We start from the raw sequence: 55,245 nt of genomic DNA on the forward strand, positions 1-55,245 counted from the left end.
CCGCTCGCCCAGCAGGTCGTGCAGCACGGCGCGGTGCACCTCGGCGCTCCAGGGCAGCCCGGCGCGGTTCATCTCGGCGGCCACCAGCATGCCCGCCGACTCGGCGGCCGTCAGCAGCCGCATCCGGTCGGGGTGCTCGGCCCGCTCGTGCCGCCTGTGCTGCTCGGCGTAGACGGCGAGGAGGTCCGACAGGGGCAGGTGGACGCCCTGCGGCTCGAACAGCGAGGACTGCGAGCCCGGTTCGGCGGCGCGCTGCGGCGGATCGGGCGGTACGGGGCCGCCGCGCAGCCGGGCCAGGGCGGCCGCGGCCGAGCGGGGTTCCCCGTAGCGCCCCTCGTGGCCGAGGAGGAGGGTCTCGGCGGCCTCGATGTCGTAGCACCGCTCGGCTCGCACCCCCGCGGCGAGCAGGCGCGGGTACACCTCGGCGGTGGACCGCCACACCCACCGCGTGACGCCGGGCCGGCTCCGGACGGCCTCGGCGGCGTCCGCCTCCCGGCGCACCGGGCCGGAGGGCAGCCCGTCCGGACCGAGGGGGGCGACGTCCACGCCACCGTCCTCGGCCGGAGCGAGCGCCCACCGGTCGGCCATGCCGCGAGTGTGACAGGGGGGTCTGACAACGCCCCCGACGCTCGCCTCCGTGGAAGCCCCCGTAAGCCCCCGTAAGGCCTCGTAGGGCCTGGTGAGGCCTCTTGAGGCGCGTCAGGCCTGGTCCGTCTCCTGCTGCGCCTGCATGATCTTCTCCAGCACCGCCCCGACGTACTGCTCGGCCCGCTCCTTGTCGATGCCGAGGCCGCTGAGGACGCCCTCGCCGTTCTCGTGCTCCAGCAGGGCGAGCAGGATGTGCTCGGTGCCGATGTAGTTGTGGCCCAGGCGCAAGGCCTCGCGGAAGGTGAGCTCCAGGACCTTCTTGGCCGCCTGGCCGTACGGCACGAGCTCCGGGACCTCGTCGAGGGCGGGCGGAAGAGCCGCCGTCGCCGCCTCGCGGACCGCGTCGAGCGAGACGCCCTGCTTGATGATCGCCTTCGCGGCGAGGCCGTCCGGCTCGGCCAGCAGACCGAGGACGAGGTGCTCGGGCAGGCCCTCGGCGTTGCGGGCGGCCTTGGACGCGTTGTGCGCGGCCATCACCGTGTTGCGGGCGCGGGGCGTGTACCGGTTGAAGCCCTGGCTCGGGTCGAGGTCGTTCGACTCCTTCGGCACGAACCGCTTCTGCGCGGCCTGCCGGGTGACGCCCATGCTCTTGCCGATGTCCGTCCAGGAGGCGCCGGACCGCCGGGCCTGGTCGACGAAGTGGCCGATCAGGTGGTCGGCCACGTCGCCCAGGTGGTCCGCGGCGATCACCGCGTCCTGGAGCTGGTCCAGCGGCTCGGGGTGGACCTTCTTGATGGCCGCGATGAGGTCGTCGAGGCGGATGGATGACGTGGTGTCGGGGTTCGTCATGTGTCAACCGTAGGTTGCGCCCGGGTGGCTGTCAACCAGGGGTTGACGCCTCGATCGGCAGGGGAGCCATGGCACCATCGGCCCGTGAGTACGTCCAGCACCGTCGATCGCGCGTTCGCATCGGCCCTCTACGAGACCGGCGAGACGGCCCTGGACGCCGGCGCGTCCCTGCTCGCCTCCGACCCGGCGGCCGACGCCGAACTCGCCCGGCGTGGGTACGAGTTCGTGGCCGGGGCGTGGCGGCGCGGCTGGCAGCCGGCCGATGTCGTGCGGATCGTGCGGCGCGAGCTGGACGACGTGCACGTGCTGCTGGCGGCCGCGCTGATCCGCGCCCAGGCCCCCGGCGACGGCCCCCGCGGCCGCCGCTGGAACGCCCAGCTCGCGAGGCTCCCCGACGACGTCGCGCCCCGCACCGACCGCTTCTCGCACGCCACCGCCGTGCTGGAGCTGTACCGCCTGCTGCTGCGGCTGCCGGCGCTGGAGGACCTCGACGAGGCGCCCGGGCAGGCGGCCGGAGGGGCGGTGACCGAGTCCCGCATGCTCACCCGTATCCGCGCGCTGCTCGCCAAGGCGGAGGCCACCGGGTTCCCGGAGGAGGCCGAGGCGCTCAGCGCCAAGGCGCAGGAGCTGATGGCCCGGCACAGTGTCGACGAGGCGCTGCTCGCGGCGCGGGCGCCGTCGCCGGACACGCCCGGGGCCTGCCGGATCGGGGTCGAACCGCCGTACGAGCAGGCCAAGGCGGTGCTGCTGGACGCCGTCGCCGGCGCCAACCACTGCCGGGCGGTCTGGAACGAGCCCCTCGGCTTCTCCACCGTCGTCGGCTTCGAAACCGACCTGGAGGCGGTCGAACTCCTCTACACCTCGCTCCTCGTGCAGGCCACGACCGCGATGACCAAGGCGGAGGCGAGACAGCGGGCGGGCGGGCGCAAGCGCACCAAGACGTTCCGGCAGTCCTTCCTCGCGGCCTACGCCCACCGCATCGGCACCCGGCTGGCCGCGGCGGCCGAGACCCAGGTGACCGACGACCTGCTCCCGGTCCTCGCCTCCCGCGAGGTCGCCGTGACCGGGCGGCTGGACCGGATGTTCCCGGAGACCACCACGACCCGGCTGCGCGGGGTGCGCGACGCGGCGGGCTGGACGGAGGGCGCACAGGCGGCGGACCGTGCCCAGGTCAGGCACCGGCCGCCGTTGCGCTGACGCCCGCCGCGCCGCTCTCCCGTCAGTCGCCCGAGGTCTCGAAGCCGCTCACCGAGGCCTGCGCTCCGTTCTTCCGGGCGACCTCGCCGTACGTCCACTCCAGATCGTGCGCGGTGTTGGTGTCGCCGGGCAGGGTGAAGGACGCCTTGAGCACGTCGAGGCTCTCCGCGGAGCCCGCCTCGCCGCGGACGTAGGTGATCGTGAAGGACGTGGTGCCGCCCTTTGCGAGGGTCAGCGACTGGGCCTTCGCGCCCTCGTCCGGGGAAACGGACGTCGTGCCGTCCTTGAAGTGCAGGTCGACGCCGGGGAAGCCCTTCAGCGAGCACTGCGCACCCTTGTTGGTGAGCGTGACGGTGACGGTGCCGGTGTCTCCGGCGGCCGGGGCGGCGCCCGCACCGACCTCCACGCCCATGTCGCCGAGCGCGCAGGCCGAACCGCTCTTCCGGTCCGCGTTCTTGACGTCGTCACCACCGGTCTTGTCGTCGTCGCAGCCGGTCAGCAGGAGCGTCGTGGCGAGGGCGGCTGCCAGGGCGAAGGGGAAGGTGCGCATGGGGTCCTCTGGGCGTGTCGTACGGAAGCGGCTTCGGGCCCCTGGATCATCACGCACCCGGGTCCCGCAGGGGCACGCACCCCCTGCGATTCCCCCGAACGCCGGACGCCCACACGCCCTCACGCAGGGCTTGACCGCTTCTCCCCGCAAGCCCTCACCGAACCTCGGCACGCCGCCCCTCGGCGCTGCCCGGGGGCCGCGCGGTCGGGCGCGAGCCCTGGTTGCTGGTTGGCGGACATCCGTTGCGATGCCCGGGCCTGCCCAGCCGGGCGCGGGCCTTGGTTGCTGGTTGGGCGGACATCCGTTGTGATGCCCGGGGCTGCCGGTCGGGCGCAGGCGGTGGCTGCCTCTCCGGCGGACGCTGGTTTCGATGCCCGGCGCCTGCCCGGCCGGGCGGGGGCCTTGGTTGCTGGTTGGACGGACGCCCTTGCGATGCCCGGGGCTGCCGGTCGGGCGCAGGCGGTGGCTGCCTCTCCGGCGGACGCTGGTTTCGATGCCCGGCGCCTGCCCGGCCGGGCGCGGGCCTTGGTTGCTGCTTGGACGGACGCCCTTGCGATGCCCGGGCCTGCCGGCCGGGCGCGGGCCTTGGTTGCTGCTTGGACGGACGCCCTTGCGATGCCCGGGCCCGGCCGGCCAGGTCCATCCGGCCCGTGGCCCCGGGCTCGTCGCCTTGCTGCAGGCCAGCAGAACCCACGCCGAACCGGTGCGCCCGGGGGCACCGCCCGGCGGCCGCCGCCCCGCGAGAGGCCCGCCGGCGCGGACGCCCGCGGCATTTTCCTGCCCGGTGCGGGGCGGCTGGGCAAAAACCGGCCCGGACACCCGGCCGGCCGGTCCGGCGGGAGGGGGCCCGGGCCGCTTCTCCGGCAGACGCCCGTTGCGATTCCCCGAACCCCGCCGGGGGATTGCACGGCCGGTGCCTCTGGCCACGCCCCGCTGGCCTCCGGATCCAGCCACCACCCCGAACGCCGGACGGGCCACGGCCCCGCAGGGGATCCGTGACCCGTCCGTGCGGATGCCGGTGTCAGCCGAGGCCCGCCGTCGGGAAGCCCGTGGGGAGCTTGCCGCCCTCGGCCTTCGTGTAGGTCTCCGCGCCGAGGCCGCCCTCCCAGGTGACCTTCAGGCTGCTCTTGTTCACGGAGTCGACCATGCCGGTCGCCCGGTCCTTGGAGCCGTCCGTGCACTTCAGGCGGATCATCCGCATCCCGGACTCCTCGCCCGCGGTGCCGCTGCACACGCTCCCGCCCGTGGCGAACAGCGCGGCCTGCTTGCCGGTGATCACCAGGGCCACGGCCTTGCCGCCGGTCGTCGCGAGCCAGCTGCCCGCCAGCTCACCGCCGGCCGACCCGTCGGAGCCGGAGCCGGAACCGGATCCGGAGCCCCCGCCGGTCGCCGCGGACGCCGAGTCCGAGGGGGACGGACCGGACGCCGAGTCGTCCCCCGAGCCGCCGTCGCTGCTGCACGCGCTGAGCACGAGCACGCCCGCCAGTCCCGCGGCCGCCGCCGCGACGCGCACGGCGCCGGAGCGACGCGAGAAGATCACCGAAGTCACTGCAAGCCCCCAAGCTGTAGCCGGCCGACCGGCCCGGACGGCACCGGCCGGCCTCCTGGCCGGAACGATCGCAGCAAGCTACCAGGGCCCGTCAAGGGCCCCCTCGAACGCCTCTTACCAGGACGACTTGCGCACCCCGGGCAGATACCCCGCGTGCGCCTGCTCCCGCAGACTCACCCGGGACAGCCCGAACGCCCGGAAGTAGCCGCGCGGCCGGCCGTCCACCTGGTCGCGGTTGCGCACCCGCGTGGCGCTCGCGTCCCGCGGCTGCCTGCGCAGCTCCGCCTGTGCGGCGAGCCGTTCGGCCTCCGTCGACGACGGCCTCCGGATGATCTCTTTCAGTTCGGCCCGCCGGGCGGCGTACCGCGCGACGACCTCCTGCCGCTTGTCGTTCTTCGCGATCTTGCTCTTCTTGGCCATCAGATCCTCACTCCCCGGGCGCGGATCCGGGCGACGGCCGCCTCGATCCCGATCGTGTCGACGGTCTTGATCCCCTTGGTGCTGAGCCGGAGACGGACGTACCGGCCCTCGCTCGGCAGCCAGTAGCGCTTGGACTGGATGTTGGGGTCGAACCGGCGTGACGTGCGCCGGTGCGAGTGCGAGATGCGGTTGCCGAAGCCCGGCTGTGCGCCGGTCAGCATGCAGTGCGCGGACATGGGTGGTGACGTACCTCTCCGTCTCAGGTGATGTAAATGGAATTCATTTTCAGTAGCATAGCGGCATGGCACGCAACGAACTCCGTCCGGTCATCAAGCTCCGGTCCACCGCCGGGACCGGCTTCACCTACGTGACCCGCAAGAACCGCCGCAACGACCCGGACCGACTGACCCTGCGCAAGTTCGATCCGGTCGCCGGCCGCCACGTCGAATTCCGAGAGGAGCGCTGACCATGCGCGAGGGAATCCACCCGGCGTACGGCCCCGTCGTCTTCCGTGACCGTGCCGCGAACTACGCCTTCCTCACCCGCTCGACGATGACGAGCGAGAAGACCATCGAGTGGGAGGACGGCCGGACCTACCCGGTCGTGGACGTCGAGATCTCCGACGTCAGCCACCCCTTCTACACCGGCACGGCCCGCGTCCTGGACACCGCAGGCCGCGTGGAGCGCTTCGAGCGCCGGTACGGAAAGAAGGGCTGACCCATGGCTGTCCCTCCTGGGCTCCCCGTCGTGATCGTCGGCGGGCTGCACGCCGATGCCCGCAGGGCGGCCGTCGCGCGGCTGCTCGCCGACGTGCCCGGCAGCGTCGTCCTCCACCACGACCTCGCGACGGCCGCGGCGGGCACGGTCGTACGGACCATCAGGGACGCCTCCGGCATCCTCGACGCGGGGGAGGCGCCGCTCGTCAACGACTGCGCCTGCTGTGCCCTGCGCGAGGACCTGGTCCCGGAGCTGGAGCGGCTCCGGGACACCGGCGGCACCCGGCTCGCCGTCGTCGAACTGTGGGACTCCGTCGAGCCCAAGGCCATGGCCGAGGTCGTCACGGCCGGCGGTCTCACCGTCACCGGCGTGATCACCGCTGTCGACCCGGCCCTGGTCCTGCCCTACCTCGGCAACGGCGACGACCTGGCCGACGGCGGTCTCGCCGCCGCGGCCACCGACCAGCGGACGGTTGCCGACACCTTCGCGCGCCAGCTGGAGTACGCGCCCGTCCTCGCGGTCGCCGATTCCCCGGAGGCCGACGACGAGGACCGCGAGCTCCTCGCGCAGCTGCACCCGACGGCCCGCCAGGTGCGCATCGGGCAGGACCTCGCGCCCGAAGCGGCCGAACCGTCCGAACCGTCCGAACCATCCGAACCATCCGAACCATCCGAACCATCCGAACCGTCCGATCCGTCCGGCGACGGCCTGACCGTGCCGACCCCGCGCCGGCGGGCGCTCTCCCCCCTGGCCCAGGCCGCCCTGGCCGGCTTCGACGTCGAGGCGGCCGCCGCCGCCCAGCACCCGGCCTGTGCCCTGCTCCCCGCCGAGGCCGACGCACACGGCGTCTCCACCCTGGTGTGGAGCATGCGGCGGCCCTTCCACCCGGAGCGGCTGTACGCCGCGCTGGAGGACCTGACCTGTGCGGCCGCCCGCAGCCGGGGCCGGTTCTGGCTCGCCGACAAGCCCGACACACTGTTCCACTGGGACGCGGCGGGCGGGGCCCTGTGCGTGGAGAGCACGGGCCCGTGGCTGGCCTCCCTGCCGGACGCGGCCTGGGACATGGTCCCGCCGGTGCGCCGGGCCGCCGCCGCGCTGGACTGGCACCCCGAGCACGGTGACCGCTGCCAGCACCTCGTCTTCACCTCGCCCGGCCTCGACCGGGACGGCCTGGAGCGGCTGCTGGAGTCCTGCCTGCTGACCGACGCCGAGTACGCCGCCGGGCCCGACGCCTGGCAGCGGCTGCCGCACGCCTTCGACACCCTCCTGGAGGTCTGACCCTCATGCCGCGCAAGCCCGAACGCAAGCCCGTCAAGAACCGGCCCAACCCCCTGGACCAGGCCGGGATCACCTACATCGACTACAAGGACACCGACCTGCTGCGGAAGTTCATCTCCGACCGCGGCAAGATCCGCAGCCGCCGCGTCACCCGGGTGTCGTCCCAGCAGCAACGCCGGCTGGCCAAGGCCATCAAGACCGCCCGGGAGATGGCACTGCTCCCGTACTCCACCACCCGCTGACCCCTCAGCCCCGCCCGGACCAGTTCCACGCGCGACGGGCGGGGGCCCTGCCCCCACCGCGACCGGCTCGCCGGCTGCTGTCGGCCGACCGGTGCTGGGCCCCGCGGTGTGCGGCCGGGACTGGGCGGGCAGTCGGTGGCACCGGTAGGCGGTGGGGTTCTTCGTACGTGACGGATGGGGCCCCTGCCCATGCTGCGACGGGTTCGTCGACCACTGTCGGAGCGGTCTCGTTCAGCCGGCGGGCCGCCACGCACACATGCCTGACCGGGTGGGGTTCTCCATGCGTGACGGATGGGGGACCCCGGCCCGAGCCGCGACGGGCCCGGAGACGGCTGCCGGCCTGCGGGCCGTGCCCGCGACCGGTGGCCCGCACCAGGCCAGACGCCGACGCCACCGCCGGCGACCGCCGCCCGGCCCAGCCGGCCACGGCCCCGCGCGGGCACGCGTGATCAGGTCCAAGCGTGATGGCTGTGGGATCCCCGGCCCCGGCTGTCGGCTCAAGGGTGGCCGGGGCACGCAACCGGCGTCCGGGACCGCACGGGACACCGGCGCCACCGCCGGCGCCCGCCCCCGGCTCGGCCGACCACAGCCGACGCGTCCGCCCGCGCGCCCGGGTGAGGTTCCCCACGCTTGACGGACGGGGACCCTCCGGCGCACGGCGCGCCGACACCCTCCGCCGCCCGGCCACGGGGTCCGCCCCGGGCGCCCCGGACCGGGCCGGACGCCGGTCGAGGCGGGCGCCCGGAGGCCGCCGGCCGGAGTGGGGTGCGCGGGACGACGGGGGCCGGAAGCCGGGCACGGTATCCGGCGATCGTCCGAGCGGCGCACCGGTCACAGGGACGACACCGGCCTGCTGCGGCCGGCCTATTTCCCCCCGTCCCCGCAGGCAGCGGCCGTCTTCCGGATGCGGGTCGGCCGGTCGAACGGCCGACTCGGGGCCCGGCCCCTCAGCTCCCGCTTCTTCGGCACGGCACCCGCCGTGCCCCTCGTCCCGCCGCCGAGTGGATGCTCCGCCTCCACCGGACCTCCGCCGAACCCACCGACTTCGGTGCAGGCCCCGGGGAACGAGAGGTGCGGCCAAGCCGTCAAACAGTCAAGAACTTCGGTAAAGCGGTCGTCACAGCTGTAACCGCGGGACCACCCCGCGTGCACGTGCATCTGCCCATGCATCTGCACATGAACAGGGCTATGATCCGGGTCAGTTGACCACTGCATCAATGGCCACACCAGCCAGTGCACCACCGGGGAGCGACCTGTGGACCACGACGTGTACAACGGTATGGCGGCCGCCGGGCTGCACGGTGTGGCCTGGCAGAAGAGCCGGCACAGCAACTCGCAGGGCTCGTGCGTGGAGTTCGCCCGGCTGCCGGGCGGAGACGTCGCCGTCCGCAACTCACGCTTCCCCGACGGCCCCGCCCTGGTCTACACCCGTGCGGAGATCGAGGCCATGCTGCTGGGCGTGAAGGACGGCGAGTTCGACCACCTGGTCGGCGGCTGACGATCCGACAGACCCCGGTGAAACCGGGGCAATCGGCGCTCATTACGCGGTAACGCGCGTAGAACCGCGACGCGAGGAAGCGCCGCGGTTTCTCATTCCCCGTTCGGCCGCGATCCGGTCCGCGGCAGCCGGAACAGCGCCCAGACCACCTTGCCGTCGAGCGCGCCCGCGAGCGGGTGCCAGCCCCAGCTGTCGCTGAAGGAGTCGACCAGGAACAGCCCGCGGCCCGACTCGGCCGAGAAGTCGTCGGTCTCCCGGGTCACGGGACTGTCGTGACTGGGGTCGCGCACCGCACACACCAGCCGCTCGGTCCACCGCATCAGGTGCAGCCGCACGGGAGGCTCACGGCCGTTCACGCACGCGCCGTTCGCCGGCAGCCCGTGCCGCAGGGCGTTGGTGACGAGTTCCGAGACCACCAGGCAGACGTCGTCGAACCGGTCGCCCATGTCCCACTGGTCGAGGGTTCTGCGGGTGAACCGCCGTGCCTCGCGCACCGCTTCGTAGCGGGCGGGCAGAGCGCAGGAGGCGGCGTCGGACACGGCCGCGGGATCCAGCGGCGGAAGGCCCTGCCGTAACGGCTCGAGCATGGTCGATCCATTCGTCCCCATGCGAGGCACTCCCGGGAATTCGCGGTCGGTGCGATGCAGCGGTGGTGCGGGACCATGGTTTCGGATGCGTACAGCAGATGCAAGGGCAGATGCACGTGCAGGTGACCGGAATGAGTCGTCCCGTACCGCTTGTTGGTCAATTTTTCCGTCATCTTCGCGTCCCTCTTTGGCCGTTCACATGCCTTCTTCTTGCTCCCGCGCGCGAGCGTCGACCGTCTCGATTCCGTTTCCGTAACCGGACGAGTACTGCTCGGAGTGTTTTAGTGGCAGACTGCGGCCCCTGAAGACGTTGGGGAGGCTGGCGAACGTGAGCGCGGGAGAGCCGGGATCGGTGGTGCGGCGCATGCTGCTCGGATCACAACTCAGGCGACTGCGTGAGGCGCGGGGCATCACGCGCGAGGCGGCGGGCTATTCGATCCGCGCCTCCGAGTCGAAGATCAGCCGGATGGAGCTGGGCCGGGTGAGCTTCAAGACCAGAGACGTCGAGGACCTGCTGACCCTGTACGGCATCACGGACGAGCAGGAGCGCGCCTCCCTGCTCTCCCTGGCCAAGGAGGCCAACGTCGCGGGCTGGTGGCACAGTTACTCGGACGTGCTGCCCAGCTGGTTCCCGACCTACGTCGGCCTGGAGGGCGCCGCCTCGCTGATCCGGGCGTACGAGGTGCAGTTCGTGCACGGCCTGCTGCAGACCGAGGCGTACGCCCACGCGGTGGTCCGGCGCGGCATGCAGGGCGCGAGCGAGGCCGATGTCGAGCGCCGCGTGGCGCTGCGGCTGGAGCGCCAGAAGTACCTCGTCGACGAGCGCGCGCCCGACTTCCACATCATCCTGGACGAGGCCGCCCTGCGCCGTCCGTACGGCGACCGCGCGGTGATGCGGGGCCAGCTCCAGCACCTCATCGACATCTCCGAGCGGCCCAACGTGCGGCTACAGGTGGTGCCGTTCAGCCTCGGCGGCCACTCCGGCGAAAGTGGCGCGTTCACGATCCTCAGCTTCCCGGAGTCCGACCTCTCGGACGTGGTCTATCTGGAGCAGCTCACCAGCGCGCTGTACCTGGACAAGGCCGAGGACGTCGCCCAGTACGAGAAGGCGCTCAAGGAGCTGCAGAGCGACAGCCCGGGTCCTTCGGAGAGCCGGGACCTTCTGCGGGGCCTGCTCCAGCTCTCCTGAAGTACTCCTCCAACTCTCCTGAAACACAAGTACGATGACGTGTGATCAGATCGTGAAGGCGCGATCAGAGGTCTGCCAGGGATCGAGGGATCACACATGTCGTCGTCCTACTTCACCGACCTTGCACAGCAGTACATCGACGGTGAGTGGCGCCCGGGTACCGGCTCCTGGGACATCATCGACTTCAACCCGTACGACGACGAGAAGCTGGCGTCGATCACCATAGCCACGGTCGACGAGGTCGATCAGGCGTACCGGGCGGCGGCCCGCGCCCAGAAGCAGTGGGCCGCGACCAACCCCTACGCCCGCCGGGCGGTCTTCGAGAAGGCGCTGCGCCTGATCGAGGAGCGCGAGGCCGAGATCTCCGAGGCCATCATCGCCGAGCTCGGCGGCACGCGCCTGAAGGCCGCGTTCGAGCTGCACCTCGCCAAGGAGTTCCTGCGCGAGGCGGTCCACCTGGCCCTGGCACCCGAGGGCCGGATCATCCCCTCGCCGGTGGACGGCAAGGAGAACCGCGTCTACCGCGTGCCGGTCGGGGTCGTGGGTGTGATCAGCCCCTTCAACTTCCCGTTCCTGCTGTCGATCAAGTCCGTCGCCCCGGCGCTCGCGCTCGGCAACGCCGTGGTGCTCAAGCCGCACCAGAACACGCCGATCGTCGGCGGCTCCCTGGTCGCGAAGATCTTCGAGGACGCGGGGCTGCCCGGCGGACTGCTGAACGTGCTCATCACCGACATCGCCGAGATCGGCGACGCCTTCCTGGAACACCCGGTCCCCAAGGTCATCTCCTTCACCGGCTCCGACGCCGTCGGCCGGCACGTGGCGACCGTCTGTGCCCGGCTGTTCAAGCGCTCCGTCCTCGAACTGGGCGGCAACAGCGCGCTGGTCGTCCTCGACGACGCCGACATCGACTACGCGGTCGACGCGGCCGTCTTCAGCCGGTACGTCCACCAGGGCCAGGTCTGCATGGCCGCCAACCGGGTCCTCGTGGACCGTTCGGTCGCGGACGAGTTCACCGAGAAGTTCGTCGCCAAGGTGAAGACCCTCAAGGCGGGCGACCCGCGCGACCCGGAGACCGTCATCGGCCCGGTCATCAACTCCTCGCAGGCGGACGCCGTCTCCGGCGTCGTCGAGCAGGCCCTCGCCGAGGGCGCCACGGCCCTCGTGCGCGGCGGGCGGACCGACAACCTCGTCGAGCCGTCCGTGCTGACGGACCTCCCCGCCGACTCGGCGCTCCTCAAGCAGGAGGTCTTCGGGCCGGTCGCGTTCCTCGTCCCGTTCGACGGCGAGGAAGAGGCCGTACGCCTCGTCAACGACACCCCCTACGGCCTGAGCGGTGCCGTCCACACCGGGAACATCGAGCGCGGCGTCGCCTTCGCCAAGCAGATCGACACGGGCATGTTCCACGTGAACGACGGCACCGTGCACGACGAGCCGATCGTCCCCTTCGGCGGTGAGAAGCACTCGGGCATCGGCCGGCTCAACGGCGACACGATGCTCGACTCGTTCACCACGACCAAGTGGATCTCGGTGCAGCACGGCCGCAGCGGATTCCCGTTCTAGAGCTCGTACCGCCCGGGCCCTTGCGGACAGAACCTGACCGCAAGGGCCCGTAGCTTGGTCGGTGTCGGGGGGAGAGGCCCCCAGTTCCGGCGAAAGGCGGCGGTCATGGTCATGCACGTTCCGGCGGAGGCACACGGCGACGAGCGCGGGGCGCTCCTGGCCTTCATCGCCGAGCAGCGCGGCGGCGTCCGCCGCGCGGTGCTCGGGCTGACGGACGAGCAGGCCTCGTCGCGGCCGAGTGCCAGTGAGCTGTCCCTCGCCGGGCTGGTCAAGCACGTCGCCGAGGTCGAGCAGATGTGGATCTCCCTGGCCAAGGGCGAGCCGCCGGCCGTCGTGCGGGACCAGAGCAACTGGCATGAGTGCTTCCGGCTGGTCGAGGGCGAGACGGTCGCGTCGCAGCTGGCGTACTGGGAGAAGGTCGCCGCCGAGACGGAGGCGTACATCCGCTCGGTGCCGAGCCTCGACGACACCTTCGCCCTGCCGGCGCAGCCCTGGTTCCCGCCGGACGGCCGGGTCTCGCACCGCTGGCTCTGCCTCCACCTGATCCGCGAGACGGCCCGGCACGCCGGTCACGCCGACGTCATCCGCGAGTCCCTCGACGGCAGGACGGCCTTCGAGCTGGTGGCCGAGGAACAGCGGGTGGTGGCCGAGGCATAGCCTTGGCCGCATGTCAACGATCCGCCTCCTCGTGCTCGGCGCGGTCCGTATGCACGGGCGGGCCCACGGCTACCAGGTGCGCAACGACCTGGAGTACTGGGGCGCGCACGAGTGGTCCACCGCCAAGCCCGGCTCGATCTACCACGCGCTGAAGCAGATGGCGAAGCAAGGGCTGCTGCACGCGCACGAGATCGCCCCGTCCACGGCCGGCGGTCCGCCGCGCACGGAGTACGAGATCACCGGGCCGGGGACCGAGGAGTACTTCCGGCTGCTGCGGGAGGCGCTGGTCACCTACGACCAGCGCGGGGACCTGAAGACGGCGGCCGTCGGCTTCGTCGTCGACCTGCCGCGGGCGGAGGCGGTCGCGCTGCTGAAGGAGCGGACCCTGCGGATCGAGCAGTGGCGGACCTCCGTCCTGGAGCACTACGTGCCCGAGGAGGGCCCCGGGCAGCTCGGGCACATCGGCGAGATCATGAACATGTGGGTCCACACGGCCGACTCCGAGGCCGAGTGGACCCGCGGTCTCATCGAGCGCATCGAGGGCGGCGCCTACACCTTCGCCGACGAGGGCGACCCGTTCGTCGGGGTCCTGGCCCCGGGCGAGGAGAACCCGTACGCGACGGGGGAGCGGCATCCCGGGGACGACCACTAATCAAGTTTGACGAATGGCTGGGGCGGGGATACCTTCGAACCTGTAGTCAAGTTTGACTAGATGGGGAGGGTCAGTGGCCGACGCGGCGATCACCGTCGAAGGCGTGGAGAAGACGTACGGCGACAAGAAGGCGCTGGACGGGCTCGACCTCACGGTCGCGCGCGGCACGGTGCACGGGGTGCTCGGCCCGAACGGCGCGGGCAAGACCACCCTCGTGAGGGTCCTGTCCACCCTGCTGCGGCCCGACGCGGGCCGGGTCGGGGTGGCCGGGCACGACGTGGTGCGCGAGGCGTACGCCGTGCGGCTGCGCATCGGCCTGCTCGGCCAGCACGCCGCGCTCGACGAGGAGCTCGGCGGCCGGCAGAACCTGGAGCTCTTCGGCCGGCTGCACCACCTGGGCGCCCGGCGGGCACGCGCGCGTGCCGGTGAACTGCTGGAGCGCTTCGGCCTGGCCGACACCGGCCGCAAGGCGGTCCGTCAGTACAGCGGCGGCATGCGGCGCCGCCTGGACCTCGCCGCGTCCCTGATCACCGAGCCGGAGGTGCTGTTCCTGGACGAGCCCACCACCGGCCTCGACCCGCGCGGCCGCGCCGAGGTGTGGTCCTCCGTCCGCTCCCTGGTCGGGGGCGGCACGACGGTGCTGCTCACCACCCAGTACCTGGAGGAGGCCGACCAGCTCGCCGACCGTATCTCGGTCGTCGACGCGGGGCGGGTCATCGCCGAGGGCACGGCGGACGAGCTGAAGGCCGAGGCCGGCGGCGACCGCATCGACGTGGTCCTGCGCGACGCCGGCCAACTGGGGGCGGCCGTCGCCCTGCTGCCCCTCACGGGGATCGGCGTCGACGCCGACCGCCGGCTGCTGAGCGCCCCGGTGTCCGACCGCATGGAGGCCCTCTCCGGGGTCGTACGGGCCCTCCACGACGCCGGGATCGAGGCGGAGGACGTCGCCCTGCGCCGCCCGACGCTGGATGAGGTGTTCCTGCACCTCACCGGAGACGACCGCCGAGTGAAGGAGACCGCGTGACCGCTCATGCCCTGACCGATTCCTGGACCATGACCCGCCGGGAACTCGCCCGCTGGGGACGGCAGCCCGTGCAACTGGTCGTCAACCTGGTCTTCCCGGTGATGCTGCTGCTGATGTTCGGCTACCTCATCGGCGGCGGCCGGGGGGTGAGCGGCGAGTACCGCGACTACCTGATCCCCGGCATGCTCGCGCTCACCATGGCCTTCGGCCTGGAGGGCACGATGCTCGCGGTCACGCAGGACCTCAACAAGGGCGTGATCGACCGGTTCCGCTCGATGCCGATGGCCAACGGGGCGGTCCTCGTGGGCCGTTCGGCCGCCGACATGCTCCAGTCGGCGATGGCCCTCGTCGTGCTCATCGGCGTGGGCGTCGCCCTCGGCTGGCGCCCCGGCGGCGGCCCGGAGGCCCTCCTGGCAGCCGTGGGCCTGCTGCTCCTGTTCCGGTTCGCCATGCTGTGGGCCGGCATCCACCTCGCCCTGGTGGCGGGCAAACCGGAGCTGGTCCAGGCCGTGCAGATCCTGGTCTGGCCAGTCGGCTTCCTCTCCAACGCGCTGGCCACGCCAGGCTCCATGCCCGGCTGGCTGGGCACGGTCGTCGAATGGAACCCGATGTCCCACACGGCCACGGCCGTCCGGGACCTGTTCGGTGTGCCCGGCACGGAGTCCGGGCACGCATGGGCCGCGGTCGTCTGGCCCCTGGCCCTCCTCGCGGTGTTCTTTCCGCTGGCGGTACGGAGGTTCGCCCGGCTGAGCCGCTAGGCCCGGTGGCTGGGGGTGGGGTGGTCGGCCGGCGGGGGAGGGGGCCGGGCCCGCCGGCTCCGGAGCCGAAGCACCCGCGACGGACCCCCCCCCGCCCCTGCCCCGCGAACCCGCCGACCCAGCCCTCAGTGGTGGAAGCTCGTCGCCGCGCCCTTGTCCTGCGTCAGCGGGCGCGACTGGCGGCGCAGTTCCGGCAGCAGTCGTTCCAGGTCCTGCGCGAGCAGCTCCGCGAGGTCCGCGGAGAAGCCGTTGCGGCACACCACCCGCAGCACGGACAGGTCCTCCCGGTTCGGCGGGAAGGTGTAAGCGGGCACCAGCCAGCCGCTCTCGCGCAGCCGCCGGGACACGTCGAACACGTCGTACGCCGTCACGTCCGGCGCGGTCGTGAAGGCGAACACCGGCAGTTCGTCGCCGCGGGTCAGCAGCCGGAAGTCGCCGAGCGCCTCGACCCGCCCGGCCAGTCCCGTGGCCACGTCGCGCGCGGCCTGCTGGACGGCCCGGTAGCCGTCCCGGCCCAGCCGCAGGAACGTGTAGTACTGCGCCACGACCTGCGCGCCCGGCCGGGAGAAGTTCAGCGCGAACGTCGGCATGTCGCCGCCCAGGTAGTTCACCCTGAACACCAGCTCCTCCGGCAGGGCCTCCGCGTCCCGCCACAGCGCCCAGCCGACGCCCGGGTAGACCAGCCCGTACTTGTGCCCCGAGGTGTTGATCGACGCCACCCTCGGCAGCCGGAAGTCCCACACCAGGTCCTCGTCGAGGAAGGGCGCGACCATGGCCCCCGACGCCCCGTCCACGTGCACCGGGATGTCCAGCCCGGTCCGTTCCCGCAACGCGTCCAGCGCCGCGCACAGGTCCGCGACCGGCTCGTAGGACCCGTCGAAGGTGGAGCCGAGGATGCCGACGACGCCGATGGTGTTCTCGTCGCACAGTTCTGCCGCGGCCTGCGGGTCGAGGTGGAACCGCTCTCCCTCCATGGGCACCAGCCGGGCCTCCACCTCCCAGAAGTTGCAGAACTTCTCCCAGCAGACCTGCACGTTGACGCCCATGACCAGGTTGGGCCGCGCCCCGGGGTAGCGGTCGGCGTTGCGTTGCGCCCAGCGCCGCTTCAGCGCCATCCCGGCGAGCATGCACGCCTCGCTCGACCCGGTCGTCGAACACCCCACGGCAGTGGACGGGTCGGGCGCGTTCCACAGGTCGGCGAGCATCGCCACGCAGCGCCGCTCCAGCTCGGCGGTGCGCGGGTACTCGTCCTTGTCGATCATGTTCTTGTCCCGGCACTCCGCCATCAGCACCCCGGCCTCCGGCTCCATCCACGTGGTGACGAACGTGGCGAGGTTCAGCCGGGCGTTGCCGTCGAGCATCAGCTCGTCGCGTACCAGCTGGTGGGCGGTCGACGGTGCCATGGGCTGGTCCGGGAGCCGATGGGTGGGCGGGGCCTCGGCCATGTCGCCGAGCGGGTTGGCCACGCCGTAGAAGGGGTTGACGGACAGGCGGCGTCCGGCGGCCCGATGGGGGCCTTCGTGGAGCGGCATGGTGCCTCCAGGGGGGTCCAGGGGTTTCGGAAGGGGGAGGAGAGGGCGTCAGCGGACGGGCGTGCCGTCCGCGTGCAGCTGCATCTGCGGCCGGCCCGTCACCAGCAGCCAGGCCGGCAGCGAGGCGATGCAGAGCACGGCGATGATCCCCGGCGAGGCGACCAGCACCGCGGCGACGAACAGGCTCACCCAGCCCTGCCGGGTGATGGCCAGCAGCAGGCCGAGCACGGCGGCCGAGACACCGACGGAGGGATGCACCCCGGACACCGCGGCGTGGGCGCCCAGGCCGAGGGCGGTGCCGACGAACACCGCCGGGAAGATGCGCCCGCCCCGGAAGCCGCAGGACGCGGCGACCAGCAGCGCGGCCAGCTTCACGACGGTCAGCAGGGCGTACTCCCCGGCCGACCGGCCGTCCGGGTCGCGCGCGAGCTCGGCGATCTCGTCGAGCCCCTTGAACAGGGTCAGATGGCCGCCCAGGGCCGCGAGGGCGCCCAGCACGAGGCCGCCCGCCGGGAGCATCAGCATCGGGTGCCGCAGCCGGCGGAAGGCGCCGTGGACGTAGGGGAAGGTCCGCACGGCGGCCATGCCGAGCAGGGCGGCCACGGAAGCGACCACCATCGCCGCCAGCAGGTCGCTCCAGCCGGGCCGGCCGAAGGCGGGCAGGTCCAGGTCGAAGCTCGGATGGTCGATGAGGGTGGCGGTCAGGGCACCGGCCGTGCCGGCGGTCAGCGGGGCGAAGACGTTGTCCCACAGCAGTCCGCGGGTCTCGCGCACGGCCAGCGCCTCGGAGATCACCAGGGCCGCCGCGACCGGCGTGCCGAACAGGGCGCCGATCGTCGCCGCCTCGGCGAGCGCCGGCCAGACCCGGCCCGGCGCCCGTGGCACGAGACGGGCGCCCAGCCAGGCCGCCAGGGCGACGTTCACGGTGATGACCGGATTCTCGGGGCCGAGGCTGGGCCCGCCGGCCAGCATCAGCACGGTCACCAGCACCAGCCCCGGCAGCACGACGGGTGGCAGGACGGGGGCGTCGAGCCCGACGGTCGCCGGATCCGGGCCGGCGTGCCCCGGCGCCTTCCACACCACGAGCCCGACCGCCACCCCCGTCGCGAAGAGCATCACGAACATCCACGCGACGGAGTACCGGCCGATCCCCAGCGCGTCGGGCAGCGGCCCCCAGAGCACGTCCTGGAGCTGCTCGGCGGCGACTTCGACCCCCACCAGGATCAGGCTGGACATGATCCCCACGGCGAGAGCGGGCAGGATCGTCGGCAAGAGCGTGCGGGCGGGAGTCGCGGGGGTGACGGAGGGCGCCTGCTGCGCGGGATCCTGGACCACGCGCACACCATAAACGCCTCAAAGTGGACACATCGCAAACACGCTTGCACCTCACGTGGCGTGAGGCCCGACCGTGGAGCACGGAAGAAGAAGGGAGCGGAAGTGAACTACTCCGTGGGACAGGTCGCGGGCTTCGCCGGCGTCACGGTGCGCACACTGCACCACTACGACGACATCGGCCTGCTCGTCCCGAGCGAACGCAGCCACGCGGGTCACCGGCGCTACAGCGACACCGACCTCGACCGGCTGCAGCAGATCCTGTTCTACCGGCAGCTCGGCTTTCCGCTCGACGAGGTCGCCGCCCTGCTCGACGATCCGGACACGGACCCGCGCGCACACCTGCGCCGGCAGCACGAACTGCTGACCGCCCGGATCGAGAAGCTGCGCAAGATGGCGGCGGCCGTGGAGCACGCCATGGAGGCACGCAAGATGGGACTCAACCTCACGCCCGAGGAGAAGTTCGAGGTCTTCGGGGGCCAGGACCCGGAGCAGTACGCCGAGGAAGTGGAGGAGCGCTGGGGCGGCACCGACGAGTACGCCGAGTCGCAGCGCCGCACCGCGCGCTACACCAAGGAGGACTGGAAGCGCATCCAGGCCGAGGCCGCCGACTGGGGCGAGCGCTACGGCGCCCTGATGTCGGCGCAGGAGCCGCCCGCCGGCGAGGCGGCCATGGCCCTGGCGGAGGAGCACCGGCAGCACATCTGCACGTGGTTCTACGAGTGCTCCTACGACATCCACCGCTGCCTGGGGGAGATGTACGTCTCCGACGAGCGGTTCAAGGCGTTCTACGACGCGATGCGCCCCGGTCTCGCCGAGCACCTGAGGGACGCGATCGCGGCCAACGCGGCACGTCACACCTCCTGATCCCTGACCCGGGAGTGCCTCACTCCCGGGTCAGGACCACCGCCGTGCCGTACGCGCACACCTCGGTGCCCACGTCCGCCGCCTCCGTCACGTCGAAACGGAACGCCACGACGCCGTTGGCGCCCCGCGCGCGTGCCTGTTCGACGAGTCGTTCCATGGCCTGGTTGCGGGTCTGCACGAGCGTCTTGGTGAGCCCGCGCAGCTCGCCGCCGACGATCGACTTCAGCCCGGCGCCGATCTGGCTCCCGACGTGGCGGGAGCGCACGGTCAGGCCGAAGACCTCGCCGATCACCTCACGCACGTGATAGCCGGGTACGTCGTTCGTGGTGACGACGAGGACCTCGGGCTCCGGGCCCTGGCCGCCGCCGTATTCATCGATGCCCATGGTCCACAGCTTTGACCGGGACCGCGCACAGTGCATCCTGAGTACGCCCATGGAACCTGGGTCGTGACGGCTGCGTTGATACGTTGAGGCAGCCAGCCCCAGCCCGTACCCCCCAGCAGCAGGAGCCACATCCCCGTGACCACGCTTGCGCTCGGCCCCGAGTGGCTCAGCCCGGACTACCTGATCGAGACCTTCGCCCTGCCGGGCATCCTGCTCATCGTCTTCGCCGAGTCCGGACTCTTCGCCTTCCTTCCCGGCGACTCGCTGCTGTTCACCGCGGGCCTCTTCGTCGCCCAGGGCCAGTACATCAGCCAGCCGCTGTGGCTGGTCTGCACGCTGATCGTGCTCGCCGCCGTCATCGGCGACCAAGTGGGCTACATGATCGGCAAGTTCCTGGGCCCGAGGCTCTTCAACCGTCCCAACTCCAAGCTCTTCAAGCAGGAGAACCTGGACAAGGCCCACGAGTTCATGGAGAAGTACGGCCCCAAGGCGATCGTCCTGGCCCGCTTCGTCCCGATCGTGCGCACCTTCGCCCCCATCGTGGCCGGCGCCGGCCGCATGAAGTACCGCACGTTCCTGACGTACAACATCATCGGCGGCATCGCCTGGGGCACCGGCGTCACCCTCGCGGGGTACTGGCTCGGCCAGATCGACTTCATCAAGAAGAACGTCGAGTCGATCCTCATCCTGATCGTCCTGCTCTCCGTCGTCCCGATCATCATCGAGTACCTGCGCGACCGCTCGAAGAAGAAGCGCGCGGCGGCGCAGGCCCCCGCGGAGCGGCAGCAGCAGCCCCCCGCCATGGACGACGCGACGACCCAGCTCCGCCGCATCGCCCCGGACGACCAGCCGCCCCACCAGCAGCCGCAGCATCAGCCCCCGTACGGCAACGGGAACGGCTACGACGACCAGCAGTACTACGGCCAGTACCCCCAGAGCCCGGGCTACGGCCAGCAGCAGGGCGGCCACCAGCAGCCCGCCCCGGGCTACGGCCACCAGCAGCCGTACGGCACGCAGCAGGGGCCTTACAACAACGGCTACTGAACCGACTGTCCTGGGGCGCGGGGAACTGCGCGAACACCCCACCGGCCCGCGGCCGCCGACGTACGCCCAGCCCCGACCTCCTCGGCGCTAGAAACCCCTCGTGCGCTTGGCGGCCCGCCGCTTCTCCGCGGACCCGATCCGCAGGAACATGCGGGAGATCTCCGACCCGAGATTCACCCCGATGGCGATGGCCATGGCGAGCGCCACCGCCTTCGACAGCGACACCAGCCCCTCGTCCACCTCGTTCTGCGCGATCGCCAGCAGCCCGAAGTACGTCGCGGAACCCGGCAGCAGGGGCCCGATCGCCGCGGTCGTGTAGGGCAGGGCGGACGCAAACTGATAGCGCGACAGCAACTGCCCGAACAGCCCCACCAGGCCCGCCGCCGCCGCGGTGGAGGCCACCGGCGAGATGTCCCCCACGTAGTGCATCGCGCCGTACACCACCCACGCGACACCGCCGTTCAGCGTCACCCACATCACGGTGGATCGTTCCTGCTGGAGCAGCACCGCGAACGCCAGGGACAGCAGCATCGACGCGCCGATCATCATCACCGGGTCGTCGGAGGCCCCGAGCGCCTGGTCCGGGTTGAGCCGAGCCCCCAGCTGCACGCCGAAGTACAGCACCAGCAGCACACCCGCGACGATGCCGACGAAGAAGTACATGACCTCCAGCAGCCGCGCGGACGCGGTGATGTAGAAGCCGGTCAGACCGTCCTGCACGCCCGCCACCAGCGCCCGCCCGGGCAGCAGCGCGAACAGCCCACCGGTGATCACCGCCGACGCCTTCACGTCGACGTGGGCCAGCGTCAGCGCGATCCCGATCGCGGCCGGCGGCGTCGCGGCCACGGTGAACTGGTAGAACTCCGGCAGCCCGCGCCCCGCGCACAGCCACGCCAGCCGGTCACCGAGCATCGCGCCCAGCGCCGCCGCGATGAACACGATCAGGTCGCCGCCCACGAGCACGGAGGCCGCACCCGCCAGCAACCCGCTCGCACCGGTCAGCGCCCAGCCGGGGTAGGGGTGCCGGTTACGGCGGATCTCCGCCAGCCGCCGGTAGGCCTCCTCCAGGGAGACGGCCGTCTCGTGGTCACTGAGGTCGTCCACCAGCTGGTACACGGCCGCCAGCCGCGTGTAGTCGGTGCCCCGGCGGCGCACCGTCCGCGACGCCGTGACCGGGTCGTCGACCAGGGACGGCTGGTAGGAGATGGCCAGCAGCGTGAAGGTGACGTTGGGCTCGCAGCGGTCCAGGCCGTAGGACCGGCAGACGGCGAACATCGCCGCCTCCACGTCCTCGGCGCCCTCACCGCCCGCCAGCAGCAACTCGCCGATACGCAGCGTCAGGTCGAGCACACGCGGCACCGCAGGACCGCTCTCGTCGCCGCCGCGCTGGATCGCCTCCGGCGCCGGCCGCTCCGCCACCGGCATGCGCAGCATCGTGCGCATCCGGTCCTGCCACGGCACGTCCTTGGTCAGACTGACCACGGGGATCCCGGTCGGCGGCGTGAAGGCCGACGGAGCGTGCTTCGCGCTGTAGGTGCTCGGCGGGGTGAACGCCGACCCCTCCTGCTCCGCCGAGGGCGCCGCCTGCACGTCGAGCCCTTGCGGCACCGCGAACTCGGACGTCGTCTCGGGCTCCGCACCGGCCGTTCTGTGCAGGGCCAGGCCCTCGGGGATCGCGAACTCGGACGTCGTCGACATGTCCCCGTCGACGCCGGTCCCGGCCGGAGGCAGGAACCCACTCCTCGCCTCGTCCGACTTCGGTTTGCGGTCCTCCGCGTCCGTCACTGCCTGGCGCTCCCTGTACGACACGTCAGCCTCGTACCCCCCACAGCCTCAGTATGCGCACAGACGGACGAACGGGCCGCACGCGCAGGCGTGCGGCCCGTCAGCAACAGGAGAAGGGGTCAGTGACCGCCGCTCTCCTTGAAACGCTTGTAGGACCGCTCGATCTCGATCTCGGCGTCCGTACGGCCCACCCAGTTGGCGCCCTCGACCGACTTGCCGGGCTCCAGGTCCTTGTAGACCTCGAAGAAGTGCTGGATCTCCAGGCGGTCGAACTCCGACACGTGGTGGATGTCCCGCAGGTGCTCCACGCGCGGGTCCGTCGACGGCACGCACAGCAGCTTGTCGTCGCCGCCCGCCTCGTCCGTCATGCGGAACATGCCGATCGCGCGGCAGCGGATCAGGCAGCCCGGGAACGTCGGCTCGTCGAGGATGACCAGCGCGTCCAGCGGGTCGCCGTCCTCCCCGAGGGTGTTCTCGACGAAACCGTAGTCGGTCGGGTAGGCGGTCGAGGTGAAGAGTCGCCGGTCCAGGCGGATACGACCGGTCTCGTGGTCCACCTCGTACTTGTTGCGCGAACCCTTCGGAATCTCGATCGTGACGTCGAACTCCACCGGTGGCTCCTCCATGATCAACACATAGTTCTGGTGGTTAAGTGTCCCTCACGCAGGTGTGTGATCGCGAAAGGGGCTGGTGGTCGTGCCAGAGCTGAGGCCTTGGCGGGCCGCGAAGCCGCACGTGGTGCGGCTCGCGGATGCCGTACGACCGCGCCTGGCCCGGGCCGCAGCAGCCACGAAACCACGGCTCGCGCGGCTCGCGAGAGCCGCAAAACCGCAGGTCGCGAAGGGTGCGCGGCCGAAGACCTGGCAGTACACCGCGGGCGCCGCCACCGCCGGACTCGCACTGACCGCCGGTGTGGTGACCGCCGCCGGTCCCTGGGACTCCTCGGGTCAGCGTACGGCCGAGCGGGACCGGGCAGTGGCCCTGGGCCGCGCGGGTGGCACAGATCACGGCAGCGCCCCCGGCGCGCCCGGGCGGCCCCGCCCCGCCGCCCCCAGCGCCGGACCGGTGCTGACCGGCCTCGGCGGCGTCAGCACCGTCAAGTCCGCCCCGGACGGCAAGGCCCTCACGGACGCCCTCACGCCCCTGCTGAAGGACCCCGCCCTCGGCCCGCGGCCCGCCGCCGCGGTCATCGACGTGACCACCGGCAGGCGCCTGTTCGGCGCATCCTCCGGCACCGCGCTCACCCCCGCCTCCACGACGAAGGTCGCCACGGCCGTCGCCGCGCTGTCGGCGATGGGCGCCGACCACCGCCTCACCACCCGCGCGGCGCTCGAACCCGACACGAAGGAAGTCGTCCTGGTCGGCGGCGGCGACCCCACGCTCACCGACCGCGAGAAGGCGGGCCCGTGGGCGAGCCTGCGCACCCTCGCCGCCGGGACGGCCGCCGCCCTCGCCGACCGGGGCGTCCGCGAGGTGACCCTCTCCTACGACACGACCCGCTACGCGGGCGACGAAATGCACCCGATCGGGGTCGACGGCAACCTCGCCCGCGTCACCCCCCTGATGGCCGACGAGGGCCGCACCGACGACTCGACGAGTGGCCCGGCCCAGCGCCTGCCCGATCCGGCCGCGGACGCCGCCCGCCGGTTCGGGGAGCTCCTGAAGTCCCACGGCATCAAGACCACGGCCCCCGGCCCGTCCAAGGCCACGACCCGGGCCAAGACCCTCGCGGCGGTCTCCTCGCCCCCGCTCTCCGCCGTCGTCGAACGCATGCTGACCAACAGCGACAACGACATCGCCGAGGCCCTCGCCCGCCAGACGGCCGTCGCCACGGGCAACCGTGCCGACTTCGCCGGCGCCGGCAAGGCCATCAGCGGCCAACTGCGCAAGCTCGGCCTCCCCGTGAAGGGCGCCGCCTTCAAGGACGGCAGCGGCCTGAACCGCGCCGACCGGCTGACCCCCGACCTCCTCACCGCCCTGCTCGCCAAGGCCGCCGACCCCTCCCACCCCGAGCTCCGCCCGGCCCTCACCGGCCTCCCCGTCGCAGGCTTCACCGGCACCCTGACCACCCGTTACACGGACGGAGCATCCGGCGTGGTCCGCGCCAAGACCGGCACCCTCTCGGGCGTCCACACCCTCGCGGGCACCCTCGTCGACGAGGACGGCCGCCTGCTCGCCTTCGCGTTCATGGCCACGGACACGGACCCCGGCAGACCGGCGGCGACCCAGCAGGCACTGGACCGGATCGCGAGCGCGCTGGCGGCGTGCGGCTGCCGGTGACCGCCACCCGCCCCGCGCGCCCACGACCGGCCCCCGCCCTCGCCGCCCTGCCCCAGCGGTCGGCGCTCACGTACGGTTGACGCATGACGAGCATCGGTGGTGCTTCAACCGGCATGGTCGACTGGAATCTCGCGGTCGCGACCGCGACCCGGCTCGTACGGCCGGGCCCTGAGGTCAGTCGCGACGAGGCCCGGGCCGTCGTCGCTGAGCTGCGCCGGCATGCCAAGGCCTCGGAGGAACACGTCCGCGGATTCACCCGGCTGGGCACCGAGGAGGGGCACGACACCCCCGTCCTCGTGGTCGACCGCCCGGGCTGGATCCGGGCGAACGTCGCCGGGTTCCGGGAAATCCTCCGGCCCCTGCTCGACAAGATGCAGGAACGGCGCGGCAACACCCCCGGCGGCTCCGTGATGAGCGCCGTCGGCGGCAAGGTCACCGGCGTCGAACTGGGCATGCTGCTGTCCTTCCTGGCCTCCCGCGTCCTCGGCCAGTACGAGACCTTCGCCCCGGCCACCCGCGAACTCCCCTCCGGCGCGAACGGCGGCGGCCGGCTCCTCCTCGTCGCCCCGAACATCGTCCACGTCGAGCGCGAACTCGACGTCGACCCCCACGACTTCAGGCTCTGGGTGTGCCTGCACGAGGAGACCCACCGCACCCAGTTCACCGCCGTGCCCTGGCTGCGGGACCACCTGGAGGGTGAAATCCAGGCCTTCCTCCAGGAGACCGACGTCGACCCCATGACCGTCCTGGAACGCGTCCGGGAAGCCGCCCAGACCCTCGCCGGGGGCCGCCCCGAGGCCGAGGAGGACGACGGCGGACGCTCACTCGTCGAGATCGTCCAGACCCCCGCCCAGCGCGAGATCCTCGGCCGCCTCACGGCCGTCATGTCCCTGCTGGAGGGCCACGCCGACTTCGTGATGGACGGCGTCGGGCCGGACGTCGTCCCGACCGTCGGGGAGATCCGCGAGAAGTTCCAGCAGCGCCGCGCCAAGGGCGCCTCCCGCCTGGACCTCGCCCTGCGCAAGCTGCTCGGCCTGGACGCCAAGCTCCGCCAGTACCGGGACGGCGAACGCTTCGTGCGGGCCGTCGTCGACGAGGCCGGCATGGACGGCTTCAACCGCGTGTGGACCTCGCCCAACACCCTCCCCACCAAGGCGGAGATCGCCAAACCGGCGGACTGGGTCGCGCGGGTGCACCGCAGGGCCGAGTAGTGAACATCGCGGGAAGGTCGTGAAAGGAAACCGGCCGACGGCAGGCGAACGCCCCTCCAATCACCCGTCCGAGGGACCGTGAGGCAGGGGTAGGCGTGCAATGCTCGGGGAACGGCCCGGTTCTGTCACCATCTACACACTCTGCGTGACCGGCACGCGGGCTCACCCCCCGAAAACTTCATGAAGGGAACCGGACATGGGTCCCCATCCTGCGGTCGCGGCGATACGCCTGGCGGTCCGCCGCGTCCTCCACGACCTCCTCACCGAACACCACCGCGCCCCCGCCGCGGTCCCGCACGCCCTCTCCCACGAGTCCCCGCCGCTCGTGCTCGTGGCGTGCTCCGGCGGCGCCGACTCCATGGCCCTGGCCTCCGCCCTCGCCTTCGAGTCCCCCAAGCTCGGCGTCAGAGCCGGCGGCATCACCGTCGACCACGGCCTCCAGCCCGGCTCCGACGCCCGCGCCGCGGAGGTCGTCCAGCGCCTGCGCGAACTCGGCCTCGACCCCGTCGACTCCGTCGCCGTCACCGTCGGCCGCACCGGCGGGCCCGAAGCCGCCGCCCGCGACGCCCGCTACGCCGCACTCGACACCGCCGCCGAACGCCACGGCGCCGCCGCCGTCCTGCTCGGCCACACCCGCGACGACCAGGCCGAGACCGTCCTCCTCGGCCTCGCCCGGGGCTCCGGCATCCGCTCCCTGTCCGGAATGGCCGCGGTCTCGGGGGCCGGCGGCCGCTACCGGCGCCCCTTCCTGGAGCTCGACCGGCAGACCGCCCGCAAGGCCTGCATGGTCCAGTCCCTGCCCGTCTGGGACGACCCCCACAACGCCGACCCCGCCTACACCCGCTCCCGGCTGCGCCACGAGGGCCTGCCCGCCCTGGAGAAGGCCCTCGGCAAAGGCGTTGTCGAAGCCCTCGCCCGCACGGCCCGGCTCTCCCGCGACGACGCCGACGCCCTCGACTCCTGGGCGAGTCAGGCCGAGGCCACCGTCCGCGACGCCGCGGGGCTGCTGGAGTGCGCCAAGCTCTACGCCCTGCCGCCCGCCGTACGCCGCCGCGTCCTGCGCCGGGCCGCCATCGAGGCCGGGGCACCCGCCGGGTCGCTGTTCGCCCGCCACATCGAGGAAATCGACCGGCTGATCACCGGCTGGCGCGGCCAGGGAGCCATCAACCTCCCCGGCAAGGTCGTGGCCCGGCGGCAGGGTGGCAGACTGGTGATTCGGCAAGGCTGAACCACGACCCCTCCCCGCAGTCGCCAGGAGGGGCCGCTCGGCCGGTGGGACGACCGAAAGTGATGCGGGTGGACGCGAAAGACATGGGTGCCGACCTCGAGAAGGTGCTCATCACCAAGGAAGAGATCGACGCCAAGCTGGCCGAGCTGGCAGCGAAGATCGACGCGGAGTACGCGGGCAAGGATCTGCTGATCGTCGGAGTCCTCAAGGGCGCGGTGATGGTCATGGCCGACCTCGCCCGGGCTCTGTCCACCCCCGTCACCATGGACTGGATGGCCGTATCCTCGTACGGGGCGGGCACCCAGTCCTCCGGTGTGGTGCGGATCCTGAAGGACCTCGACACCGACATCAAGGGCAAGCACGTCCTGATCGTCGAGGACATCATCGACTCCGGCCTGACCCTGTCCTGGCTGCTCTCCAACCTCGGCTCGCGCGAGCCCGCATCTCTCAAGGTGTGCACGCTGCTGCGCAAGCCCGAGGCCGCGAAGGTGGCCATCGACGTGGAATGGGCCGGGTTCGACATCCCCAACGAATTCGTCGTGGGATACGGCCTTGACTACGCCGAGAAGTACCGCAACCTCCCGTTCGTCGGTACGCTCGCGCCCCACGTGTACGGCGGCTGAGAACCCGGCCGCGGTGCCGTGCCGGTGATCGGGAACCCCAGCGGGCGTCCCGCCGTTGGAGCAGGCGTAGGCGGATCGCCAGCCGTCCCACGCGGCTACAGGTGACAATGCTGGGGTACCGTCCGAAGAACAGTCTTTATCAAACTCACTATGGCAGGAGGGACGGGGCGGCACCGCTCCGTATGGATGGACGTGAAGCGATACTTCCGTGGGCCGGTCATGTGGATCGTGCTGGCCGTCCTCGCCGTGGTCGTGTTGATGCAGGTCGTCGGCTCGTCCGGCGGCTACAAGACGGTGGACACCGGCCAGGTCGTCCAGGCGATCAACCAGAACAAGGTCGAGTCGGCCAAGCTGACCACCGGTGACGAGTCGATCATCAAGGTCGAGCTCAAGGACGGCGTAAAGGTCGAAGGCAGCTCCAAGATCCAGGCGAGCTACATCGGCACCCAAGGCGTGGACCTCGCCAACACGCTGCAGAACAAGTACCAGGACAAGCAGATCCCGGACGGCTACACCGTTTCGCCGTCCAAGCAGAACCCGTTCGTCGGCATCCTGCTCTCCCTGCTGCCCTTCGTGCTGATCGTGGTCGTGTTCCTGTTCCTGATGAACCAGATGCAGGGCGGCGGCTCCCGGGTCATGAACTTCGGGAAGTCCAAGGCGAAGCTCATCACCAAGGACACCCCCAAGACGACCTTCGCCGACGTCGCCGGGTCCGACGAGGCCGTCGAGGAGCTCCACGAGATCAAGGAGTTCCTCCAGGAGCCGGCCAAGTTCCAGGCCGTCGGCGCCAAGATCCCCAAGGGCGTCCTGCTCTACGGGCCTCCCGGCACCGGCAAGACCCTGCTCGCGCGCGCCGTCGCCGGCGAGGCGGGCGTCCCCTTCTACTCGATCTCCGGTTCCGACTTCGTCGAGATGTTCGTCGGTGTCGGTGCATCCCGAGTCCGTGACCTGTTCGAGCAGGCCAAGGCGAACGCCCCGGCGATCGTCTTCGTCGACGAGATCGACGCGGTCGGCCGCCACCGCGGCGCCGGCCTCGGCGGCGGTCACGACGAGCGCGAGCAGACCCTGAACCAGCTCCTCGTCGAGATGGACGGCTTCGACGTCAAGGGCGGCGTGATCCTCATCGCCGCGACGAACCGGCCCGACATCCTCGACCCGGCGCTGCTGCGCCCCGGCCGCTTCGACCGGCAGATCGCCGTCGACCGCCCGGACATGCAGGGCCGTCTGGAGATCCTCAAGGTCCACCAGAAGGGCAAGCCGGTCGCGCCCGACGTCGACCTGTCGGCCATGGCCCGCCGTACGCCCGGTATGACCGGTGCCGATCTGGCCAACGTGCTGAACGAGGCCGCCCTGCTGACGGCCCGCAGCGACCAGAAGCTGATCGACAACCACATGCTGGACGAGGCGATCGACCGTGTGGTCGCGGGCCCGCAGAAGCGGACCCGGATCATGTCGGACAAGGAGAAGAAGATCACCGCGTACCACGAGGGCGGACACGCCCTGGTCGCGGCGGCTTCCCCGAACTCCGATCCGGTTCACAAGATCACGATCCTGTCGAGAGGCCGGGCCCTCGGCTACACGATGGTGCTGCCGGACGAGGACAAGTACTCGACCACGCGCAACGAGATGCTGGACCAGCTGGCCTACATGCTGGGCGGCCGCGCGGCCGAGGAGCTCGTCTTCCACGACCCGACCACGGGTGCCGCCAACGACATCGAGAAGGCCACCGGTCTGGCCCGCGCGATGGTCACGCAGTACGGCATGACCGAGCGTCTCGGCGCGATCAAGTTCGGTGGCGACAACACCGAGCCGTTCCTCGGCCGTGAGATGTCTCACCAGCGCGACTACTCGGAAGAGGTCGCCGCGCTCGTGGACGAAGAGGTCAAGAAGCTCATCGAGACCGCGCACAACGAGGCCTGGGAGATCCTGGTCGAGAACCGCGACGTCCTCGACAACCTCGTGCTGCAGCTGCTGGAGAAGGAGACGCTGGGCAAGGAGGAGATCGCCGAGATCTTCGCGCCGATCGTCAAGCGCCCGCCCAGGCCTGCCTGGACCGGCTCCTCCCGCCGCACGCCGTCCACCCGTCCGCCGGTCCTCTCCCCCAAGGAGCTGGCCCTGACGAACGGCGCGAACGGCGCGACGCCGGCCATCTCCACTGCGAAGAGCACCGTGGCGGAGCCCGCCCCGGCGCCCGAGCGGACCCCGGAGGACCGCCCCGAGAGCTGACCGGGCTCTCCCGGCAGGCCCACCGGCCCCGGAATGGATGCCGCGCCCCCCAGGTTTTAGCCTGGGGGGCGCGGCTTTGCGCCATATCCGCGGGCCCACCGTGAAGGAACAGGAACGAGGCATCAGATGACCGACCCGGTGACGCTGGACGGCGAGGGCCAGATCGGCGAGTTCGACGAGAAGCGTGCCGAGAACGCCGTGCGCGAACTGCTGATCGCGGTCGGCGAGGACCCGGACCGCGAGGGCCTGAGGGAGACGCCGGCGCGGGTGGCGCGCGCGTACAGGGAGATATTCGCAGGGCTGTGGCAGAAGCCCGAGGACGTGCTGACCACGACGTTCGACCTCGGGCACGACGAGATGGTCCTCGTGAAGGACATCGAGGTCCTGAGCTCCTGCGAACACCATCTCGTGCCGTTCGTCGGGGTGGCGCACGTCGGCTACATCCCGTCCGTCGAAGGCAAGATCACAGGCCTGTCGAAGCTCGCCCGGCTCGTGGACGTCTATGCCCGGCGCCCCCAGGTGCAGGAGCGGCTCACCACCCAGATCGCCGACTCCCTGATGGAGATCCTGGAGCCGCGCGGCGTGATCGTCGTCGTCGAGTGCGAGCACATGTGCATGTCGATGCGCGGCGTCCGCAAGGTGGGCGCGAAGACGATCACCTCGGCGGTCCGGGGGCAGCTGCGCGACCCGGCGACCCGTAACGAGGCCATGAGCCTCATCATGGCCCGCTGACGCCGCCCTGCCTCACACCGTCGGGGCCACCCCTGTGCCGTCGTTCTCGTCGTCCTCCGGGAGCTTGCAGACGCGTTCCAGGAAGAGGGCGGCCGCTATGACGCCGATGCCCGCGAGGACGGAGAGGCCGGCGTAGATGGCCTGGTCGCGGCGGGCGGGGATGTCGAGGGATTCCAGGAGGAAGACGCCGGTGCCGCCGTACATCCCGGCGACCAGGGCGGCGACCAGGGCGCTGGCGTGGCCGAAGACGACCGCGCGGGCCGCCATGAGGGGGTCGACGCCCTTGGCCTCGGGGCGGCGCTCGCGCTGGGCCTTGAGCCGGGCGCGGATCGAGAGCGCCGTGGCCAGCAGGATCACGGCGATCACGGCCAGGACGACGGGGGCGGCCAGGGGGACGCTGGGGAGCGTCCCGACCGAGTTCCACAGGCGGGCGCCCGCCCAGGAGAGGACTCCGGCCACGACGAAGACGCCGGCCAGCACCCGGATACGCAGCTCTCTCACGGTGTCCCTTCGGTTCCCCCGGCGTCCGGCCCGGTTCGCGGCCGTCTTGACCTTAACGGCTACTCGGGCAGCCGGAGTTCCAGGTCGGTGCGGGGCGCCACGCCGTCGCGGGTGACGGCGTCCAGCAGACCGGCGACCGGGCCGCGGCCGGGCAGCTGCGCCTCGGGGTCCAGGTCGTGCCAGGGGGCCAGGACGAAGGCGCGTTCGTGGGCCCGGGGGTGGGGGAGGGTGAGCTGCGGGTCGTCGGAGACGACATCGGCGTAGGAGACGATGTCGACGTCGAGGGTGCGGGGGCCCCAGTGCTCGTCCCGGACGCGGTGGAAAGCCTCCTCGACCGCGTGCGCGCGCTCCAGGAGCGAGGACGGCGGGAGGGTGGTCTTGAGGACCACGACGGCGTTGAAGTAGGCGGGCTGGCTGCCGGGGTCCACGCCCCAGGGCTCGGTCTCGTAGACGGGGGAGACGCCCTTGACGCGGACGCCGGGCGTGTCCTCCAGGGCGTCGACGGCTCCCTGGAGGGTCTCCAGGCGGTTGCCGAGGTTGGAGCCGAGGGCGACCACGGCCCGTTTGGGGTTGGACAGGGTCGTGTCGGCGGCGTCGACCTTCTCGACGACGGAGGCGGGGACCGGCTGTACGGTCGGGTCGGTCGGACCCTTGATGAAGGGCGCGGTCATGCTCGGCTCCGGGTGATGGTGACGGTCACGTCGTCGAAGGGGACGGTGATCGGGGCGTTCGGCTTGTGGACGCAGACCTCGACCTCCTGTACTCCCTCGTGCTTCAGGCAGGCCTGGGCGATGCGCTCGGCGAGCGTCTCGATGAGGTCGACGGGCTCGCCCTGGACGACGGCCACGACCTCCTCCGCCACGATGCCGTAGTGCACGGTCTTCGCCAGGTCGTCGTCGGCCGCGGCCGGTCGGGTGTCCAGGCCGAGGACGAGGTCCACGATGAAGGTCTGGCCCTCCGCGCGTTCCTCGGGGAACACGCCGTGGTGCCCGCGGGCCTTCAGGCCGCGCAGCGCGACACGATCCACGCGAATCACTCCTGCAATCGTCGGTCAGGCCGGGTCGGTGCCGTGTGCGGTCGGCACACCGGCCTCGGTCGAATCTACCTGCGCGCACGGGCGGGCCCGGGCCACGGGGCCCGGGCCGGCGCCGGGCCCGGCAGGATTCATCCGGCGTTTCCCCTGGGGAACCCGCCGGTGCACAGGTTGGTAGCCGCCCCTACCCGGGCGTCCGTGATTCCAACCACTTCCTGCCGCCTACCCACTCAGGCGGGGGTGTCGTCCTGCTCGTCCTCGTCGGTTTCGGCCAGGACGGGGGAAGCGTGGTGCGACCAGAGTTTCCACCCCACGGGCGTGCGCCGGAACACGTTGGTGGCGACCACGAGCTGCCCGACGAGCGGGCCGAGCTCCTCGCCGGCGCCCTCGGGGGCGGGGCCGCCGCTGAGGATGTTCTCGGTGCAGTTCACCAGGGCGGTGTCGCCGGTGACGGAGACGTGCACGTCGGTGAGGAAGAACTGGATGTAGTCGGTGTTCGCCATGATCAGCGCGTACGACCGCAGGACCTCGCCGCGGCCGGTGAGTACTGGCCAGCCGGGGTGCACGCAGGAGACCACGCCGGTGTCGGCCGGGTCGTGGTAGCTCTCGTCGACGCCCAGGTCGGAGGGGGTGAGCCAGAGCGACGCCAGTTCCTCGAAGTCGCCCTGCTCCAGTGCCTCGTAGAAGGCGGTGTTGGCGGCCTCGACCTGTTCGACGTCGGTGTGCGGGGCGCTCACCGGGCTCCTTCTGTGCCGGTGCGCGCCCCGGCGATGGCGCGGGCCACACGGACCGCGTCGGCCGTGGCGCGGACCTCGTGGACGCGGACCGCCCATGCGCCGGCGTGTGCGGCGAGCGCGGAGACGGCGGCGGTGGCGGCGTCGCGTTCGCGTGCGGGCGGCGGCGGGCCGTCGGGGCCGGCGAGGACCCGGCCGAGGAAGCGTTTGCGGGAGGCGGCGACGAGCAGGGGGTGGCCGAGGGCGAGGACGCGGTCGAGACGGGCGAGGAGGGCGAGGTCGTGCTCGGCGTCCTTGGAGAAGCCGAGGCCGGGGTCGACGATGACCCGGTCGGCGGCGATGCCCCCGGCCAGGACGGCCTCCACGCGTGCGTGCAGTTCGTCGACGACTTCGGTGACGACGTCGGTGTACTCGCCCCGGACGTTGCCGCCCTGGAGGAAGCCGCGCCAGTGCATGACGACGAAGGGGGCTCCGGCGTCGGCGACGGCCGGGATCATGCGGGGGTCGGCGAGGCCGCCGCTGACGTCGTTGACGAGGGCGGCGCCGGCCGCGAGGGCCCGTGCGGCGACGGAGGCGCGCATGGTGTCGACGGAGACCGTGACGCCCTCGGAGGCCAGGCCGCGCACGACGGGGACGACGCGGCGCAGTTCCTCGGCCTCGTCGACCCGGGTGGCTCCGGGCCGGGTGGACTCGCCGCCGACGTCGACCAGGTCGGCACCTTCGGCGACCAGGTCGAGGCCGCGCTTGACGGCGGCCGTGGTGTCGAAGAAGCGGCCGCCGTCGGAGAAGGAGTCGGGGGTGACGTTCACGACTCCCATGACCGCGCAGCGGTCCCGTTCCGGTAGGCCCGCCACGCGCCCGCGTCCGCTCTGGTTGCTCATATGTTCAGCGTAGGCCCAGGCGGGGGCCGTCAGGCGTTGCGGCCCGGGCGACGGCCCCGTGGAAAGCCCCCTAGGCGGCCCGGACACCGCGTTCCGCGGTGCCGTGGGCGCACGGACGGTGGGCGGCCGGGCGCCGGCGGCGCAGGAAGCGCGGCAGGGGCAGGGCGAGGGTGACGAAGCCCTCGGCCTGCATGGCGGCGAAGCCGATGCGGGGCAGGTCGGCGGAGGCGCGGTAGACGACGAAGCGCGGCTCCCAGCGCGGCTGGAACTTGGCGTTGAACTTGTACAGGGACTCGATCTGGAACCAGCGGGAGAGGAAGACCAGCAGTCCGCGCCAGGCGCGCAGCACGGGACCGGCGCCGATCTTCTCGCCGCGGGCGAGGGCAGCGCGGAACATGGCGAAGTTGAGGGAGACGCGTGCGACGCCCAGTTTGGGGGCGGCCTGGAGGGCGGCCACGATGAGCAGTTCGTTCATGCCGGGGTCGGCGGAGCGGTCGCGGCGCATCAGGTCCAGGGAGACGCCGTCGGGGCCCCAGGGCACGAAGTGCAGGATCGCTTTGAGGTCGCCGTAGGGGCCGGGGTGGTCGTCCTGCTTGTGGGCGGTGGCGATGAGGCAGTCGCCGTCGGCGGGGTCGCCGACGCGGCCCAGGGCCATGGAGAAGCCGCGTTCGGTGTCGGTGCCGCGCCAGTCGTCGGCGGCCTGCCGGATCCGCTCCAGTTCGGCTTCGCCGAGGTCACGGACACGTCGTACCCGGGTTTCGTAACCGGCGCGCTCGATGCGCTTGACCATCTGGCGCACGTTGCGCATCGCGCGGCCGGCGAGGGAGAAATCCGCGACGTCCACCACCGCCTCGTCGCCCAGTTCGAGGGCGTCGAGCCCGGTCTCGCGGGTCCACACCTCGCCGCCGGTCTCGGAGCAGCCCATGACGGCGGGGGTCCAGGAGTGGGCCTTGGCCTCGTCCATGAACCGTTCGATGGCGCCGGGCCAGGCCTCGACGTCGCCGATCGGGTCGCCGCTGGCGAGCATCACCCCGGAGACGACGCGGTAGGTGACGGCGGCCTTGCCGCTGGGGGAGAAGACGACGGCCTTGTCGCGGCGCAGGGCGAAGTGGCCGAGGGAGTCGCGGCGCCCGTGTTTGTCGAGCAGGGCGCGCAGCTGGGCCTCGTCCTCCTCGGTGAGCCGTGCGGCGGGGTGTTCGGGGCGGAAGGCCAGGTAGATGGTGGTGACCGCGGTGAGCAGACCGAGGGCGCCGAGGGAGAAGGCGACGGTCCAGGAGGTGTTGCCCTGGTAGTCGACCGGGCCCTCGAAGCCGAACAGGCCGTAGATGACGTGGGTGATGCGGTCGGCGAGGCTGGGGTCGCCGACGATGCGCTCGCTGTGGACGCTGACGATGAGCAGCCCGAGCAGGAGCGAACCGGCGCTCATGAGGACGAAGTTGGCCAGCGCCCGCCAGCGGCTGCGCGGGTCGGGCAGCGCGTTGAACTGGTCCCGGTGGCGCAGCAGGGGTGCCAGCAGGGCCAGGGAGATCAGCATGCCCACCAGCGAGTGCCGGTAGGTGAACTGGGCGACGGCCCCGGCGGGCAGGAGCGCCACGGCGGCCCGCCAGGCCCGGCGCTTGCCGCGCTTGAGACCGTGGGCGAGCAGCAGCAACAGCACGCCGGTGCTGAGGGACAGGGCGGCGGCGAACGGGCCGAGTGCGCCGGGCAGGACCTCGGCGATGGCGTGCATGCGGCTGTGCCGGAAGCGGGGGAAGACGCCCGCGCCGATGTCCAGGACGCCCACCAGGGCGCAGGCTCTGCCGACGAGGACGGGGACGGCCTCGGGGCGTGGCCCGCGCAGTATCCGGCTCACCCGGCCCGGGCGGGCCGTACCGCTGCCGCGGCTCGGAACCTCACCCGACATTTCCTCATCTGTCCTGACAGACATCGCATCCCGTAGTTCTGCGAGAGACCTTGGATCCGGTGCCGATTCGGGCATCCGGCGACATTGCGCCCTCTAGGACGGTGTCTCGTGGGGAGAGGTTCACTCCCCACGTCAAAGCCGTTTCAAAGGCCGAGGAAAGTCCGGGACAAGCCCGTGCGAAGGTGTGCGCGGGCCGGGCCGGACAGAGAGTGCGGACAGGTAACCAACCCATGGGTCTGACGAGCAACAACGTGCTGGTGCTGGCGGTGCTGTCCGCGGTGCTGCTGTTCGCCGGCACGGTCTGGCTGTGGCCACGGCTGGCCCGGCGGAGCTGGCGTGCCGTGGGCGGGCGTATCGGCCTGCTGCTGGGCACGCAACTGGCGCTGTTCGCCGCGGTGGGCCTCGCCGCCAATCAGGCCTTCGGCTTCTACGCGAGCTGGGCGGACCTGTTCGGGCAGGAGAAGGACCAGGGCGTGGTCGTCGACCACACGCCGGGCGGCGGTCCGCTGGAGGTGACCGGCTCGCGCCCGGTGCCGGGGGCGGGCGGTGTACCGCCCCGGGCCGGTGGCCGGGTGCAGCAGGTCGAGATCGTGGGCCGTACGACGCGGATCGCCACACCCGCGTACGTCTATCTGCCGCCGGAGTACTTCCAGTCGCGGTACCGCACCCACAGGTTCCCGGCGGCCGTCGTGCTGACCGGCTATCCGGGTACGGCGTCGGCGCTGGTGGAGAAGCTCCACTATCCGCGGACGGCGCTGGAACTGGCCCGGGAGGGCCGGGCGGAGCCGATGATTCTCGTGATGCTGCGGCCCACGGTGGCGCCGCCCCGGGACACGGAGTGCGTCGACATCCCGGGCGGTCCGCAGACCGAGTCGTTCTTCGCGAAGGACCTCCCCGACGCACTGCGCTCGCACTACAGGGTGGTCGAAAAGGCGGGCGGTCTGGGCATCATCGGCAACTCCACGGGCGGCTACTGCGCGTTGAAGATCGCGCTGCACCATCCCGGTGTGTACGCCGCCGGGGCGGGCTTGTCCGCTTACTACAAGGCGCCGATCGACGCCACGACGGGCGATCTCTTCCAGGGCGACAAGGCGCTGCGCAATCGCGCCGATCTGTGGTGGTACCTCGCGCACATGCCCGCTCCCGACACGTCCCTGCTGGTCAGCAGCAGCAAGCGGGGCGAGACCAACTACCGGGACACGCTGAGGTTCATAGAGCGGGTGAAGGACACCGGGCGGACGGGGATCTCGTCGATCGTCCTGGAAAGCGGCGGGCACAACTTCAACACCTGGCGGCGCGAGATTCCGGCGGCGCTGGAGTGGATGAGCGGGCGGCTGACCGGACGCGGAAATGATCTTGGGAATTGAGTGAGCGGGCGATTCCGGTTCTTCCCTCGTTCTGATGCCGTGTGAACGTTTCGGTGTGGTTTTGTTTTTGCGGGGTGGGTCACCATGATTCGCCTGCGCGCGGTAAGTTTCTGGCCATGCCACGTGGACGTCACCGCCATTCCCCGCCCCTTCACAGGATGCTGCCCCCGTCGGCGATCGCAGGCGTCTCCCTCGTCTGCGCGTTGGGGCCCTGGGTGTTCACGGAGCCGATGGTGCTCCGCGGTCTGGCCGCGGCCGCCGCGGCGACGGCGGTCATCGGCGCGGTCGTGCTGCGCCGTTGGGACACCCAGGCGGGCAAGCGCGTCGCCGACCTCACGCGCGCGCGTGCGAGCGACGAGTGGCGCTTCGAGGAGCGCGTCGCCGAACTGGAGGCCGACCTGGAGGAGTCGCGCGACTTGCGCGCGAAGCTGGAGCAGCGGCTGCGCTCCAAGCGCACCGAACTGGCCGGTCTGCGCAACGAGCACGCCGCGCTGCTGCGCCGGTACGCCACGGCGGAGGCCGATCGCGCGAGCGTCCTCGAAGACCGCCGGATGCTGGAGATAGAGGCGACGGCTCCGGTACGGGCCGCGCTGCCGGCGGGAGCGCCGGACACGGCACCGGACGCGGACGGGACGCCCACCGCTCCCGCCGTGGACGAGGAGCCTGCGGTTCCCGCCGTGTTCTCGCCCGAGGGTTCCCGGCTGTTCCTGCGGGCCGCGGCCGCACTCGCCCGGTTCGACGGCGAGACGGCGCCGGTCCCGGACCCGGACGGCGGCGGCGACGGCGACGGCGTCCCGAAGGACGAGGACGCGGAGCCCGCCCCGGAGCAGGAGCAGGAGCAACCGGAGCAGGAAGAGGCGGAGCAGCGGGAGCAGGCGCCGGCGGACGAGGCCCAGCGGCAGTCCGCGACGGACGACGGGCACGAGCGCACGACCGCCGAGACGTCCGCGCCGGGCGGCGGGACCGCCGTGCCGGCCGGCGGGAGCGAACGGCTCCCGGAGCCCGCGCGGGCCGAGCAGCCCGCGGACCGGCGCACCGGCCACTACACCGTGCCGACCGCCGTGGCCGTCCCGCCGCAGGCGCCGGTCCGCCGTCCGCAGGCCGGCGGCGGGTTCGACTTCTTCGGCACGAAGGCGGGCACCTCGCGGGCGGCCCTGGAGGCCGTGCAGAACGAGGACCTCGCCGATGTCGTCGGCCAGGAGGCGCTCGCCCTGCACAAGGCCGAGACCGAGGCCCGCTACAAGCCGGCCGACGAGGAGTCGCGCGGCATCGGCCAGGTCATCGACCTGACGGCGCACGACGAGACGGAGCAGATCGACGTGCAGGGACTGCGCAGCGCGGTGTCCTGACGCCTCTTCCGGCGCGGGGCCCTTCGGCTACGGCCGAGGGGCCCCGCGCCTGTGCGCGGTCATGCCATCCAGCGGTCCGGCCGCGCGTCCCGGCGCCCCGTGCGGGACCGTTCCGCCTGTGCCGCCAGCAGCTCGCGCGCCTCGGCCGTGTTCCGCAGCCGGGCCCGCACCGTTTTGTTCGCGCCTGTGTCCACACACACGTCGGCGAGGCCCCGGGCCCGTTCCCACGGCCCCTGCGTCATCCGTACGCTCTGCACCTTGGCGTGCGGCACCAGCGCCAGGCTCCGCCGCAGCAGCCCGGACCGGGACGCGAACACCGCGTCCGTGACGGCGAGTCCGTATCCGCGCCACCACAGCGGCACGCACCAGCGGGCCGCGCGCGGCGCCGGTGACAGGGCCGCCGCCTCCGGCACGCTCACCCCGGGCAGCACGCGCGCGACGACCTCCTCGGCGATCTCGCGCGGAGCGACGGGCACCAGCACGGAGTTGGACGAGCCGGCCACGTCCAGCTCGACGCGCACCCACCCGCGCCGCCGCCACAGCAGCGGTTCCACGATCCGCACGGTCTGGACGCGTCCCGGCGGCACCGTCTCGTGGGACCGGTCCAGCAGCCCGTGGTCGATGCGCAGCCCGTCGGGCGACTCGGCGAGCGTCCAGTCGTACTCGGCGACGAACCGCCCGACGCTGCTCGCGCCCGCCGTGCCCAGCAGCGGCAGGGCGACCGCGAGGACCGTCCACAGGCTGTGGGTGAGCAGCCACAGCACCGGCGGGACGACGAGCGCCGCGGCCAGCGACATCCAGGTCGCGCCCGTCAGCACCAGCGACAGGGCGAGGACGCCGGGCGGCACCCGCAGCAGCTGCCGGGAGGGGGCCTCGCCGACCTCGTGCGCGGTCTCGGGTGCGAAACCGGCCGCCCGGGCGAGCAGTTCGGCCCGCAGCGTCCGCGCCTCGTCCGCGCCGAGGAAGGCCAGTTCGTCCTTCTTGTCGGCGCCTATGACGTCGAGTTTCAGCTTGGCGACGCCAGCGACCCGGGCCAGCAGCGGCTGGGTGACGTCGACGGCCTGGATCCGCTCCAGCCGGATGTGCGCGGTGCGCCGGAAGACCAGCCCGGTACGGATGCGCAGTTCGGTCTCGGTCACCGCGAAGTGCGTGAACCACCAGGAGCAGAAGCCGTAGAGGGCGGCGGCCGGGACGAGCACGGCGAGGCCGATCAGCAGGGTGGTCGTGGTCAGCCGGGTCAGATGGCGCTGCGCCCCGTCCGGGTCGTGCACGGCCCAGCCGATCAGCACGGCGACCGGTGCCCAGGCGCGGCGCAGCGGGGTGACGGGGTGCAGCCGCCGCTCGGTCACCTCTGCGGCGGCCTCGGAGGCCTCGGCGGCCCCGGGCGCCGTCACAGCCCCGCCGACCGGGCTTCGCCCAGCTCGGTGAGCCGGTCGCGCAGCCGCTCCGCCTCGGCCGGGTCCAGACCGGGGATGGTCGCGTCGGTCGCCGCTGCGGCCGTGTGCAGCTGCACGCTGGCCAGCCCGAAGTGCCGCTCGACGGGCCCGGAGGTGACCTCGACCAGCTGCATCCGTCCGTACGGCACGACCGTCTCCTCGCGCCACAGCACGCCACGGCTGATCAGCAGGTCGTCGGCCCGCTCGGCGTACCGCCAGGAACGCCAGTTGCGCTCGGTCATCACCCAGCCCCAGATCAGCAGCGCCAGCGGCGGCAGCGCGAAGGCGGCCCATACGGGCCCGGCCAGCAGCCCCGGCACCAGCCCGGCGGCCAGGGTGATCAGCCCGAGCCACACCACCAGCAGCAGCCGGCGCATCTTCAGCAGGCCGGGCGGCAGCGCGATCCACACCGGCTCATCCCCGGCCGCCCCGGCCGTGGCCTGCGCCGCGTCCGGCCCCGTGTCCTGCGGACTCCCCGTATCCATGGGGCCAGCGTACGTAGGAGAGACTGTGTCCATGACTCCTACGACGGAGACCATGGTCGGAATCGGCGGCGCCGCGGAGAGCACCGACATGGTGCTCAACATCGGGCCGCAGCACCCGTCCACCCACGGCGTGCTGCGGCTGAAGCTCGTCCTGGACGGCGAGCGCATCAAGCACGCGGAGCCGGTGATCGGCTACATGCACCGCGGCGCGGAGAAGCTGTTCGAGGCGCGCGACTACCGCCAGATCATCATGCTCGCCAACCGCCACGACTGGCTGTCGGCGTTCTCCAACGAGCTGGGCGTGGTCCTGGCCGTGGAGCGGATGCTCGGCATGGAGGTGCCCGAGCGCGCGGTGTGGCTGCGCACGCTGCTCGCCGAGCTGAACCGGGTGCTCAACCACCTGATGTTCCTCGGCTCGTACCCGCTGGAACTCGGCGGGATCACCCCGATCTTCTACGCCTTCCGGGAGCGCGAGGAGCTCCAGCACGTCATGGAGGAGATCTCCGGCGGGCGGATGCACTACATGTTCAACCGGGTGGGCGGCCTCAAGGAGGACCTGCCGGCCGGGTGGACCGCCCGCGCGCGCACCGCCGTCGCCGACGTGCGCTCCCGCATGGACCGCTTCGACGACCTGGTGCTCGGCAACGAGATCTTCCGCGGCCGCACGCGGGACGTCGGTGTCCTCACCCCGGAGGCCGTGCACGCCTACGGGGTCAGCGGGCCGATCGGCCGTGCCTCGGGCGTCGACTTCGACCTGCGCCGCGACGAGCCGTACCTCGCCTACGGCGACCTCCAGGACACGCTGAAGGTGGTCACCCGCCAGGAGGGCGACTGCCTCGCCCGCTTCGAGTGCCTCCTGGAGCAGACGCACAACGCGCTGGACCTGGCCGACGCCTGCCTCGACCGGCTCGCCGAGCTGCCGCCCGGGCCGGTCAACCAGCGGCTCCCGAAGGTCCTCAAGGCACCCGAGGGCCACACGTACGCCTGGACCGAGAACCCCCTCGGCATCAACGGCTACTACCTCGTCAGCAAGGGCGAGAAGACCCCGTACCGGCTGAAGCTGCGCTCGGCGTCGTACAACAACATCCAGGCGCTGACGGAGCTGCTGCCGGGGACGCTGGTCGCGGACATGGTGGCGATCCTGGGGTCGATGTTCTTCGTGGTCGGGGACATCGACAAGTAGCGCCCAAAAGGTCCTCTAAAGGGGGTCCTCGACGCCGACGGGCTGCACCAGCCAGCCGAAGTCGCCCAGCCCGCCCGTCGCGGTGAGCTCGGCGGCCTCACCGGCGTTCGCGAGGGCGCGTACGTAGGCGGCGGGGTCGGTGGAGGCCAGCGTGAGCGGGGGGCGCGCGCCGGTCACGCCCAGGGTGCGCAGCGCCTCGCGCTGGGGCAGTACGCGCCCGCCGGGCAGCGCGCACGCGTCCAGGGCGACGTGCGCGGTGATGTCGCAGGAGCCGTCCGGTACCGGTGTCGTCTCGCGGCCCTCGCGGAAGCCGGTCAGCGTCCCGAACGGGGGCCGGGCGTCCGCCGTGTGCGCGTAGTCCACGGCGACGGCGAGCCCCCGCCCGAGCGTCGCGACCGCCGCGGCCCACGCCTCGTCCCGGGGCAGGCCGATCTCGGCCCGCAGTCCCTCCTGGCCCGGCAGCGGCCACCACCGCCGAAGCCACCGGGCCTGCGCTCCGTCCACCGGCTCCCCGAGCCGCTCGCTCCCGTCCTGGCGGACCAGCACCAGCCGCGCGACGCCCGCGGCGTCCACCTCGGCGACCTCCACGGGCACGTTGTCCAGCCACTCGTTGGCAAACAGCAGCCCGGTCGTCCCCTGCGGGGGCTCGGCCAGCCACTCGATCCGGTGATCGAGCCCGGCCGGCCGCCCGGCGATGTCGACGGCGTACGCGCGCGTGCGGGCCGCCACGTCCGCGGGCAGCGCGGCGAGCACGGCGCCCGTCAGCTCACCCCGTCCGGCCGCCATGTCGACGAAGTCCAGCGTCGCGGGCCGCCCCAGCGCCTCGTCGACCCGGCACAGCAGCCGTGCCACGGCCCCGGCGAACAGCGGCGACGCGTGCACGGACGTCCGGAAATGCCCGGCCGGTCCCTCCGCGCGCCGGTAGAAGCCCCCCGGCGCGTACAGGGCGTCCTGCGCCGCCGCACGCCACCCGCGCCACTGATCCCCGGTTCCCGCTGTCACCGGGCCAGGCTATGTGCACGCAACGAACGCAACTCCACCTTGCGGAGTATGCGCGCGGGGTACGGATCGGTCCTCCGGTTGACCCCTGCACCTATCGCGCTTCCCTACGCTGGGTTACGTGCAGCGCCTCTATGACTTCCTCCGCAGGCACCCGATGTGGGTCGACGGCTTCTGGGCCGTGGCCCTCCTCGGGATTTCGGTGCTGGGCGGAGCGGCGGGCGAGCGGATCGGCCCCTGGGCCGCCGTCGTCCCGATCACGCTGCTGCTGAGCCTCGTGGTCGCGCTGCGCCGCCGGATGCCGGAGAAGATGCTGCTGCTGGCGGCCGCGGTGGGCGTGGCGCAGCTGGTCACCGACGTCGCGATCCTGCCCGCCGACTTCGCCATGCTGGTGATCGTCTACACGGTCGCGGCGGAAGGCGCCCGCTGGGCCTCCCGCTTCGCACTGGTCGCCGGCCTGTGCGCGGCCCCCCTGGCACAGCTGCGCTGGTCGAACGAGCAGACGGGGGTAGCGGGCGACATCGCCCTGGCGGTCCTCCAGACCGTCCCCTTCGCCCTCGCCTGGGTGCTCGGCGACTCCATCCGCACCCGGCGCGCCTACTTCGCGCAGCTGGAGGAGCGGGCTGCCCGCCTGGAGAAGGAGCGCGAGGCGCAGTCCAAGGTCGCCGTCGCCGCCGAACGGGCCCGGATCGCCCGCGAGTTGCACGACGTCGTCGCGCACAACGTCTCGGTGATGGTGGTCCAGGCGGACGGCGCCGCCTACGTCCTCGACGCCGCGCCCGACCAGGCGAAGAAGGCCCTGGAGACCATCTCCTCCACCGGCCGCCAGGCCCTCGCCGAGATGCGCCGCCTGCTCGGCGTGCTGCGCACCGGAGAGCACCAGGAGGCCGGCGAGTACGTGCCGCAGCCCGACGTGGAGCAGATCGAGGACCTCGTCGAGCAGTGCCGCACCTCCGGACTGCCCGTCGACTTCAAGGTCGAGGGCACGCCCCGCCCGCTGCCCAGCGGCGTCGAGCTCACCGCCTACCGCATCGTGCAGGAGGCGCTCACCAACACCCGCAAGCACGGCGGCCCCAACGCGGGCGCGAGCGTCCGCCTGGTCTACTTCGACGACGGCCTCGGCCTCCTCGTGGAGGACGACGGCAAGGGCGCCCCGCACGAGCTGTACGAAGAAGGCGGGTTCGACGGCCAGGGCCACGGTCTGATCGGCATGCGCGAGCGGGTCGGTATGGTCGGCGGCACCCTGGACGCGGGCCCGCGCCCGGGCGGAGGATTCCGCATCAGTGCTCTGCTGCCGCTCAAACCCGCGCACTGACGCCGGCACGCGCCCCTCACTGACACCTGTAACGACCCCTAGGGAAGAGGCCCGATGACGATCCGCGTGATGCTCGTCGACGACCAGGTGCTGCTGCGCACCGGGTTCCGGATGGTGCTCGCCGCCCAGCCGGACATGGAGGTCGTGGCGGAGGCGGGCGACGGCGTCGAGGCCCTCCAGGAACTGCGGACGACCGAGGTCGACGTCGTGCTGATGGACGTCCGCATGCCGAAGCTCGACGGGGTGGAGACGACCCGCCGGATCTGCGCGGACACCGACCCGCCGAAGGTGCTCATCCTGACCACCTTCGACCTCGACGAGTACGCCTTCTCCGGGCTGAAGGCGGGCGCCTCCGGGTTCATGCTCAAGGACGTGCCCCCGGCGGAGCTCCTGGCCGCGATCAGGGCCGTGCACAGCGGTGACGCGGTCGTGGCGCCCTCCACCACCCGGCGCCTGCTGGACCGCTTCGCACCGATGCTGCCCGGCACCAAGCAGCCCCAGCACAAGGAACTGGAGCGGCTCACCGAACGCGAGCGCGAGGTCATGGTGCTGGTCGCGCAGGGCCTGTCCAACGGCGAGATCGCGGCGCGGCTCGTGCTGTCGGAGGCGACCGTGAAGACGCACGTGGGCCGCATCCTGACCAAGCTGGGGCTCCGGGACCGGGTGCAGGTCGTGGTGCTGGCCTACGAGACGGGGCTGGTGCGGGCCGGCGGGCACGGCTGATCCGCATCCCGGGCCGCCGGCCGGCTACCTGAGGATCCCCTCCAGGAACTCGCTGCCGAGCCGGGCCACCACCGTTACGTCCAGCTGGTGCAGGACGTAGCGGCCGCGGCGGCGGGTGGTGATCAGGCCCGCCTTCTTCAGCACGGCCAGGTGCCGGGATATCTCCGGGGCCGTCATGCCGAGCACCTGCGCCAGCTCGCTGGTGGTGTGCGCGCTGCGGGCCAGATGGCGGCACATGCGCATCCGGACCGGGTGGGACAGCGCCGTCATCCGCAGGGCCAGCTGTTCGAGCGTCTGCGGCGCGGCGAGCTCGGGGGAGCCGACCGGGTAGTGCAGCACCGGCTGCCAGCCGTACCGGTGCAGGACCATCAGGTGCGGCCAGCCGAGGCTGGTCGGGACGAGCAGCAGGCCGCCGTCGCCCGTGGCCGTACGGCCGTCGCCCAGCTTGTCGACCGTGATCCGGGCGGCCTCCTCGTCGAGTGTGATCGCCGGGGACACCGCGGCCAGCGCCTCGGCCAGGCCCTTGCGGCGCAGCAGGTCCGTCTTGTGCCGGGCGTCCGCCGCGAGCTGGTGGCGCAGCCGGGACCAGGCCTCCGCGAAGAACGCCTCGTCGCAGTCCCGGAGGAACTGCCGCAGCCAGGCCCGGATCCGGGGCGGGTCGGCCAGCAGCCGCTCCCCGAAGCGCAGTTGCCGCGGTCCGCGCGCGGCGGCCAGCTCCAGTGCCCGGCGGCGCGTCTCCGGGTCGGACAGCGTCGCCGGTTCGTTCTCGCCGTAGCAGGTGCCACAGCTGAACTCCATGGCCGCGTCCACGAACTGCTCGTCGGACAGCTTGTCGAGCTGGTCGAGCTCCTCGGCGAGGGTCGCGCCCGGCAGCGCGCGCCGGTCCGGCAGGCCCGCCCAGGGCAGGAACAGGTCCGAGAACGTCGTCCGCCACAGGAAGTCCGCCTCGCACATGCGGTCGGCCAGATGCGGGTCGAGCCGGGCCGTCACGCCCGTCACCCAGCCCTGCAGGCCCGGGTGGTGGGCCGGTTCGGACAGGGCGTGCAGCGCCATGCCGAGCTCGGCCAGGGGCGAGGGCACGACGGCGACCTCCTCCGGCCGCAGCCCCGCGATGTCGATGTGCACGCTCATGCCCTCATGGTGCACCGGGCCACTGACAACGCCCCCGCCGATTGACGGGCCCCGTCAATCGACGCGACGCCACGCGCGGCGCGGGCGCACGGTGGGACCACCGGGGCAGCCGCGGAGCCTTCGGACCTCCATCACCCCGTCCCGCAGAGGCGATTCACCATGAGCAGCACGCAGCAGTACCTCCTCGACGCCTACCGGGCCCGCTCCCTGGGCGAGCCGGTCCCGCCCGCGCCGGGCACGCACGAGGGGCGGGCCGTACGTCGGTGGCGCGGCGAACGGCGGCTCCGGGACGTCCTGGGACGGTGGCGGCGGCGCCCTACCTGACCTGCTCCGGAAGCCGGGCCACGAACTCCGCCACCGCCGCCTTCACGTCCTCGGCGGTCCACTCCGTCCCGGCGGCCCGCACATGCACCTCCGTCAGCGCCAGCCCGGGCCCGACCCGGTCCCAGGCGCTGCCGAACAGCATGACCCCGGTCTCCTCGGCCGTCCGCACCGCCGCCTCCCCGAGGACGTGCGGCTCGTAGGGCAGCCACACCTGGAAGTCGTGGGTGTGCGGCACCTCCGGGTGCACGCGTGCCCACGGCACCCCGGCCGCCGCGAACCCCTCGCGCAGGGCGGCGGCCACCACGCGCGCGTGGAGCACGTACTCCGGCAGCCGGGGCAGCTCCCGGGCCAGCCCGATCAGCGTCGACAGCACTGTCGGGAACTGCTGGAAGACCATCCCGCCGTACCGGTGCCGCCAGGCCTTCGCCTCCTCGATGAGCTCCCTGGGGCCGGCGAGCGCCGCGCCGCCGAACGCATCGAGGGACTTGTAGAACGACACGTAGACGCTGTCGGCCAGGCCCGCGATCTCCTCCAGGGGCCGGCCGAAGTGGACGGTGGACTCCCACAGGCGGGCCCCGTCGAAGTGCACCACCGCGTCCCGGTCCCGCGCGGCCCGGACGACCTCGGTGAGCTCCTCCCAGGTGGGCAGCACGAAACCGGCGTCCCTGAGGGGCAGTTCCAGCATCAGCGCCCCGAAGGGCTCCTCGAAGTCGCGTACCTCGGCCGCGGTCGGAAGCCGCGGCTCGCTCGTCAGCCGCAGCGGGCGCAGGCCCCCGACCTCGCTGAACGCGTTGCGCTCGTGCACCTCGGGATGGCTGAGCGCGTGCAGGGCGACCGCCGGGTTCCCGGTGCGGCCCGCCCAGCAGCGCAGGGCCACCTGCTGGGCCATCGTGCCCGTCGGGAAGAACGCGGCGGCCTCGGTGCCGAGCAGCCCGGCGACCTTCGTCTCCAGCGCCTCGACGACGCCGTCGCCGTACACGTCGGACAACTGGTCCAGGTCGTGGACGTCCTCCGCCTCCGCCAGCACCGCCAGGCGCTCCCGGAGGGTCCGGTGGAAGCCGAAGCGCGCGAACACGCGCCGGGCCGAGCGATGGGCGGCCAGCCTCCGTTCCCGCAGCCCCGCACCCCGGTTCTCTTCCGCCGCCTGTTCGTCGCGCTGCGCTGTCTCCGTCATGCCCCGGATCCTCCCTCGCGCGCGTGCGGCACGGCATCCGCATTTCCGAACGCCCTTTTGGGGACACCGCGCGGGCATGCACAGCCTGTGGACGACCGAACGCCCCCCGAACCGATCGCGTTAACATGACGAGAAATCGTCCGGTACCCGGAGCGGACTGGAACGGGAAGGCCGCCGTCGAGTGAACACAACCCCACAGCCAGACCCCAGGGACCGCCCCGCGCGGCTCACCGTCGGCGTCGTCGGCGCCGGCCGCGTGGGCCCCGCGCTGGCGGCGTCCCTCCAGCTCGCCGGGCACCGCCCGGTCGCCGTCTCCGCCGTCTCGGAGGCCTCCCGGCGCCGCGCCGGGCAACTGCTGCCCGACGTGCCGGTGATGCCGCCCGCCGAGGTGCTCCAGCGGTCCGACCTGGTGCTGCTGACCGTTCCCGACGACGCGCTGCCCGGCCTGGTCACCGGCCTCGCCGACACCGGGTCCGTCCGGCCCGGCCAGCTCCTCGTCCACACCTCCGGGCGCTACGGCACGCGGGTCCTCGACCCCGCCCTGCGTGCGGGGGCCCTGCCGCTCGCCCTGCACCCCGCGATGACCTTCACGGGCACACCCGTGGACGTCCAGCGCCTGGCCGGCTGCTCCTTCGGCGTCACCGCGCCCGAGGAGCTGCGCCTGGCCGCCGAGGCCCTCGTCATCGAGATGGGCGGCGAGCCGGAGTGGATCGCCGAGGAGAACCGGCCGCTCTACCACGCGGCCCTCGCCCTGGGCGCCAACCACCTGGTCACGCTGGTCGCCCAGTCCATGGAGCTGCTGAGCGCCGCCGGTGTCTCGGCCCCCGACCGGATGCTCGGCCCGCTGCTCGGCGCGGCCCTGGACAACGCCCTGCGCTCCGGCGACGCGGCTCTCACCGGCCCGGTCGCGCGCGGGGACGCGGGCACGGTCGCCGCGCACGTCACCGAGTTGCGCCGGCACGCCCCGCAGACCGTCGCCGGCTACCTGGCGATGGCCCGCGCGACCGCCGACCGGGCCCTGGCCCACGGCCTGCTGAAGCCGGAACTCGCCGAGGACCTCCTCGGGGTACTCGCCCACGGGACCGACGGCACCGAAGGGGACGCCCGATGACCACCACCCTGCTGCGCACCGCGAAGGAACTGCACGCACGCGCGCGTGCGGGCCGCCGTGCCGTGGTGATGACCATGGGCGCGCTGCACGAGGGCCACGCCACACTGATCCGCACCGCGCGCGGCATCGCCGGGCCGGACGGCGAGGTCGTCGTCACCGTCTTCGTCAACCCGCTCCAGTTCGGTGCGGGCGAGGACCTCGACCGCTATCCGCGCACCCTGGACGCCGACGTCGAGCTCGCCGGACAGTCGGGCGCGGACGTCGTGTTCGCGCCCTCCGTCGACGAGGTCTACCCCGGCGGGGAGCCCGAGGTCCGCATCACCGCCGGCCCCATGGGCGAGCGCCTGGAGGGCTCCTCCCGCCCCGGCCACTTCGACGGCATGCTCACCGTCGTCGCCAAACTCCTGCACCTCACCCGCCCCGACCTCGCCCTGTACGGCCAGAAGGACGCCCAGCAGCTCGCGCTGATCCGCCGCATGGTGCGGGACCTGAACTTCGGCGTGGAGATCGTCGGCGTGCCCACCGTCCGCGAGGAGGACGGCCTGGCCCTGTCCAGCCGCAACCGCTACCTGTCGGCCGCGGAGCGGCGCACCGCCCTCGCCCTGTCCGGGGCCCTGTTCGCGGGCCAGGACCGGCACGCCGCGCAGGAGGCGCTGCGGGCCCGGGCGCGCGAAGTGCCCGCCACGCGCGCGCGTGCCGAGGCGCTCAGCGCCATAGGGGAGTCCCGCGCCGCGGCCGACACGCACGCCGTGGCGACGGCCGTCCCGGGCGGCCCGGCGGCCGTCCGCGCCGCCGCCCGCCAGGTCCTCGACGAGGCCGCGCGCCTCGACCCGCCGCTCGCGCTGGACTACCTCGCCCTGGTCGACCCGTCCGACTTCACGGAGATCGGGGACGACTTCACGGGTGACGCGGTCCTCGCCGTCGCCGCCCGGGTCGGGGCGACCCGGCTGATCGACAACATTCCCCTCACCTTCGGAAGCTTCGGAGCCGCCTCGTGACCACCACAGGCATACGACTGCACGCGCCCGCCGCCGGGTGGTCCATCGCCGCGGACGTGGTCGTCGTCGGCTCCGGCGTCGCCGGGCTGACCGCGGCCCTGCGCTGCGAGGCCGCCGGCCTGCGGACGGTCGTCGTCACCAAGGCCCGTCTCGACGACGGCTCCACCCGCTGGGCCCAGGGCGGCATCGCCGCGGCCCTCGGCGAGGGCGACACCCCCGAGCAGCACCTCGACGACACCCTGGTTGCGGGCGCGGGCCTGTGCGACGAGGAAGCGGTCCGCCTCCTCGTCACCGAGGGCCCCGACGCCGTGCGCCGCCTCATCGAGACCGGCGCCCGGTTCGACGAGTCCGAGGGCGAGCTGGCACTGACCCGTGAGGGCGGCCATCACCGCCGCCGCATCGCCCACGCCGGCGGTGACGCCACCGGTGCCGAAATCTCCCGCGCCCTGGTCGAGGCCGTCCGCGCGCGGGGCATGCGCACCGTCGAGAACGCCCTCGTCCTGGACCTCCTCACGGACGCCGAGGGCCGCACCGCCGGTGTGACCCTGCACGTCATGGGGGAGGGCCAGCACGACGGCGTCGGCGCCGTCCACGCCCCCGCGGTGGTCCTCGCGACCGGCGGCATGGGCCAGGTCTTCTCCGCCACCACCAATCCGTCGGTGTCGACGGGCGACGGCGTGGCGCTCGCACTGCGGGCCGGCGCGGAGGTCAGCGATCTGGAGTTCGTCCAGTTCCACCCGACCGTGCTGTTCCTGGGCCCGGACGCGGAGGGCCAGCAGCCGCTGGTCTCCGAGGCCGTGCGCGGCGAGGGCGCCCACCTGATCGACGCCGACGGCGTGCGCTTCATGGTCGGGCAGCACGAACTCGCCGAACTCGCCCCCCGCGACATCGTCGCCAAGGGCATCATGCGCCGCATGCAGGAGCAGGACGCCGAGCACATGTACCTCGACGCCCGGCACTTCGGCGCCGAGATGTGGGAGCACCGGTTCCCGACGATCCTCGCCGCCTGCCGCGCCCACGGCATCGACCCGGTCACCGCCCCCGTCCCGGTCGCCCCGGCCGCCCACTACGCCTCCGGCGGCGTCCGCACCGACTCCCACGGCCGTACGACCGTGCCGGGCCTGTACGCGTGCGGCGAGGTGGCCTGCACCGGCGTGCACGGCGCCAACCGGCTGGCGTCCAACTCCCTGCTCGAAGGCCTCGTCTACGCCGAGCGCATCGCGGACGACATCGCGGCGAACGGCCTGCACGCGCGCGTGCCCCAGCCGGTCCCGCACCCGGAGATCCCCGAGCACCCCCTGCAGACCGCCGAAGCCCGCTTCACGATCCAGCGGATCATGACGGGCGGGGCGGGTGTCCTGCGCTCGGCGGGCTCCCTCACCAAGGCCGCCGACCAGCTCCAGCGCCTGCACAGCGACGCCAGGGAGGCCCTCGCCGAGAACGGCAAGACGGCCGAGGCCGGCGTCGACACCTGGGAGGCCACCAACCTCCTGTGCGTGGCCCGCGTCCTGGTCGCCGCCGCCCTGCTGCGTGAGGAGACCCGGGGCTGCCACTGGCGCGAGGACCGCCCCGAGCGCGACGACAGCGCCTGGGGCCGGCACATCGTCGTGACCCTGAACCCGGACCGCACGCTGGCCGTGCACACCACGGACACCACAGACTTCCCCCCGACGACTTTCCCGCCCCAGGCCCCCCAGGAGCAGTGACCGACGTGAGCACCCCCGACCTTCCCCTCGCCTCCTCCGGAGGCTGCTCAGACGGCTGCGCCTGCGGCGCGGACGGCGAGGCGTACCTGGAGTGCGGCCTGGACCCCGCACTCGCCCAGCTCCTGGCCGACGCCGGCCTCGACCCCGTCGAGGTCGAGGACATCGCAAACGTCGCCCTCCAGGAGGACCTCGCCCACGGCGTGGACGTGACGACGGTGGCGACCATCCCCGAGGACGCGGTGGCCACGGCCGACTTCACCGCCCGCGAGGACGGCACCGTGGCCGGGCTGCGCGTCGCCGAGGCGGTCATCTCGGTGGTCTGCGAGGAGGAGCTGGAGATCGAGCGCCATGCCGAGGACGGCGACCGCGTCGAAGCGGGACAGAAGCTCCTCTCCGTCACCACCCGCACCCGCGACCTCCTCACGGCCGAGCGCAGCGCGCTGAACATCCTGTGCCGCCTGTCGGGCGTCGCGACGGCCACGCGCGCGTGGGCGGACGTCCTGGACGGCACCAAGGCCAAGGTCCGCGACACCCGCAAGACCACTCCGGGCCTGCGCTCCCTGGAGAAGTACGCGGTCCGCTGCGGCGGCGGCGTCAACCACCGCATGTCCCTCTCGGACGCGGCGCTGGTCAAGGACAACCACGTGGTCGCGGCGGGCGGCGTCGCCCAGGCCTTCCAGGCGGTCCGCGAACGCTTCCCCGACGTCCCCATCGAGGTCGAGGTCGACACCCTGGACCAGCTCCGCGAGGTCCTGGACGCCGGCGCCGACCTGATCCTGCTGGACAACTTCACGCCGGGCGAGTGCGCGGAGGCCGTCGCCATCGTCCAGGGCCGCGCCGCCCTGGAGGCCTCGGGCCGCCTCACCCTCGACAACGCCAAGGCCTACGCGGACACCGGCGTCGACTACCTGGCCGTGGGGGCCCTCACCCACTCCTCGCCGATCCTGGACATCGGCCTCGACCTGCGGCCGGCGGAGTAGGGAGCGGGTACGGGCCATGCTGCTGACGATCGACGTAGGAAACACCCACACCGTGCTCGGCCTGTTCGACGGCGACGAGATCGTCGAACACTGGCGCATCTCCACCGACGCGCGCCGCACCGCCGACGAGCTGGCGGTCCTCCTCCAGGGCCTGATGGGCATGCACCCGCTCCTCGGGGACGAACTGGGCGACGGCATCGACGGCATCGCCATCTGCGCCACCGTCCCCTCGGTCCTGCACGAGCTCCGCGAGGTGACGCGCCGCTACTACGGCGACGTCCCGGCGGTCCTCGTCGAACCGGGCGTCAAGACGGGCGTCCCGATCCTGACCGACAACCCCAAGGAGGTCGGCGCGGACCGCATCATCAACGCGGTCGCCGCCGTCGAGCTCTACGGCGGTCCCGCGATCGTCGTCGACTTCGGCACGGCGACGACGTTCGACGCGGTCAGCGCGCGCGGCGAGTACGTCGGCGGGGTCATCGCCCCCGGCATCGAGATCTCCGTCGAGGCCCTCGGCGTCCGGGGTGCCCAGCTCCGCAAGATCGAGGTGGCCCGCCCGCGCAGCGTCATCGGCAAGAACACGGTCGAGGCGATGCAGTCGGGCATCATCTACGGCTTCGCCGGCCAGGTCGACGGCGTGGTCAACCGCATGGCCCGCGAGCTGTCGCAGGACGCCGACGACGTCACCGTCATCGCGACGGGCGGTCTGGCGCCGATGGTCCTGGGCGAGTCGTCGGTGATAGACGAGCACGAACCCTGGCTGACGCTGATCGGCCTGCGGCTGGTCTACGAGCGGAACGTGTCGCGCATGTGAGGCGCTTCCGGGCGGGCGGCAGCGCGTGACGAGGACCAGGTCGCGGTCCTTCCCCCCGTCATGGGAGGCCAGGACCCGTCCGGCGGCGGCGCCCGGCGCGTCGGGCCGCCGGGCCCGGCCGCGCGCTGTCCACGGCGGCACGGGAGCGCATCCGCCCGAAGACGCCGGTGGCCGCGTCCACGACGCCCTGGACGGGACGAGTGCTCCCTCCACGCCACACCCGCCCCCTATGCGAGATTTGTCTGATTAGCGCGTATCGTCGCAGCATGCCCACGCCATACGGATCCCGCGGCGGTCTGGCGTTCGGCGCGGAGGAGCTGCGTGTGCTCCGCCGCGCTCTCGCCCTTGCCCTCCACCCCACCCCTGCCTCGGCCGACGACGTCCAGGACTGTCTCCGTCTCGCAGAGTCGCTCGACGAGGCGCTGCGGGAAGGGGTCAGGCTGCGCGCCTTCCTCGTGGCCGACCTGGGCCGGTACCGCGCCGCCCTCCCCGGCACCGCCGCCGGCTACCTCGCACTCCTGGACGAGGCGCTGGGTGCCGGTTACCGCCCCCTGCCCGACGACCTCGCGGCCCTGCGCGCCCTGCGCGGCAACCCCACCGCCGCGGCCCTCCTCGGCCGCTGCACGGTCACCGCCCTTACCGCCGCCCCTCGCCCCGCGGCCACCGTCCCCGGCTCCCGCACCCGCCTGCTGGCGCTCCCCGGAGGCCGCCGCGCCCCTGCTGCCGGCTCCGCGGGCGGCGGCCCTGGGAAACAGCCCGAGAAGAAGCCCGCACGCAAGCCGCCGGAGCCCAAGCCCGCCCCGGCCCCCGCCCCGGGCACCCCGAAGCCCTCCCGCCCGATCCCCACCCCGGGCGAGGTCTTCCCGCGCCGCAAGCCCGCGCCGCCACCCCCGGCCAACCCCCAGCAGCTCGCCGCGGGCTGACGTGGCTACCCTGGATCCATGGACTACGTCTCCGCGCTCCTGCCCCCGGCCGTCATGGCCGTCTTCTTCATCGGCCTGATCCGGGTGATCGTGAAGACACAGGGCGGCGCCAACAAGGCCAAGGAGGACGCGGCGGTGGACGCCGCCCTCGCGCGCGTGGAGGGTGCCCGGCCCGCCGCGGCACCCCCGAAGGCCGACGCCTGACCCCACTCCCTCCGAGGGCGTACGACTCGGCGGACCCGCACCTCGCGGCGCCCGCCCTTTCGAGTCGTACGCCCTTTTTGTTCCCGTTCGCCGGTGAAGCGCACGTCCGCCACGCCATAACCGGGATCTCCCACTATTGTTCTGAGCGTGCCTCGCCCATTGGGAGAACTCGAAGACGCGGTCATGTCGCGGGTGTGGAAGTGGAACCGCCCGGTGACCGTTCGAGAAGTCCTGGAAGATCTTCAGAAGGAGCGGTCCATCGCGTACACCACCGTGATGACCGTTTTGGACAATCTCCATCAGAAGGGCTGGGTGCGCCGCGAGGCGGAAGGCCGTGCCTATCGATATGAGGCCGTCTCCACCCGCGCCGCCTACGCGGCCGCCCTGATGAACGACGCCTGGTCGCAGAGCGACAACCCCGCGGCGGCTCTCGTCGCCTTCTTCGGCATGATGAGCGAGGAACAGCGCCAGTCGCTCACCGATGCCGTACGCATCGTCCAGGGCCCGGAAACCCAGGAACCGACCGAACCGTCGGAATCCGCAGAACCGGCCGAACGAGCGGAACCCCGGCAAGACCTCCGGGAGAACCCCGCCTCCGCTCAGGAAGACGGCGGGCGATAGCGTCCGGTCATGTCCGCGAAGAGCCCCGAAGCCACCGCAAAAGCCATCACCGTCCGACGGGCCCGTACCAGCGATGTCCCGGCCGTGCGCCGCCTCCTTGACGCCTACGTCCGCGGCGGCATCCTGCTCGACAAAGCGACGGTGACGCTTTACGAGGACATCCAGGAGTTCTGGGTCGCGGAACGGGACGACAACGCCGAGGTCGTCGGCTGCGGTGCGCTGCACGTGATGTGGGAAGACCTCGCGGAAGTCCGCACTCTCGCGGTGAAGCCCGGCCTGACGGGGGCGGGCGTCGGACACCGTGTGCTGGAGAAGTTGCTGCAGACCGCCCGCTGGCTCGGCGTTCGCCGTGTTTTCTGCCTGACCTTCGAAGTCGACTTCTTCACCAAGCACGGCTTCGTGGAGATCGGCGAGACGCCCGTCGACACGGATGTCTACGCGGAGCTGCTGCGTTCCTATGACGAGGGTGTCGCGGAGTTCCTCGGACTCGAACGAGTGAAACCGAACACCTTGGGCAACAGCCGGATGCTTCTGCATCTGTGATCGCCGGCCGCTAGTGGGCCGCAAGAGGGTCCGGCCGGTTCGTCAAGGCATATTCCGCGACGCCCGCCCTGCCCCGGTGCCCTATGTCCGAAACGCGCACGTTTCCGGACCGAGCCCGGCTGCCGGTCTCTGCCGGGGGTTTGTGTTTTCCCGGCAAAAGCGGTTTGCTTTCCGAGGTACTGCAGTACTGCATATAACAGGGGACGGCGATACGGCGGACGCCGGCACTCCCCCGGCCCTTGAAGAT

Annotated in this window: 58 protein-coding genes (1 of these 58 running past the window's edge); 35 read left to right on the plus strand and 23 right to left on the minus strand. The window is 72.3% G+C overall.

The window, feature by feature from the left end; translation table 11 throughout:
• Both OO68_RS22575 and OO68_RS22580 read right to left on the minus strand, forming a co-directional pair.
• Positions 1 to 588, minus strand: the start of a protein-coding gene (locus OO68_RS22575; protein WP_033310238.1) for a bifunctional 3'-5' exonuclease/DNA polymerase. It extends 1,158 nt beyond the left edge of the window; 588 of the gene's 1,746 nt are visible here — the first part of the coding sequence; it begins with the start codon at positions 586 to 588; its stop codon lies beyond the left edge, outside the window.
• A 111-nt stretch (positions 589 to 699) separates the two neighbouring features.
• Positions 700 to 1,437, minus strand: a complete 738-nt coding sequence (locus OO68_RS22580) for a Clp protease N-terminal domain-containing protein (RefSeq protein ID WP_033310240.1) — start codon at positions 1,435 to 1,437, stop codon at positions 700 to 702.
• Between the two features lie 84 nt (positions 1,438 to 1,521).
• On the opposite strand from OO68_RS22580, the gene OO68_RS22585 reads away from it, so the two are divergent.
• Entirely contained in the window at positions 1,522 to 2,634 is a 1,113-nt protein-coding gene (locus tag OO68_RS22585; RefSeq protein ID WP_033310242.1) for a DUF2786 domain-containing protein, read from the plus strand.
• Positions 2,635 to 2,656: 22 nt separating this feature from the next.
• On the opposite strand, the gene OO68_RS22590 is transcribed toward OO68_RS22585, so the two are convergent.
• From OO68_RS22590 to rpmB, 4 genes are all read right to left on the minus strand, one after another.
• A complete protein-coding gene (locus OO68_RS22590; protein WP_033310244.1) occupies positions 2,657 to 3,184 on the minus strand; it encodes a DUF4232 domain-containing protein in 528 nt (175 codons plus the stop codon).
• A gap of 1,021 nt (positions 3,185 to 4,205) precedes the next feature.
• A complete protein-coding gene (locus OO68_RS22595; RefSeq protein ID WP_051814769.1) occupies positions 4,206 to 4,733 on the minus strand; it encodes a hypothetical protein in 528 nt (175 codons plus the stop codon).
• A gap of 114 nt (positions 4,734 to 4,847) precedes the next feature.
• Positions 4,848 to 5,153 carry a 30S ribosomal protein S14 gene (gene rpsN, locus OO68_RS22600; RefSeq protein ID WP_031115923.1) on the minus strand — a complete coding sequence of 102 codons (306 nt, stop codon included), beginning with the start codon at positions 5,151 to 5,153 and terminating at the stop codon, positions 4,848 to 4,850.
• Positions 5,153 to 5,389, minus strand: a complete 237-nt coding sequence (rpmB, locus tag OO68_RS22605) for a 50S ribosomal protein L28 (RefSeq protein WP_033310249.1) — start codon at positions 5,387 to 5,389, stop codon at positions 5,153 to 5,155. The genes rpsN and rpmB overlap by 1 nt, the downstream gene beginning before the upstream one ends.
• Positions 5,390 to 5,454: 65 nt before the next feature.
• On the opposite strand from rpmB, the gene rpmG reads away from it, so the two are divergent.
• The 5 genes from rpmG to OO68_RS22630 all read left to right on the plus strand — a co-directional run bounded on the left by rpmG (position 5,455) and on the right by OO68_RS22630 (position 8,888).
• Complete coding sequence (gene rpmG / locus OO68_RS22610) at positions 5,455 to 5,619, plus strand: 50S ribosomal protein L33 (protein WP_033310252.1); 165 nt, start codon at positions 5,455 to 5,457, stop codon at positions 5,617 to 5,619.
• A 2-nt stretch (positions 5,620 to 5,621) separates the two neighbouring features.
• Complete coding sequence (locus OO68_RS22615) at positions 5,622 to 5,870, plus strand: type B 50S ribosomal protein L31 (protein ID WP_033310254.1); 249 nt, start codon at positions 5,622 to 5,624, stop codon at positions 5,868 to 5,870.
• 3 nt (positions 5,871 to 5,873) lie between these two features.
• Complete coding sequence (locus tag OO68_RS22620) at positions 5,874 to 7,148, plus strand: GTP-binding protein (RefSeq protein ID WP_033310256.1); 1,275 nt, start codon at positions 5,874 to 5,876, stop codon at positions 7,146 to 7,148.
• Between the two features lie 5 nt (positions 7,149 to 7,153).
• A complete protein-coding gene (rpsR, locus tag OO68_RS22625; protein ID WP_033310258.1) occupies positions 7,154 to 7,390 on the plus strand; it encodes a 30S ribosomal protein S18 in 237 nt (78 codons plus the stop codon).
• A 1,279-nt stretch (positions 7,391 to 8,669) separates the two neighbouring features.
• Positions 8,670 to 8,888, plus strand: a complete 219-nt coding sequence (locus OO68_RS22630) for a DUF397 domain-containing protein (RefSeq protein WP_045296613.1) — start codon at positions 8,670 to 8,672, stop codon at positions 8,886 to 8,888.
• Positions 8,889 to 8,980: 92 nt separating this feature from the next.
• Here OO68_RS22630 and OO68_RS22635 read toward each other — a convergent pair whose 3' ends face one another.
• Positions 8,981 to 9,475 (minus strand): ATP-binding protein, encoded by a 495-nt coding sequence (locus OO68_RS22635; protein WP_033310261.1) that lies wholly within the window; start codon positions 9,473 to 9,475, stop codon positions 8,981 to 8,983.
• Positions 9,476 to 9,827: 352 nt separating this feature from the next.
• On the opposite strand from OO68_RS22635, the gene OO68_RS22640 reads away from it, so the two are divergent.
• From OO68_RS22640 to OO68_RS22665, 6 genes are all read left to right on the plus strand, one after another.
• A complete protein-coding gene (locus OO68_RS22640) occupies positions 9,828 to 10,664 on the plus strand; it encodes a Sco1979 family transcriptional regulator (RefSeq protein ID WP_033310263.1) in 837 nt (278 codons plus the stop codon).
• Between the two features lie 96 nt (positions 10,665 to 10,760).
• Entirely contained in the window at positions 10,761 to 12,224 is a 1,464-nt protein-coding gene (locus OO68_RS22645; protein WP_033310265.1) for an aldehyde dehydrogenase family protein, read from the plus strand.
• 105 nt (positions 12,225 to 12,329) lie between these two features.
• Positions 12,330 to 12,881 carry a DinB family protein gene (locus OO68_RS22650; protein WP_033310267.1) on the plus strand — a complete coding sequence of 184 codons (552 nt, stop codon included), beginning with the start codon at positions 12,330 to 12,332 and terminating at the stop codon, positions 12,879 to 12,881.
• A 10-nt stretch (positions 12,882 to 12,891) separates the two neighbouring features.
• Complete coding sequence (locus OO68_RS22655; protein WP_033310269.1) at positions 12,892 to 13,533, plus strand: PadR family transcriptional regulator; 642 nt, start codon at positions 12,892 to 12,894, stop codon at positions 13,531 to 13,533.
• Positions 13,534 to 13,606: 73 nt separating this feature from the next.
• Positions 13,607 to 14,557 carry a daunorubicin resistance protein DrrA family ABC transporter ATP-binding protein gene (locus OO68_RS22660; protein ID WP_033310271.1) on the plus strand — a complete coding sequence of 317 codons (951 nt, stop codon included), beginning with the start codon at positions 13,607 to 13,609 and terminating at the stop codon, positions 14,555 to 14,557.
• Complete coding sequence (locus tag OO68_RS22665; protein WP_033310278.1) at positions 14,554 to 15,315, plus strand: ABC transporter permease; 762 nt, start codon at positions 14,554 to 14,556, stop codon at positions 15,313 to 15,315. Before OO68_RS22660 ends, OO68_RS22665 begins: the two co-directional genes overlap by 4 nt.
• Before the next feature lie 125 nt (positions 15,316 to 15,440).
• Here OO68_RS22665 and gad read toward each other — a convergent pair whose 3' ends face one another.
• Together gad and OO68_RS22675 are read right to left on the minus strand one after the other, a co-directional pair.
• Positions 15,441 to 16,847: a glutamate decarboxylase gene (gene gad, locus OO68_RS22670; RefSeq protein ID WP_033310280.1), complete on the minus strand. Its 1,407-nt coding sequence runs from the start codon at positions 16,845 to 16,847 to the stop codon at positions 15,441 to 15,443.
• Positions 16,848 to 16,895: 48 nt separating this feature from the next.
• Positions 16,896 to 18,182, minus strand: a complete 1,287-nt coding sequence (locus OO68_RS22675; RefSeq protein WP_033310282.1) for an ion channel protein — start codon at positions 18,180 to 18,182, stop codon at positions 16,896 to 16,898.
• A 102-nt stretch (positions 18,183 to 18,284) separates the two neighbouring features.
• On the opposite strand from OO68_RS22675, the gene OO68_RS22680 reads away from it, so the two are divergent.
• The gene (locus tag OO68_RS22680) at positions 18,285 to 19,046 is read left to right on the plus strand and encodes a MerR family transcriptional regulator (RefSeq protein WP_033310284.1); all 762 of its coding nucleotides are present in this window, start codon (positions 18,285 to 18,287) and stop codon (positions 19,044 to 19,046) included.
• 19 nt (positions 19,047 to 19,065) lie between these two features.
• Here OO68_RS22680 and OO68_RS22685 read toward each other — a convergent pair whose 3' ends face one another.
• Positions 19,066 to 19,431: a YbjQ family protein gene (locus OO68_RS22685; RefSeq protein WP_033310286.1), complete on the minus strand. Its 366-nt coding sequence runs from the start codon at positions 19,429 to 19,431 to the stop codon at positions 19,066 to 19,068.
• A gap of 135 nt (positions 19,432 to 19,566) precedes the next feature.
• On the opposite strand from OO68_RS22685, the gene OO68_RS22690 reads away from it, so the two are divergent.
• Positions 19,567 to 20,475 carry a DedA family protein gene (locus tag OO68_RS22690; RefSeq protein WP_033310287.1) on the plus strand — a complete coding sequence of 303 codons (909 nt, stop codon included), beginning with the start codon at positions 19,567 to 19,569 and terminating at the stop codon, positions 20,473 to 20,475.
• Between the two features lie 87 nt (positions 20,476 to 20,562).
• On the opposite strand, the gene OO68_RS22695 is transcribed toward OO68_RS22690, so the two are convergent.
• Positions 20,563 to 22,260 (minus strand): threonine/serine exporter family protein, encoded by a 1,698-nt coding sequence (locus tag OO68_RS22695; RefSeq protein WP_033310289.1) that lies wholly within the window; start codon positions 22,258 to 22,260, stop codon positions 20,563 to 20,565.
• Positions 22,261 to 22,379: 119 nt separating this feature from the next.
• Positions 22,380 to 22,871 (minus strand): inorganic diphosphatase, encoded by a 492-nt coding sequence (locus tag OO68_RS22700; protein WP_033310291.1) that lies wholly within the window; start codon positions 22,869 to 22,871, stop codon positions 22,380 to 22,382.
• A 79-nt stretch (positions 22,872 to 22,950) separates the two neighbouring features.
• On the opposite strand from OO68_RS22700, the gene dacB reads away from it, so the two are divergent.
• The 6 genes from dacB (at position 22,951) to folE (ending at position 30,560) form a co-directional block, all read left to right on the plus strand.
• A complete protein-coding gene (gene dacB / locus OO68_RS22705; protein ID WP_033310293.1) occupies positions 22,951 to 24,540 on the plus strand; it encodes a D-alanyl-D-alanine carboxypeptidase/D-alanyl-D-alanine endopeptidase in 1,590 nt (529 codons plus the stop codon).
• 83 nt (positions 24,541 to 24,623) lie between these two features.
• Positions 24,624 to 25,751 (plus strand): zinc-dependent metalloprotease, encoded by a 1,128-nt coding sequence (locus OO68_RS22710; RefSeq protein WP_033310295.1) that lies wholly within the window; start codon positions 24,624 to 24,626, stop codon positions 25,749 to 25,751.
• A 196-nt stretch (positions 25,752 to 25,947) separates the two neighbouring features.
• Positions 25,948 to 26,979, plus strand: coding sequence for a tRNA lysidine(34) synthetase TilS (tilS, locus tag OO68_RS22715; RefSeq protein WP_033310297.1), 1,032 nt, complete (start codon positions 25,948 to 25,950; stop codon positions 26,977 to 26,979).
• Positions 26,980 to 27,062: 83 nt separating this feature from the next.
• Positions 27,063 to 27,602, plus strand: coding sequence for a hypoxanthine phosphoribosyltransferase (gene hpt, locus OO68_RS22720; RefSeq protein WP_237304982.1), 540 nt, complete (start codon positions 27,063 to 27,065; stop codon positions 27,600 to 27,602).
• A 186-nt stretch (positions 27,603 to 27,788) separates the two neighbouring features.
• Positions 27,789 to 29,828, plus strand: a complete 2,040-nt coding sequence (gene ftsH, locus OO68_RS22725; protein ID WP_033310301.1) for an ATP-dependent zinc metalloprotease FtsH — start codon at positions 27,789 to 27,791, stop codon at positions 29,826 to 29,828.
• Positions 29,829 to 29,954: 126 nt separating this feature from the next.
• Positions 29,955 to 30,560 carry a GTP cyclohydrolase I FolE gene (gene folE, locus OO68_RS22730; RefSeq protein ID WP_033310303.1) on the plus strand — a complete coding sequence of 202 codons (606 nt, stop codon included), beginning with the start codon at positions 29,955 to 29,957 and terminating at the stop codon, positions 30,558 to 30,560.
• A gap of 12 nt (positions 30,561 to 30,572) precedes the next feature.
• On the opposite strand, the gene OO68_RS22735 is transcribed toward folE, so the two are convergent.
• From OO68_RS22735 to OO68_RS22760, 6 genes are all read right to left on the minus strand, one after another.
• Positions 30,573 to 31,061 (minus strand): DUF3180 domain-containing protein, encoded by a 489-nt coding sequence (locus tag OO68_RS22735; protein ID WP_033310305.1) that lies wholly within the window; start codon positions 31,059 to 31,061, stop codon positions 30,573 to 30,575.
• A 59-nt stretch (positions 31,062 to 31,120) separates the two neighbouring features.
• Positions 31,121 to 31,732, minus strand: a complete 612-nt coding sequence (gene folK, locus OO68_RS22740; RefSeq protein ID WP_033310310.1) for a 2-amino-4-hydroxy-6-hydroxymethyldihydropteridine diphosphokinase — start codon at positions 31,730 to 31,732, stop codon at positions 31,121 to 31,123.
• On the minus strand, positions 31,729 to 32,088 hold the full coding sequence (gene folB / locus OO68_RS22745; RefSeq protein ID WP_033310312.1) for a dihydroneopterin aldolase: 360 nt from the start codon (positions 32,086 to 32,088) through the stop codon (positions 31,729 to 31,731). The genes folK and folB overlap by 4 nt, the downstream gene beginning before the upstream one ends.
• Before the next feature lie 236 nt (positions 32,089 to 32,324).
• Positions 32,325 to 32,831 carry a nuclear transport factor 2 family protein gene (locus OO68_RS22750; RefSeq protein ID WP_033310314.1) on the minus strand — a complete coding sequence of 169 codons (507 nt, stop codon included), beginning with the start codon at positions 32,829 to 32,831 and terminating at the stop codon, positions 32,325 to 32,327.
• The gene (folP, locus tag OO68_RS22755; protein WP_078625411.1) at positions 32,828 to 33,709 is read right to left on the minus strand and encodes a dihydropteroate synthase; all 882 of its coding nucleotides are present in this window, start codon (positions 33,707 to 33,709) and stop codon (positions 32,828 to 32,830) included. Before folP ends, OO68_RS22750 begins: the two co-directional genes overlap by 4 nt.
• 70 nt (positions 33,710 to 33,779) lie before the next feature.
• Positions 33,780 to 35,612 carry a phosphatidylglycerol lysyltransferase domain-containing protein gene (locus OO68_RS22760; protein ID WP_033310317.1) on the minus strand — a complete coding sequence of 611 codons (1,833 nt, stop codon included), beginning with the start codon at positions 35,610 to 35,612 and terminating at the stop codon, positions 33,780 to 33,782.
• 230 nt (positions 35,613 to 35,842) lie between these two features.
• On the opposite strand from OO68_RS22760, the gene OO68_RS22765 reads away from it, so the two are divergent.
• A complete protein-coding gene (locus tag OO68_RS22765) occupies positions 35,843 to 36,979 on the plus strand; it encodes an alpha/beta hydrolase (RefSeq protein ID WP_033310318.1) in 1,137 nt (378 codons plus the stop codon).
• 158 nt (positions 36,980 to 37,137) lie between these two features.
• Positions 37,138 to 38,328, plus strand: a complete 1,191-nt coding sequence (locus OO68_RS22770; RefSeq protein ID WP_078625412.1) for a hypothetical protein — start codon at positions 37,138 to 37,140, stop codon at positions 38,326 to 38,328.
• 59 nt (positions 38,329 to 38,387) lie between these two features.
• On the opposite strand, the gene OO68_RS22775 is transcribed toward OO68_RS22770, so the two are convergent.
• Both OO68_RS22775 and OO68_RS22780 read right to left on the minus strand, forming a co-directional pair.
• A complete protein-coding gene (locus OO68_RS22775) occupies positions 38,388 to 39,722 on the minus strand; it encodes a PH domain-containing protein (protein ID WP_033310320.1) in 1,335 nt (444 codons plus the stop codon).
• Entirely contained in the window at positions 39,719 to 40,249 is a 531-nt protein-coding gene (locus tag OO68_RS22780; protein ID WP_033310321.1) for a PH domain-containing protein, read from the minus strand. Before OO68_RS22780 ends, OO68_RS22775 begins: the two co-directional genes overlap by 4 nt.
• A 31-nt stretch (positions 40,250 to 40,280) precedes the next feature.
• Between OO68_RS22780 and OO68_RS22785 the strand changes: the two genes are divergently transcribed.
• Positions 40,281 to 41,432, plus strand: coding sequence for an NADH-quinone oxidoreductase subunit D (locus OO68_RS22785; protein WP_033310322.1), 1,152 nt, complete (start codon positions 40,281 to 40,283; stop codon positions 41,430 to 41,432).
• A 15-nt stretch (positions 41,433 to 41,447) separates the two neighbouring features.
• Here the strand turns inward: OO68_RS22785 and OO68_RS22790 are convergent, their stop codons facing one another.
• The gene (locus OO68_RS22790) at positions 41,448 to 42,434 is read right to left on the minus strand and encodes an SAM-dependent methyltransferase (protein ID WP_033310323.1); all 987 of its coding nucleotides are present in this window, start codon (positions 42,432 to 42,434) and stop codon (positions 41,448 to 41,450) included.
• 118 nt (positions 42,435 to 42,552) lie between these two features.
• Between OO68_RS22790 and OO68_RS22795 the strand changes: the two genes are divergently transcribed.
• Together OO68_RS22795 and OO68_RS22800 are read left to right on the plus strand one after the other, a co-directional pair.
• On the plus strand, positions 42,553 to 43,746 hold the full coding sequence (locus OO68_RS22795) for a sensor histidine kinase (protein WP_033310324.1): 1,194 nt from the start codon (positions 42,553 to 42,555) through the stop codon (positions 43,744 to 43,746).
• 54 nt (positions 43,747 to 43,800) lie between these two features.
• Positions 43,801 to 44,469 (plus strand): response regulator, encoded by a 669-nt coding sequence (locus tag OO68_RS22800; RefSeq protein ID WP_033310325.1) that lies wholly within the window; start codon positions 43,801 to 43,803, stop codon positions 44,467 to 44,469.
• A 24-nt stretch (positions 44,470 to 44,493) separates the two neighbouring features.
• Here OO68_RS22800 and OO68_RS22805 read toward each other — a convergent pair whose 3' ends face one another.
• The gene (locus OO68_RS22805; protein WP_033310326.1) at positions 44,494 to 45,600 is read right to left on the minus strand and encodes a DUF5937 family protein; all 1,107 of its coding nucleotides are present in this window, start codon (positions 45,598 to 45,600) and stop codon (positions 44,494 to 44,496) included.
• Positions 45,601 to 45,759: 159 nt separating this feature from the next.
• Between OO68_RS22805 and OO68_RS46905 the strand changes: the two genes are divergently transcribed.
• Complete coding sequence (locus tag OO68_RS46905; protein ID WP_167345913.1) at positions 45,760 to 45,924, plus strand: hypothetical protein; 165 nt, start codon at positions 45,760 to 45,762, stop codon at positions 45,922 to 45,924.
• Here the strand turns inward: OO68_RS46905 and OO68_RS22810 are convergent.
• Positions 45,917 to 47,098 carry a threonine aldolase family protein gene (locus tag OO68_RS22810; protein WP_033310328.1) on the minus strand — a complete coding sequence of 394 codons (1,182 nt, stop codon included), beginning with the start codon at positions 47,096 to 47,098 and terminating at the stop codon, positions 45,917 to 45,919. The genes OO68_RS46905 and OO68_RS22810 overlap by 8 nt on opposite strands.
• 181 nt (positions 47,099 to 47,279) lie before the next feature.
• Between OO68_RS22810 and OO68_RS22815 the strand changes: the two genes are divergently transcribed.
• The 9 genes from OO68_RS22815 to OO68_RS22855 all read left to right on the plus strand — a co-directional run bounded on the left by OO68_RS22815 (position 47,280) and on the right by OO68_RS22855 (position 54,998).
• Complete coding sequence (locus OO68_RS22815; protein ID WP_033310330.1) at positions 47,280 to 48,209, plus strand: Rossmann-like and DUF2520 domain-containing protein; 930 nt, start codon at positions 47,280 to 47,282, stop codon at positions 48,207 to 48,209.
• Positions 48,206 to 49,207, plus strand: coding sequence for a pantoate--beta-alanine ligase (gene panC / locus OO68_RS22820; protein ID WP_033310331.1), 1,002 nt, complete (start codon positions 48,206 to 48,208; stop codon positions 49,205 to 49,207). The genes OO68_RS22815 and panC overlap by 4 nt, the downstream gene beginning before the upstream one ends.
• Entirely contained in the window at positions 49,204 to 50,913 is a 1,710-nt protein-coding gene (locus tag OO68_RS22825; protein WP_033310332.1) for an L-aspartate oxidase, read from the plus strand. The genes panC and OO68_RS22825 overlap by 4 nt, the downstream gene beginning before the upstream one ends.
• A gap of 5 nt (positions 50,914 to 50,918) precedes the next feature.
• Positions 50,919 to 51,893: a carboxylating nicotinate-nucleotide diphosphorylase gene (nadC, locus tag OO68_RS22830; protein ID WP_033310481.1), complete on the plus strand. Its 975-nt coding sequence runs from the start codon at positions 50,919 to 50,921 to the stop codon at positions 51,891 to 51,893.
• A gap of 16 nt (positions 51,894 to 51,909) precedes the next feature.
• Positions 51,910 to 52,707, plus strand: a complete 798-nt coding sequence (locus OO68_RS22835) for a type III pantothenate kinase (RefSeq protein ID WP_033310333.1) — start codon at positions 51,910 to 51,912, stop codon at positions 52,705 to 52,707.
• A gap of 296 nt (positions 52,708 to 53,003) precedes the next feature.
• Complete coding sequence (locus OO68_RS22840) at positions 53,004 to 53,630, plus strand: hypothetical protein (protein ID WP_033310483.1); 627 nt, start codon at positions 53,004 to 53,006, stop codon at positions 53,628 to 53,630.
• An 18-nt stretch (positions 53,631 to 53,648) separates the two neighbouring features.
• Positions 53,649 to 53,834, plus strand: coding sequence for a hypothetical protein (locus OO68_RS22845; RefSeq protein WP_033310334.1), 186 nt, complete (start codon positions 53,649 to 53,651; stop codon positions 53,832 to 53,834).
• 183 nt (positions 53,835 to 54,017) lie between these two features.
• A complete protein-coding gene (locus OO68_RS22850) occupies positions 54,018 to 54,455 on the plus strand; it encodes a BlaI/MecI/CopY family transcriptional regulator (RefSeq protein WP_033310337.1) in 438 nt (145 codons plus the stop codon).
• A gap of 9 nt (positions 54,456 to 54,464) precedes the next feature.
• Positions 54,465 to 54,998 carry an amino-acid N-acetyltransferase gene (locus tag OO68_RS22855; protein WP_033310339.1) on the plus strand — a complete coding sequence of 178 codons (534 nt, stop codon included), beginning with the start codon at positions 54,465 to 54,467 and terminating at the stop codon, positions 54,996 to 54,998.
• Positions 54,999 to 55,245: the final 247 nt, after the last annotated feature.

This window comes from Streptomyces iakyrus (assembly GCF_000717055.1).
In the GTDB taxonomy this organism is placed as follows: domain Bacteria; phylum Actinomycetota; class Actinomycetes; order Streptomycetales; family Streptomycetaceae; genus Streptomyces; species Streptomyces iakyrus.

Bases quoted from the DNA above. Each gene is read 5' to 3' on its own strand.
- OO68_RS22590 (WP_033310244.1), bottom strand. From the start codon at position 3,184: ATGCGCACCTTCCCCTTCGCCCTGGCAGCCGCCCTCGCCACGACGCTC.
- OO68_RS22835 (WP_033310333.1), top strand. From the start codon at position 51,910: ATGCTGCTGACGATCGACGTAGGAAACACCCACACCGTGCTCGGCCTG.
- OO68_RS22630 (WP_045296613.1), top strand. From the start codon at position 8,670: ATGGCGGCCGCCGGGCTGCACGGTGTGGCCTGGCAGAAGAGCCGGCAC.
- folE (WP_033310303.1), top strand. From the start codon at position 29,955: ATGACCGACCCGGTGACGCTGGACGGCGAGGGCCAGATCGGCGAGTTC.
- OO68_RS22650 (WP_033310267.1), top strand. From the start codon at position 12,330: ATGGTCATGCACGTTCCGGCGGAGGCACACGGCGACGAGCGCGGGGCG.
- OO68_RS22655 (WP_033310269.1), top strand. From the start codon at position 12,892: ATGTCAACGATCCGCCTCCTCGTGCTCGGCGCGGTCCGTATGCACGGG.
- OO68_RS22765 (WP_033310318.1), top strand. From the start codon at position 35,843: ATGGGTCTGACGAGCAACAACGTGCTGGTGCTGGCGGTGCTGTCCGCG.
- OO68_RS22580 (WP_033310240.1), bottom strand. From the start codon at position 1,437: ATGACGAACCCCGACACCACGTCATCCATCCGCCTCGACGACCTCATC.
- OO68_RS22760 (WP_033310317.1), bottom strand. From the start codon at position 35,612: ATGTCGGGTGAGGTTCCGAGCCGCGGCAGCGGTACGGCCCGCCCGGGC.
- gad (WP_033310280.1), bottom strand. From the start codon at position 16,847: ATGCCGCTCCACGAAGGCCCCCATCGGGCCGCCGGACGCCGCCTGTCC.
- folK (WP_033310310.1), bottom strand. From the start codon at position 31,732: ATGACCGCGCCCTTCATCAAGGGTCCGACCGACCCGACCGTACAGCCG.
- OO68_RS22770 (WP_078625412.1), top strand. From the start codon at position 37,138: ATGCTGCCCCCGTCGGCGATCGCAGGCGTCTCCCTCGTCTGCGCGTTG.
- OO68_RS22845 (WP_033310334.1), top strand. From the start codon at position 53,649: ATGGACTACGTCTCCGCGCTCCTGCCCCCGGCCGTCATGGCCGTCTTC.
- OO68_RS22645 (WP_033310265.1), top strand. From the start codon at position 10,761: ATGTCGTCGTCCTACTTCACCGACCTTGCACAGCAGTACATCGACGGT.
- OO68_RS22805 (WP_033310326.1), bottom strand. From the start codon at position 45,600: ATGAGCGTGCACATCGACATCGCGGGGCTGCGGCCGGAGGAGGTCGCC.
- OO68_RS22615 (WP_033310254.1), top strand. From the start codon at position 5,622: ATGCGCGAGGGAATCCACCCGGCGTACGGCCCCGTCGTCTTCCGTGAC.
- rpmG (WP_033310252.1), top strand. From the start codon at position 5,455: ATGGCACGCAACGAACTCCGTCCGGTCATCAAGCTCCGGTCCACCGCC.
- panC (WP_033310331.1), top strand. From the start codon at position 48,206: ATGACCACCACCCTGCTGCGCACCGCGAAGGAACTGCACGCACGCGCG.
- tilS (WP_033310297.1), top strand. From the start codon at position 25,948: ATGGGTCCCCATCCTGCGGTCGCGGCGATACGCCTGGCGGTCCGCCGC.
- rpsN (WP_031115923.1), bottom strand. From the start codon at position 5,153: ATGGCCAAGAAGAGCAAGATCGCGAAGAACGACAAGCGGCAGGAGGTC.
- folP (WP_078625411.1), bottom strand. From the start codon at position 33,709: ATGAGCAACCAGAGCGGACGCGGGCGCGTGGCGGGCCTACCGGAACGG.
- OO68_RS46905 (WP_167345913.1), top strand. From the start codon at position 45,760: ATGAGCAGCACGCAGCAGTACCTCCTCGACGCCTACCGGGCCCGCTCC.
- ftsH (WP_033310301.1), top strand. From the start codon at position 27,789: ATGGACGTGAAGCGATACTTCCGTGGGCCGGTCATGTGGATCGTGCTG.
- OO68_RS22810 (WP_033310328.1), bottom strand. From the start codon at position 47,098: ATGACGGAGACAGCGCAGCGCGACGAACAGGCGGCGGAAGAGAACCGG.
- OO68_RS22855 (WP_033310339.1), top strand. From the start codon at position 54,465: ATGTCCGCGAAGAGCCCCGAAGCCACCGCAAAAGCCATCACCGTCCGA.
- OO68_RS22850 (WP_033310337.1), top strand. From the start codon at position 54,018: ATGTCGCGGGTGTGGAAGTGGAACCGCCCGGTGACCGTTCGAGAAGTC.
- OO68_RS22780 (WP_033310321.1), bottom strand. From the start codon at position 40,249: ATGGATACGGGGAGTCCGCAGGACACGGGGCCGGACGCGGCGCAGGCC.
- hpt (WP_237304982.1), top strand. From the start codon at position 27,063: ATGGGTGCCGACCTCGAGAAGGTGCTCATCACCAAGGAAGAGATCGAC.
- OO68_RS22635 (WP_033310261.1), bottom strand. From the start codon at position 9,475: ATGCTCGAGCCGTTACGGCAGGGCCTTCCGCCGCTGGATCCCGCGGCC.
- rpsR (WP_033310258.1), top strand. From the start codon at position 7,154: ATGCCGCGCAAGCCCGAACGCAAGCCCGTCAAGAACCGGCCCAACCCC.
- OO68_RS22785 (WP_033310322.1), top strand. From the start codon at position 40,281: ATGACTCCTACGACGGAGACCATGGTCGGAATCGGCGGCGCCGCGGAG.
- OO68_RS22620 (WP_033310256.1), top strand. From the start codon at position 5,874: ATGGCTGTCCCTCCTGGGCTCCCCGTCGTGATCGTCGGCGGGCTGCAC.
- OO68_RS22710 (WP_033310295.1), top strand. From the start codon at position 24,624: ATGACGAGCATCGGTGGTGCTTCAACCGGCATGGTCGACTGGAATCTC.
- OO68_RS22800 (WP_033310325.1), top strand. From the start codon at position 43,801: ATGACGATCCGCGTGATGCTCGTCGACGACCAGGTGCTGCTGCGCACC.
- OO68_RS22685 (WP_033310286.1), bottom strand. From the start codon at position 19,431: ATGGGCATCGATGAATACGGCGGCGGCCAGGGCCCGGAGCCCGAGGTC.
- rpmB (WP_033310249.1), bottom strand. From the start codon at position 5,389: ATGTCCGCGCACTGCATGCTGACCGGCGCACAGCCGGGCTTCGGCAAC.